The organism is Stenotrophomonas sp. YJH_SMC_40, assembly GCF_059368615.1.
In genome coordinates this window covers 1-56,819 of record NZ_JCAFRX010000002.1, presented here as the reverse complement: position 1 = coordinate 56,819, position 56,819 = coordinate 1, and the positions used below count along the sequence as shown (strand labels likewise).

Genomic DNA, 56,819 nt, shown 5'->3' with positions numbered 1-56,819 from the left:
CACCAGCTTCAGCTCGGACGGCTTCTCGATGACGATGAAGGTCTGCAGGCCCAGCTTGCGGCCGATCAGGGCCAGGCGGATGTACTCGCGGTCCTTGTAACCGTTGCAGACGATCAGGCCACCCGGGCGCGACAGCGCCAGCACGGCCATCAGCTCGGGCTTGCTGCCCGCTTCCAGGCCGAAGCCCTCGCCGTGGTGGCTGGCCAGGGTGCCGGCCACGCCACGGGTCTGGTTGACCTTGATCGGGTACACGGCGGTGTAGCCGCCGCTGTACTCCCAGTCCTGCTGGGCCTGGCCGAAGGCCGCCTGCAGCTTGCCCAGGCGCTGGCCGAGGATGTCCGGGAAGCGCACCAGCAGCGGCAGCTTGGCGCCCGCCGCGCGCGCCGCATCGACCACCTTGGGCAGCGACACCACCGGGCCGTCCGCCCCGGTCGGTCTCACCACCATGTGCCCGGCCTGATCCACGTCGAAGTAACCGTCCGCCCAATGCGGGATCGAGTAGGTCTTGCGGGCTTGGTCGAGGGACCAATCGGTCATTTCAGTCGGCCTTGTTGGCAATAAAAGGGGGGGCATGATAACGCCTATATGCCCACAGGTTCGTTATCATGCGCGCCCGCGCCCGTGACAGGTTCCAACCTGAACGGGCCGATCCGTCCGGATGTGGCATCTGTGCCACGCGGCCCCGCCCGCCAGCCCGGCTTCACCCCTCCGAACAGGACTGTTTTCAATGACTGACAGCAACAACTGGTACATCGAACACTTCGAGCGCACCGGCTCGGCCATCGGCTACCGCATCACCGGCAAGCTGGACGAGGTGCAGTCGCCGTTCCAGAAGATCGAGATCTTCCAGACCACCGACTGGGGCAACCTGATGACCATCGACGGGGCCATCATGCTGACCAGCAAGGACAACTTCTTCTACCACGAGATGATCAGCCACCCGGTGCTGTTCACCCACGCCGCGCCCAAGCGCGTGGTGATCATCGGTGGCGGCGACTGCGGCACCCTGCGCGAAGTGCTCAAGCACACCGGCGTGGAGAGCGTGACCCAGTGCGATATCGACGAGCAGGTCACGGTGATGGCGCGCAAGCACTTCCCGGAACTGTGCGACTCCAACGACGACGCCCGCGCCGAGCTGCTGTTCGACGACGGCGTGGCCTACATGGCCAACTGCCCGGCCGGCAGCGTGGACGTGGTGATCGTGGATTCGACCGACCCGGTCGGCCCGGGCGAAGGCCTGTTCAACAAGGCCTTCTACGAGAGCTGCTTCAAGGCCCTGAAGGACGACGGCATCCTGGTGCAGCAGTCCGAGTCGCCGCTGATGCAGCTGGAGCTGATCAACGAAATGCGCGCCGAGATGGGCAAGGCCGGCTTCGGTTCGTTCAAGACCCTGCCGTTCCCGCAGCCGTGCTACCCCACCGGCTGGTGGAGCGTGACCATGGCGCGCAAGGGCGACAGCAGCTTCGACTTCCGCCAGGCCGACTCGGCCGCCAAGACCTTCAACACCCTGTACTACACCGCCGCGCTGCACACCGGCGTGCTGGTGACCCCGCCGTTCGTACAGGCGGCACTGAAGTAAGGCGTGCCGACCAACGGTCGGCACCTACCCAATGAAAAACCCGCGCTGGCAGCAGCGCGGGTTTTTTCATGTTCCGGTAGTGCCGGCCGCTGGCCGGCAAACTCATGTAACGCTCAAAGCGCCCAGATACCGGCAATCACCGCCACCACCAGGCCCCACTTGATCAGCTGGTACGCCACCACGCTGCGCTCGCGCAGTGCCTTGGCCTTCAGGCGCACCTTGTAGACACTGCCGAACGCCTTGTTGACGCCACCGGTCGGGTCACCCGGCAGGTTCGGCGAGGCACCGCCGGCCAGCAGCGTGGCCGCCACCGCGCGGTTGAACAGCCCCGGCAGGCCGAAGCGCAGCGGGCGGGCGATGTCGCAGAACAGGATCACGCGGTCATCGGGCGTCTCGTTGTGCGCGTGGTGGATGTAGGTCTCGTCGAACATCATCCACTCGCCATCGCGCCAGCTCTTCTTGATGCCGTCCACTTCGATGTAGCAGCCGTCGTTGTTCGGCGTGGCCAGGCCCAGGTGCAGGCGCAACGAACCCGCGAAGGGGTCGCGGTGCGGGCGCAGTTCGCTGCCCGACGGCAGCTGCGCGAACATCGCCGCACGCACGTCCGGCAGCGACTCCAGCAACGCGGTAGTCTTGGGGCACATCGCCTTCGCCGACGGGTGCGACGGGCCATACCACTTCAGGTAGAAGCGCTTCCAGCCACGGCGGAAGAACGAATTGAAGCCGGCATCATTGAACGTGCTGGACGCGGCGATCTTCTGCGCATCGCGCAGCGCCAGCGCTTCATCGCGGATCATCTGCCAGTTCTGGCGCAGCGGCTCCAGCTGCGGGAACTCCTTGGCCGGATCCAGGAACGGCGTGGTCGGCACCTTCGAGAACATGTACATGACCACGTTGATCGGGGCCATGAAACTGGAATGGTCCAGCAGCTGGCGCGACCAGCGCGCGCGGACCTTGCCACGGAAGTGGATGTACAGCACGCAGGCCACGAACAGCGCTGCAATGACGATTTTGATGATCAAAGCACTTTCCTCCAGCCGCGGCCGGAACGGGAATCGGGGCGATGCACGGCCTGGTGGCCAGCATCGGTAAGGAACGCGGCAGGGAACGGGGACGTGCCGAAGGGTGCGGCCGCCGATGTCGCGAATTAACAGCTTATGGTCGGCAGGCCGTGCGTCGGGGTCAAGCCGGACGTGCGCGACGTTCAGCGGGCCGCGGATGAACGAACCGATGCGACGCCCAACCTATTGATTCTGAAAGAACCGTCGACCAAGTGAGACATAATTGTCCGATTGAGCGCGACGAACTGTTCCAGCCACGCCCCTGACATTTCTCCGACAAATCGTGGAATAGCGAACTGGCGAGTACTAAAATTAACGAAAACTTAGTAACTCCCTGTAACACCGGTTCGCTTGACGCTTTGCGCCACCCACCGGGTCGTCCGAGACCCCGACATGTATCTTCCTGCTCTGCCCCCCTCCTCCTGCGGCGATGAGGCCGCCACCCCGCTGCTGCTCAAGCGCGGCGAACGCTTCCTGGCCCCCGACGTCTATCGCACCTGCCTGGACGGGCGCGAGGCGGTCATCAAGGACTATTCCCGCTACCGCGGCACGCCCGTTTCGCTGATCGCGCGACTGATGGTGCGCCGCGAGGCCCGCATGCTGCAGCGCCTCGGCGGCTGGAAGCACGCCCCCGCGCTGCTCGGCACCCTCGGTGGCCTGGCGCTGGGCATGGAGTTCATCCCCGGCCAGACCCTGAGCACCGCACAGGCCGTGGGCAATGAGGTGTTCGAGCAGCTGCAGCACGCGCTCAGCCGTTTGCACGCCGCCGGCATCAGCCACAACGACCTGCATGGCACCAACGTGGTGGTCAGCGGCGGCGTACCGGTGCTGCTGGACTTCACCTCGGCCTGGCGCGCTCCACGCTGGCTGCGCCGCAACCCGCTGAGCCGGCAACTGAGCCGCAGCGACATGAAGAACCTGCTGAAGATCCGCCAGCGCGTGACCGGCCAGGCGCCAAGTGCCGCGCAGGCCGCACTGGTGGCCGACCCGGGCTGGGTCGCGGCCGTGCGGCAGGGCTGGAAGCGGTTCTACAAGTGGGCCAAGCGGCGGTAAGCGCTGTTCGCCCTGCATTGCTTGCGCGACTGCTGTTTGCCCCGCATTTGCCCCGGGCCACACGCCCGATGTGCTCTGCGATACTCGTCGGCACGCCACTCGCAAGGATGCTGGGGATGCCGACACCTGAACACACCCGCCTGCTGACTGCAGCCGCAAGATCCATACTGCGCCCCTTGGGCTGCGTGCAAAAGGGCCGTTCGCGCACTTGGCTTGACGACCAGGGCTGGTGGGTCGGGGTGGTCGAGTTCCAGCCTTCGGCATGGGACAGGGGCAGCTACCTCAATGTCGGCGCCTGCTGGCTCTGGGAAGAAAAGGACTACCTGTCCTTCGACGTGGGCGGCCGCGTTGCCGGATTCGAACGCTTCACCGAAACCGCCGAGTTTGCCTCGGCCGCACAGGCACTGGCCGAGCAGGCCGCCGCCGAGGTACTGGCCCTGCGTGACCGTTTCCCCACCCCGGGGCATGTGCGTGCATTGATGAACCGCCACCCCAAACCGGGCATCCGCGAACACATCCATGCGGGCATCACTGCCGGGCTGGCGGGCGCTTACGACGAGGGTCGCAGGCACTTGGCACTGGCCGCTACGGAGACCCACCCAGCGCCATGGGTCGATGTGCTGAAGCAACGCTGTGCCGAACTCATGCCGCTGCTGCAACGTGATGGCGGCTTCGAGGCAGAGATCGCCGCTACCGTGACGCGCACCCGCCGCGCGCTCGATCTGCCGGAGTGGCGGTCGTCCTCCCTCATTCCGCCGGGTTGATCACCCTGGGAGGGCACTTCGTCGAACACGGGTGTTCGCTCCGCCCGATCCCGGTTGTAAAGTCGAGCTCGCTCGACTCTACAACAGAGGGGGCAGGCATCCCGTCGCTCAGACTGCGCAGCGGTCCAGCCCCCCCCCTACAACGCGTCCGCGTCCAACTCACCGGTACGAATACGCACCACGCTGCCCAGGTCGTACACGAACACCTTACCGTCACCAATCTTGCCGGTGCCAGCGGCCTTCACGATGGCCTCAACAACCGCCTCGACCTGATCATCGGTCACCGCCACTTCCAGCTTCACCTTCGGCAGGAAATCGACCACATACTCCGCGCCACGGTACAGCTCGGTGTGGCCCTTCTGGCGACCAAAGCCCTTCACTTCCGTCACCGTGATCCCAGTGACCCCACGCTCGGCCAGCGCTTCGCGCACGTCGTCGAGCTTGAACGGCTTGATCACCGCCATGACCATCTTCATCGTCTATCTCCTGTCTTCCGGCGTGGAGGATAGCGCCTGAACGCGGCCCGTGCGAAGCCGCTGCGGCCTGTCCGGGCAGTGGGTGTCGGCAGTATCCTTGTGCCCGAATGGCCTGCCCGCGCCGGATGCACGGGCCACCCCCACGGAGCACCCATGATCGACCTGAATCAAATCGATGACCTCGCCCGTCGCCTCAGCGACCTGGTGCCGCCGGGCCTGCGCGAATCGCGCGAGGAACTGCAGGCCACCTTCAAGAGCGCGCTGCAGGCCGGCCTGGCCAAGCTCGACCTGGTCACCCGCGAGGAGTTCGAAGTACAGCGCGCCGTGCTGCTGAAGACCCGCGAAAAGCTGGACGCACTGGAAACCGCCGTGCGCGAGCTCGAAGGGCGCGGCACCGCAGAATGAAAAAAAGAGGCGCACCGCGCCTCCCGTTTACAGATTATTTCCCGGATGGGGCCTTGCAGCAAGGCCCACTGGGCGCCCTAGACTCGCCGGCCTGTCGATCCGGCAGGACACGCAGGGGCAGTGCCGATGGCACAGGACACCGAATGGACACCCGTTTCGCATGACACCTGCGACCAGGTCGCTGGGCCGTTCTATCACGGCACCCGCGCTGATCTGGCGGTGGGCGAGCTGCTGAGCGCGGGCTTCCGCTCCAACTATCGCGACAGCGTGGTGATGAACCACATCTACTTCACCACCATTGCCAAGGGCGCCGGGCTGGCTGCGGAGATGGCTCGCGGTGAGGGGCGGCCGCGCGTGTATGTGGTGGAGCCGACCGGGCCGTTCGAGGACGACCCAAACGTGACCAACAAGAAGTTTCCCGGGAACCCGACGCGGTCGTATCGCAGTGCGCAGCCGTTGCGAGTGGTTGGGGAGATTGTGGAGTGGGAGCTCTATGACGCTGAGTTCGTTCGGCAGTTGAAGGAATTTGTGGCGTCTGGGAGTGGGGAGATCATTAATTGATGGAAGGAGAGACCCGTGCTTTGGCTGACGGAAGATCAATGCAGCAGGTCGTCGAACGATGTCCGCTTTCGGCCAAAAGCGGACGCCCCCGCCAATGCTCTGCCACGCGAGGGCGAAATTCCATCCGTTGCCATCGGTCGCCAGTGCCGACCGATCCAAGTGAAGAACTCGCCCCGAAATTATCCGCATTTGCCCACACTTTTGCGGGGCTGCAAGTGGTCTGCGTCCCGCTCAAGAAGCGCGGCGGGGATAAGAGTATGCACCGCAGGCGAAGCTTGTTCAGCGCTGATCTGCACCCTGATGCGAGCGTGCAGACGCTCAACTATCGCCTAGTGGGCAGTGATTAAGAATTGTGCTGCCGTCAGTGGTGATTGACCATTTCAAGCTTGCTCCTCCACCTGCGTACACCGCGTCAACCTCCCATGCGAGGAAACCGGAGGCTTGAAGTGCGAAGCGGCGGCTTTCAGCGACATCCTCTATGCTTCCCCTCTCGGCGAGATCCCTCAGGTCGCCAAGAAATACGCTGAGCACCATGTCTGAAAGGCGATCAAAGTCTGAGGCCGGAATCTTGCGCCTTCCAACAGCGACGAACAGATCGGCCAGCATCTTTGGTTTTTGTAGTGGGTCCGCACGGTCGAGCTTGTCCAGCAGCAACTCGCCTAACCGCTCTCGCTTTGCTTCTGTTCCAGCGAGTTCGTCGACGACACGAGCGCGTTCGCTGGCCGATAGGCTTTCAACGCCGACCAGGAACCGGGCTACCTTGGCGGCATACAAACGATCACTTATCGCCGCCGCTCCCTGACGTACGGCAAGCACAACGGAGACCACGGGTATCTTACCCAGGACGTTCTCGTCTAGCGCCGCTTCCCATACTGCCGAGGCCACATCCGTTGTAAGGCTGGCGGTGGGGCCGGCGAGAGCGCCTATCAGGTCGGCAGGAATCTTCATACGACTAGTGCCTGGGGGTGAGTTCGGATGAGTTTTAACACGCTATCTCGGTAAGTTCTGTCCCTCAGCTCGTACTTGGGGCAGTTCGTCCAGAAAAATGTCGACTATCCAAGAGAAGAGTTGCCTGAAGAAGATCACTCTCATCCGAGGCTCATCTTTCCGCTCAAGGCCAAGCGTGGATCTCCGCCCCATCCTCGATAAATCGTCCTAACCCGCTAGAGCGCGCAAGGTCTGCTCTGGGTCCAAAGCGAACGTCAACCGGCTCAGCTGCCAAGCCATCCCAATGTCCGGTCCCGCCCAGAAGCCAACAATAAAGAATCAGGCCACGCCGCGAATCTGCTTGGACTCAAACGAACAATTTGGGGGCCGCTACTTGCACATCTCCAACAGATCCTTGTCTTCATGCTGCTGCTCCCACGTGGAGAGAAAACAGAAGCTCACACCACTTCGCGTGGCAGCCTTCTGAAACCCCGCCAGTTCTTCCTTCGTGACCGGATACTCAACCGGATCAAAGTGCAGAAGTCCCCAGGGCTTGACGAAAAAGAACCCAGGCAGGAGTTCCGAGAAGATCGCCTTGAGCTGGGGCTGGAGAATGGAGAAGTCCTTGATCGGACCGGCGCGATTGCCAAGTGCGTGGCACTGGCGACGAATGGTTCTGTCTCCGCCGACCACGCGGGCAATGAAGTGATCCTGATGCGCTTGAACGTAGATCAGCTGACGGCGAAAAATCCTCATCGCCATCTCAACTCCACACGCTCAATAGTCGTCCATGTGCCGGCATGCCTTTCCATCAAAGCGCCGGCTGCGTCCGCAACGCACTTGCCCCCCTGCGCACCAGATGCAGCGCAACCAGAAATGGCCACAGCGAGTTGATCGACGAGAACACGCGCTGGGTCAGCCCCCTGTACCCCTCCGGATCCACTCCCACCACGTTCAACCAGAGATAGACAATCCCCGCGACGCTCACCGCAGCGGTCACGGCGTACGCCCTTCGGTTGGCCGACCACGCGCTCAATTCGATGTGCGACATCGCCGGTGCAATGATGTTGGCGATACCGATGGTGTAGAAGCCGTGCATCGGATGGCCCATGGGCCAGAGCCCGTTGGTCAGCATGGAAATGCCAAAGACCAACCAGGAGATTGCACCTACTGCAATCCGGCGACCGGACTCCCGCCATACCCCGATGGAGAGCGCCACGAAGCCCATACCGGAGCCGATAGCCGCAATCCTGCCGCAGATGCTTGCAAGCGTTGGCGCCTGCAGCAGCTCGCTGGCGTGCTGGGCAAGCGGGTTGTAACCCGGCGCGAACAGGGCAGCAACGCTGGTCCAGAACAGGAACCACGGAAGCGGGAGCAGACCCGCAGACAGAAGAAGTCGATTGCGGCGTAACACGTCCAGTGATCCTTGTAGCGGCCTGCGCCAGTGGGTGGAGGTCCGTTCAAACGCCGCAGAACCTTCCTGCTGCGGGCAGGACAGTTCCTGGTGACTACAACGGTAGTCAGGTTCTGCGTGACGCCCCACGGGGTCAATAGGCAGAAAGTCACTCACGCATGGAGGCGAATTACGCGGCATCCATCAGCGACCGTCAGACCAATGCTGTCGCATTTGCCGCGCCCTACATCTCTGACGGAAGGTTCTGACGACTCCGTTCCAGAAGTGCCGCTGCGCCTAGCACACCAAGGCTCTCGCCCCTTTCCACGCTATGCGACAATGCCAAAAGCGTCTCGGGTTTTGGCGGCATTGACCCCTACCCGTTGGCATTCCGAACAACAGCAGGTAATCGTTACTGCGCCACCGTGCATCGGTGGTCGGGACTCGAAAACCCGGATTGCTAGACGTAAGTTTGCGCTTGCCAGCCGGCACCACCGCGCGTGGTGCCGGCTGGCAATCCGTCTGCCGGCTATGGCGGGCGGGGCGTGGGGGCCTCGTGCCCGCCGGCTTTGTCTAGCAACCGGTTTTCGAGCCACGCTCTGCCCGCCACCTTTATCGGTGGCGGCTTCTGCCTGCTTGCACGGAGCCCGCCATGACCACGCCGCACTCCCCTCCCCCGCGCCCGATCCAGGAAGCGCCGTCACGCGCTTCGGCCCCAGACCGCAACAGCCTCATCGCAATCCTGCACGCCATCGGCGCGGGCGCTGCGGCCGACGGCCAACCCTGGCCCGAGCAGCATCACCTGCGCAGCCGGCAGATGGCGTTGTCCGACGCCGACTGCGCGCTCACCGGCCAGCGCATCGTGCAGGAGATCCTGCTGGCGGCCGAGCGCACGCGCCAGAACAGTGAGCCTGAGCAGTACGTGGGCGACCGGGTGATGGAGGGGCTGGTGATGGCCGATCTGGCGCTTACTGCGTTCATCCACGAACGGGTACGGCCCAAGGACTGAGCGCGCTTGTGGCGCGTACGTTTCTGCCTGTGTCTGGGGTGACAAATGAAGAACCACGGCCTTGCCGCTGCGGCGGTGTGCGCCTCGATCATGGCGGCGGTGTGGATGGGGTGGCCCGAGCCTGCGGGCGATCAGGTATGGGCCTACCAGAAGCTGCGGCCGGCCGATTACCGCCTGCTGCACAGTGATGCACTTGGCTTCGTGACCGCGAAGGCCCACGAGGGCTTTGAACTGCACGCGCGCCATGCCGGGGCGACGTCCTTCGAGATCCGGTGCAAGGGCGTGCTGGTGATGGACGTGGAGAACGCGCCCTCGCGCGTGCTGATCCGCATGCCTGCCGATGCACGGTGGCGGGCGCCGGACATCGAGCGTCTGCGCACCAGCTTCGAGCGTTGGCTGGATCTGCACCAGAGCCAGGGGCGGTTGCTGGTGGAAAGCGCGGGGCCTTCGTGGGTTGAGGCACGGCTTGGGCGCCTTGACAGGTCGGTGCCTGATGACCAGCGCTGCGTGTTCAGGGACCCAGGCCACCCTCGGCTGGAATCTCCCTCGTCATTCCGCCTATCCAGCACACCATTGCAGGCAGTGGAAGGAATGGCAGCATCATCCTCGGCATTGCTCCGAAATTCCAAAAGAGCCGCGTGAATCACGTGCCCTCGGCACCGTTTCGGCGCAACTTGTGGCTGCGCAGAAGCCCCGCTAGCATCGGCTCAACGGTTTTTCCCGTTCTGCCCCCGCATCCATGATGGAAGCCCCCGTGACCGAATCGACCGCCACTGAAGTTTCAGCCGAAGCCGCATCTCACAAGGGCGAATTCTTCCTGATCGACGCAGGCTTGCTGAGCAGCGGCGGGGTTCCCGGTATAGAGATCGCCAACGAAGACAAGCTGATCGATCCGGGGATGAATGTCATCTCGCGTCCTGATGGAACGCCAGGCCAGTATCCGGAGCGCCCCCACCTGGTTCATGTGCCCGAGAAGGGCGCAATGCCACGCGATCTGGAAGAGCTCGCTGGCATCTGGATTGTGTCGGAGCCGTTGAAGCAGCTGTTTGAGCAGATGGACCCCCAGGCGTTTGCCTTTGTGGCCTGCGACTTCAGCCTTGCCGACGGCAGCCCCGGGCCCCAGTACTACCTGGGCAATGTGCTGCGCAGGCTCGACGCTCTGGATGAAGCCTCGTCCCGCGTGAGAATCAAGCTCGACCACAATTATCAGACCGGCGAGGACGAGAAGCTTTACAGCCTTGTCGGCGGCGCCAGCCTGGTGTTCAAACAGGACGTTGTGGGCGATGCCCATATCTTCCGCCAGGATCGTATGGGCGCACCGCCCATCTGCGACCGCGCGATGTTTGATGCATTGAATGCCGCCAACTTCTCCGGCGTACGGCTGCGCGATGTAGCCGATCTCTAGGACGAGCTCCTTCAAACGGATTCTTGAATGAGGTGGTGCGCATGGCCGACACACCGGTTTTCCAGGGACACCATCTGATCGAACAGAATGCGTTCGAACAAAGCCAGCTGCTGAAGTCGCTTGCCAGGAGTGGTCATTTCACGCTCCACGGTTCCGACAACATCCTCAACCTGCCCGCGAACCCCGCGCTGGCAACCCGGTTGGGTATCTCGCCGCACTCGGGCGGCCCGTTGAGTGCGTACTCGGATCAACTGAAGTTCGTTCTCGACGATCTCGCAGAAACCTACGACGGCCGAGCGCTGCTGGCGAAGGATTCTGCGCCGGATGTGCGCGCTGCCGCCGCCGAGCGTATGGGTGCCCGCATCCAGAACCTGGAGTTCACGCTTCGCGCCGGCATCCTCAACGGCGACCTGGTCACCAACACGCCGGAGAACATGACCCCGGCCGAAGCCAACGCCAGGATCCGCACCTTCTTCGCCGATCTGGACGGCTACCAGCGCACCCACGCCGCGCAGATTGCGGAACTGAAGACCCTCAACCCGACCGAGTTGCGCTGGCGCGGCGTCACCCACTCCGAAGCCAACGTGACGGCGGCACTGGATGCCATCGACCAATCCGGCAACTCCACCCTGAGCGAGCGCTGGGGGGGCCGCGCATCGTTGGGCACCGCAATTGAGGAGGCCAACCAGGGCGGCCGCCTGCCGCTGAGCGAGCACACCGCGGCCCGCGTGCGTACGGCGTTCAACCCGGAGATGCCACTGACCATCGTGCGCCCTGGCCCGACAACCACGTCTCCGGAACTGGCCGGCTCTGCTGGGCGCGCTGGCGCTGCGGAAGGCGCCGCCGAAGCTGCCGCCGCGCGCGGACAGATCACCGGCGCGCGCGTACTCGGGGCCGCGGGTGTTGCCGCACTGGCCGTGGACTTCGCCATCACCGGCCACCGCGTGGCCGAGTTGCACAGCGAGGGCAACAACGCCGGCGCAAAATCCGCGGCCACCCACTTCGTGGGGCGCACTGCAGGCGGCTTCGGTGGCGGCTTCCTGCTGGGCGCGGGGTACGGATTGTTCACCGGATCGTGGACCGGGCCAGGTGCGCTGGCTACCGGGCTGCTGGGCGGCGTGGCCGGTGGCTTCGGCGGTGAGTACTGGGCGCAGTACCAGGACAAGAAAGCGGTTTACACCCAGGTGGACCGCAGCGGCAACGAATGGAGCCGCGATCCGGAAGATGCCAAGGGCACCTGGAGCCGCAGCGTGCGCACGCCGCAGCCCGACGGAAGCTACCGCGAGACCACCATGGTCGCCGGTGGCCGGCTGGCGGATGAGCTGAACTACAAAGCCGCCAACGACTCGTATTCACTGGGCATGGCCAACCTGCCCAAGCCGCAGAACCCCTTCAAGCTCGATGCAGGCGGCGAGAGCGCGCCGCCGCGCGAGCCGTTTGAAACCAACCGCCACTACGTGCGCAATCCGCACAACGGCGAATGGAACCTCTCCATCCACGCGATGATTGATGGACGCGTCCCTTTTGACTACAGCGTGCCTGTCGGCCCGGAAAAGTCGGGCCAACTGGAACGGGAATCGCAGCGCATCATTGCCCAGAACGCCTTGAACACGCCGGAGGCGCTTGCCGCCCGTTACCAGGTGGCGTTCAACCAGTACAACTGGCACGAGTTCGCCACCATTGAGCCGGTACCGGAGGTGATCACCAACGCGCTGACCCAGACGCAGCCCCTGCGCGCTTCCAACGGCGAGAAGTACACGCAGGACGCCAACGGGCAGTGGCAAACGCCGGGTTGGGTGTATGGCACCAACCCGGCCGAGGGCAGCATCGTCGAGGAGCTCAATCGTACGCGCCAGAGCCAGCAGGCCGGCGTACAGGAGCTGACGTCCATGGCCGACATCGCCCGGGCCAACCCCACGCCAACCGAATACGGCCTGCGCAGTCAGGTGGTGGACGCCTACCGTAGTGCCGGCATTGTGCGCAGTGCCGAAGAGATTGATGACGCCGTAGCCGCCGTTGCCCAGGATCACGCACGCGCCGTGCCCGACTTCGGTACGTTCATGCTGCAGGTACAGAAGGATGGCTCGCTGGCCACACTGGCCGGGAAAGATGACGAGCGCATGCAGATCGTCTGCGTCACCACGCCACAGGAGATTGCCCAGGCACACGTGCAGCGCTCGACCGCGGAGCAGCAGCCCGCGGATGCCCTGCCGCGCGCGCCAACTTCACCTGAGCCCGCACCGAATGCATCGCCGCCACACACCTCCAGGCCTGCCACGCAGCACGACGCTGACGTAGACCGGCGCCACGGCACGGCCCTGCGCCCAGATGGCAGCGGGCTGTTGGAACAGCTGCGCTCGTCGGTAGCCATGCTGGATGAGAAGAACAACAAGCCGTGGGACCAGAGCAGCGACCGCCTGCTGGCCAGCGCCTACCGGCTTGCAGCAGAAGCCGGGTTCAAGCCCGGCGACCAGGTAGACATGGCACTGAGTGAAGCCACCGAAACCCGTGCTGCGGGCGCCACGCTGTTCGTGACGCGCTCAGGACCGGGCGCGTCATCGGACCCCGCCGCCAACCGGGTGCAGATGCCAACACAGGAGGCCCTGGCGGTCGCACCGGAGCAGCAGTATGCAGCGGCCAACCGGAGCCTCGGCGCTCAGGATCGGGAGCAGTCGCAGCAGCTGGCGCAAGCGCAGGAACGGCAGCAGGAAGAGAGCCGGCAGGGGCCGCGGTTGGGTTGATGGCAACGTGACGCTTGGGTTCTTCATGAGAACGCCAGGGTTCCTGCCTGGACGGAATCAGGCGAATGCTCCCTCCGAACATCTCAAGCCTTCCGGGCGTCAGCCCGCACTCCCGAGCGTGCCCATTGCTGGGAGTGTCACGGCACTACCGCTCTGATCTGCGAGGTCATACACCACCAATGCCTCGTCTCCAGTTCCGGCGCGGCACTTCAGCGCCCCCCTGTTGTCCCAGGCGGCGGACCCTCCCGTCATCTCGAATCCATCGGCATGGCCCACGCCGTTGCATACCAACACGTTCATCCCAAGCTCCCGCGCGACTGTTGCGTAGTGGCGGTGAGCCCGCTCCATACCGATCATGTTCTTTGCAACACTGGCAACGTAGACCGTCGCTCCCGCGTCCTTGGCCCGCAATGCACTTTCCATCTGTAGCGACTCGAAGCAGATGGCGGGGACAAGAATTTCCTCTCCAAGGGTTACTGACAGGGACGTGGTTCCTGCCTTGAAATAAGGCAGTTCGTCGGCATGCAGCATCTGCTTGGTGTAGACAGCCGGTGCCTGACCGCTGCGGAAGACGAACATGCCGATCTCCGGCCCATCGTTGCCGCGGTACGGCCCGCCGACTGCGACCAGAATCTGGTGCCGATCGCTCAGAGACTGGAATACCTCCAGATGCGCGTCATCTGGGGTCATTGCCAGCTGTTCGGCCAACCGTGGCTCATAGCCGGTCAGCGACATCTCCGGAAAGAAGACCGCCGCACCGCCACACGAGACGGCCCGTTCAATGAAGTGCACGTGCCGTTCGATATTGCCATCGATGTCGCCAGGAGCTGATCGCATCTGTGCTGCAACTATCTTCATTCCATCCTCTCTACTCAGACGCAGGCCGAAGCAAGAACCACCTCGTACGCTGATTATGCAACCGCCGGTTGAGTGCCTCCATCGGGGATCGAGGCGCGATCGGGTTGCTTCAGCGAGGCGACTCCTGATGCGCAGCGACATCTGTTCAGGGAAAGGGATCGCCCTTGACCGGAATCCCCTTAGCCGTTTCACCCGCAATGCCCGATGGCGCCGTGCCGAATGCCTGCCGCACCATCGAACATCCATCCGCAGGAATCCACACATGAGCCTGGCGCTGGTCCACAGCCGTGCCCGCGCCGGGGTCGATGCCCCGCTGGTGCGGGTAGAAGTGCATCTCTCTGGCGGCCTTCCTGTCACCCAGATCGTTGGCCTGGCCGAAACCAGCGTGCGCGAATCCCGCGAGCGTGTGCGGGCCGCCCTGCTCTGCGCTCGCTTCGACTTTCCACAGCGGCGCATCACCCTGAATCTGGCGCCCGCCGACCTGCCAAAGGAAGGCGGGCGCTACGACCTGGCGATTGCCTTGGGCATTCTTGCGGCCAGCGGCCAGGTCGATCCACAGTCGCTGCTTCAGTACGAATTCCTGGGCGAGCTTGGCCTGACCGGTGAACTGCGGCCGGTGGTGGGCGCGCTGCCAGCCGCGATTGTGGCGGCCGAGGCCGGCGCAACCTGATGGATTGGACCCAAGACGATGGCGGCAGCCCCCACTCCGGGCACCACAGCGCCAGTGCGGCGGCACTGGTGGCAAGTGGCAAGTGGCAAGTGGAAATCCACCATGCAGACGCGCTTGTCACATTCCTCAATATGACCATGCTCTGAAACACCGCCTAACTGCTCTGTAAAGTCTATCCTGCCGGCGCACAAGGCCAGAGCTCGACACCTCTCAATCCTGCAGCTCTGATGGCGTTCGCTACTGTCGCACTCACAATCATTGCGTTCGCCGACTGATGCTCGACCCCGAAACGCTGCGAACTACGGAAGATCGGCACATCTGGAGGGTTCTTGATTGACGGGAAAAAGCCGCGGTCATGCCATTGGTAGCGTTCTCTGCCGCATTTCTCGCAACGAACTCCCTCCAGCTCACCCATACATAGCGGAACCACAGGCCCAAGATCGAGTTGAACAACCTCATCCAAGAGGCTTCCTCTGGTGTCCTCAACCGGAAGCACTCCGATACCCAGGGGGCGAAGATGTTCTGACCAAACGGAAGTCTGCATGAAGCAAGCTTCCTCTACCCAATTCAGCTTCAGAAAGGCATTCCGCCCCCATTTCAACGTCTTCTTGATCCGGAACGGCGCCACCTGAACTGCGCCTTCGCCACATTTTGGGCATCGCGCGCTCAGGTCGTATACCTGCTCAAGATACAGAAAATCTCTTTCTGGCTGCGGGTAGCCGCTGGCGTGGACAACCTGAAGCGCGCAGTGTGCGGCTTCCGAAATCTCCGCAGCAGTAAACTCCGTAGTCACAGAAGTTGCACCATTCCACGAGCGAATCAAGCTACAAGCTTCACTCCACCCTGGCGCACCTTCCAAAGCAAAGCTCACAGCAATGCCACCGACTTCAGGACGAGGATCAGCCGGGGGCTGAACCTTCAAGCCTAGAGCACGGAGCTGCAAAGCACGTGCCTCACTCCAAGTGAAAGCAAATCGATACTTGATCTTCATGTCACGATGCTATCAGAGTCCCAAAGACTTAAGAATGGCGGGATGATTGGCATAAATTGACCTTGCGGCGTCCATTATCTGGGCTTGGCTCGGTGGCGGCCTGCCATACGGAAACATCGATCGCCACTGGTTGGTAAAGACCTGATGCTCCGTTCTAGTCACCACAACCGAAAGCATTTCACCCTCCTTCACTTGCATAACACCTGCAAACCGCTTCTCAATAAGATGGTGAACTTGTAACCCAGACCCTGTACCCACCATTCTCTTCAGAGAGTTGTAGGATGCAATGCCAAACTCACCCGCACGCGAGAGATTCCCAAAGCCTCTCGCTGCATTGCCCCCACGCAGCACTACCATGATGGAGGCGAGCTTGAGGCCACCAGCAGCCGTTGATCCCGTTGGAGAGTTCATCAACGGAACGACGATCGCCTCCGACACGGCATCGAAATCGGTCAAGCTCCCCTGTCCGATGAAGAAATTCCGTTCAGAAAAATACTCCTCAATGGCGCCCAGGCCTGTAGCCTTGACGGTCTCCGCAGGCGCGGGGGCGTTGGGATCGTGCTGTGGCACTCCGCCAGGTGTCGGCGACGGCGCACCGGTCAGGTTTGCCCCGGCGAACCAGCTGCCATTGCACATATGTGACCCGGTTGCCTGGTCACACGCGCCCGTGGGATCTGAGAATCGGAATGGGTTGTTGCTGGCGTATCGATAGCGATTGAAATTTGGCCCTCCGGAGGTGCTAGCAGCTAACGGATCGGGAGAAATGAACCTCGCCAGTTGTGGGTCGTAGTAGCGCCGCCCCATGTAGACCAGTCCCGTGTCGGGGTCTGCAAGATGGCCTGAGTAGCCTGGAATCTTCGCAGCAGGCGCCGCGTCTGCCTCGCCATACGGTGACCAGAAGTGACGCGTCAGCACCTCTCCATTAGCCCTGCTCGTTGCCACCAGCGTATTGAGTGCATCGTGATGAAGATAGGTGAGCGTTGCGCCCGTGGCAGAGCTGGTGCGAATAGCCAGCAGTCTCTTGCCGAGGTAGATGTAGTCAGACGTTTCCCCACCTTGGGTGGACTCGATCAGCTCCCCACCCACGAGGTACTGCCAGGAGCGATCCAGATCACTCGCCAAGAAGCCAAGTTCACCGCCACCGCGCTCTGGAATGGATACCTCCCAGTTGTGGCTAGCCGTGATGGGCGTCTTGCCCAACATGGGTGAAGCTTCTGATGTCGGTGCCGACGTTGATGCTGTTGCGTAAGCACGCAGTCCGGCTCCGTCGTAGAAGTATTTCTGCACATCTCCGGCGGAACGGAGCTGGCCACCCATGTCGTAGGTGAACGTCTGGCCATTACGTACCGCCAGATTGCCTGCCACGTCGTAGGAGAAGCCAGAGACGCCGTTACCGCTGGGGTCCCGCAGCAGTTCCAGGCGATTGCGGGTGTCGTAATGGAACGTGCGCTCCCGCTTCCCTGGCAATCGCATCGAGACGATGTTGTCCAACGTGTCATAGCCGAACGTGTACTGCCCATTCCCACCAAATGCCGGCGCGCGGGCCTGAATCAATCGATCAAGGCGATCGTAGCCCAAGCTGATCTTCCAGGAGTCGCCGCGTACGGCATCGCTGATCTGGCTGATGTTTCCCGTCGCGTCATAGCTGTAGTTCAGATCGACCATGCCACTGTCAACGATGCGGCTGGTCAACTGTCGCGCATTCTCGGTTACGCCACGTACGATGCCATTGCCGTAGGTCAGCGCGGCGGTTTCACCACTGGGGAAGTAGGCGATGTTGCTGGCGAGTACGGCGCCCGTGCCATCCTGTAGCCGCACGGGCTGGCCCAGAGCATTCAAGGATTGCTGGACGGAGTAGCCATCAGGGTAGTCCGTACGAACATGCTGACCCATGTGGTCATAGCCAAATGCCAGCGTTCGGGCGCTCGCGCTGCCTATGACACGGCTCTGACTGACCACCGACCCGAGAGAGTTGTAGGTACGGGTGGTCACCACTGGCACACGGTCCTGATTGAAGACCCTCTCAGTCTTCAGCTGGCCCGTAGGTGTGTACTCAAGCTGCTGATCACCCAGACCATCGGGATAGACCACCGTCTGCAGGCGATTGCTGGCATCGTAGTTGCGTGAAACGCGGCGCGCTGCAATCTGCGGCGCCTCACGGTTGCATTCGGTCAGGCTGGGCAACTCCAGCCCGCTCGCACTCCAGGCAAGATTGCCGGCCGCATCGTAGCCAAACACGGTCGCCCCGGTTTCTGGCTCAATGACCTTGCACAACCGAAGGTTGTCGTCGTAGACGTATCGCCGGGCCACGGTCGGGGCCGGATTGTCTGGATTGACTGGCAAGGTAGGAGCGGCTTTGGCGGTGGCCGCCGCCTGGGCAATCGCATCACCCGCAACCGAAAGCGTGAATCGATTCGTGCCGGCGCCAATCGGCACCACGATGGAACCGCTCGCTCCGCTGCCGACCACAGAACCGCCATCACGCTTGAGTTCTGCACGGGAGTCCGTGGCCGACCAGGTCAGGGTGACGTTGCAGGTCTGCGCACCAGCTGCAATCTGGCACATCGCAGGGGACACAGACAGAGTGCCACTGGGCGCTGCGGGAACGACGAACGCACCGGAACCGCCAATGGTGTTGTTGGGTTGTCCAACGGGGGAAATTCCATGGACATAGATCGGTTGCCCAGCCCGCTGGCGGCGCTGCTCATTGCTCATTGGAAGCGAGAAGCGATGATTGCCTCCGGCCTTGCAGGACGTAGCCACGGCCGGCTCACTCGCCAAATCGGCCTTACCGGTCAGGAAGATCGTCCCGCCACTGCCGGCGGCTCCACCGGTGTAGACATGAATTTCGATCGACGAATCAATGCCCGTCGAACACGCCCACCCTCGGATCTGACCGTCGCTGGTGACGCCATCGATATTGCCGATTACCTTGGACGGCGGCCCGTTGACGGTGACCTGGACATTGTCACTTTCCCGACCAAACCACTCTTTGCCCTCTTCCAGCAATCGCCATTGGAAGCTGTAGACGCCCGGCAATGAAGGAGCTACCACATCGAATTCAAAGAACGCAGGCAGCTGTGGACTGACGTCATTCGGCATTGGGACCCGCGCTCTGCCCCACAGGACATTGTCATTGGGATTCCAGGAGCCCAGTGCATAGCCCGCAGACGCCGACCACGTGGTATTGCCCGTATTGACGAACTTCAGCTTGACGCGATAGGTCCGCCCGGCCTCCATGCTGGTCGGGACTTCTTGCTCATACATGACGCCGCGGTTGAGCCTTCCGGTCGTCTCAAAGGTCTGCTCGCTGCTGGTGCTACCAAAGCGAACACCATTGCGGTTCATCTGCCATTGGAGCGTTGTCGGCCCGTTCTCACTGGCCGCTACTCCGTTGAACGCAAACGTTGCTGTGCCGCCCGGAGCCACGTCGTGGGGTACAGCAACCTCGGCAATTCCTAGCTTCGTAGCGCTGGAAACGTAGCGCTCGGCCTGACCCAGTCGATAGCCCTCCCCTGCTCGCCAAGTTGTGTTGCCCGTGTTTCGGAATATGACAGTACCACTGAATGGAATTCCTCTATCGGCCGAATTAGGCCAGCTTGCGGAAACGTACTCCGCGCCGTCAAAAGGGGTTGGCGGTGCCGCCACCGTGACCGTGATCGTGGGTGAGATTAGTTGTCTGGAAGACTCATTGCCGTTGAAGTTGCGCACGCCAAATGCCTTGTAGACATATTGATACGTGCCCGCTGACAGGCCGTTCTCGGTATAGGTCCCGTTCGGAAGTCGGGAGATCACTTGGCCATTGCGCGTGAGCTGTATGTCTTCCAAATACTCGGCTTTGGGGCCAGTGCTTGTGACGCCACTTTTGAGCTGCAACTGATAGGTTGCTGGTGCCGTGTAGGAGGTTTGGGCTGGCCCCGTAAGTTCAATCCAAGCGTCAGCGTGTGCCACCTGGCACAGGAAGATGATCATCAGCCCCAGCAGAACAGCTGCGGCCGTGCGTAGTTTTTCAGTGTTCACGAATGCCATCCTTGACGTGGTTTCAGTTTGCGGACTGGGCCACTTCGGTAGTCAGGCCAAACGCATTCCGTTTTATGCTGACCTTGCTGCCATCGGCACGAATGATCTGCGCAGGCTTCCCGTAGTCCGGGCCTTCAAACGCATCGAATCGGGTGATGGTCTGATGGCCGAGTGGATCCACGACTGTGGTGGTGGCATTGCTGCTGTAGCCAATGGTTGTAATCAGCAGGCCCTGCTCGCTGTCCTGGGACGAAGAGGTCTTCCGCCCCAGCGCGTCGTACTCGGTCCAGGTACCGGTCGCCACCGTGCTATCGCGTGAAGGATAAGAGGTGAACGTCAGGCGACCTTCGCTGTCGTATGCGTTCCTGACCCATCGCTGCGTGCCGGCGACGTTGTTTGCATCGTATTCGCGCACCAGGAGCGGCTGCCAGAGTGCGTCGAGATAGGTTTCCTGACGCCGTGCCCCTTGGGCGTTATCGACTCGCCAGTGCCCCGGCGAAAGGCCGTACTCATCGGCCGCGACCTGACGGAATGAGATGGTAGTCTTGGCCCACTGGTTCTCATCGACCGGCGGTTGGACTTCGCGCACGCGACCCATCGGATCGTGCAGATAGGAAGTAGTCCTTTGTAGCGCGTCCGTGGTGGAAGTGATCCACCCGTTTCCATCTGCCGACATGCGATTGGTGGTGCCATCGGGATTGATGACCAATCGCGGCACGCCGCGATACCAGTCTTGGATCTGCGTTTCGTTCCCCTTTCCATCGCGCACTGCACTGATCGTGCCATCCGCCGCATAAGTAACACTCTGCAGCAAAGCCCCGGCCCGATAGACGGCATTCGGCTTGGCCATACCGTCATAGGCGTACTGTGTGGTGATCTTTCCCGACGCAGCCTCCTTGACACTCAGCACCTGATCCAAGACCCAAGGGCTGGCCGTATCCAGATGCTCTCGTATCTCAGCCTTGGTACCAGAAGGACCGGTATAGCTCACGCGTGCCGGACGGGCCTTGCGATCGAAATCGCTGTAGACCACGCGGTAGGTATCGCCATCTTGAGAGAATGTGCTTTCACTGAGAGCGCTCAGCATGCCCGCCAAGAACTGACCCGCTTGGACCCCGATAGAATGCCCGACCCGCGTCCTGAACGGACCGGTCTCGGAACCGAACGTATAGGTGTAGAGCTCGTCACGCTGCACTTGGCCAGCTGCGTCCAGAACCTGCTTTTGCATGAGCTTTCGCTCGTTCAGAGCTGGATTGGCACCGTAGCGCTCGCGAATCTGCGTTCCATCCGGCTTGGTCAGGCTGGACCAGCGGCCGCTTCCCGGCAACTGCAGGTTGTAGCTTCGCGTAGTGACCATCGGAGACAGTCCGGGCCCGGTGATGGTGCGCTTCTTCAAAGACCAGGCTTGGTAGTGCGAGGGTGTCAGTCCATTGCAAGGATCGGAGCGAATGAACAACTCCATTTCAAAGTCGAATATGCCTCGGGCACCCGAGGGGGCGACCACCGTCATCTGCGTAGGAGGGGGCTCACTACCGGCCCGTATTTCGCACCCGCCCTCATCGTCGGCTTTACGGATAGGGAAACTGGACTGGAGGCGTCCGCGATGACTGTAAGCCCACGCCGAGCCATCCGGAAGCGTGACCTGGGACAAGCCGCCGTCGTTCCCGTCCGTGTCGCCAACATACGAATACCGCCATATGCGCCCATTGGCTTGCACGCTGGTCACCCGACCGTCGCCGTCATAGCTCAGGTCAATCCGGCGACCGTCGCTGGACTCAATGTTAGTGAGTTTGTCTCCGTTGTAACTATAGGACACCCAATTCCCATAGCGGTCCTCCACACGCGACGCCAGAAGATAGACCCGCTTACGCCCCACCGAACGATTGGCAGCGCCATCACTGAACTGAGCTGTTGCATAGGGTCTTTCCACACCCCAGTCGAAGAAGTACTTCTTCCCATCCGGGGTGTGCCCAATAAACGCCTCGCCCGGATATCCATTTCGTGTTGCAGCCAAACAGGTGAACCGTGCTCTCGAAGCCGTCATCCACTTGGGCGCCTCCAAGCCTGGTGCCGTGGCATGGGACGGATCGTCGGCAATCAGAAGCTCCTCGCCATTTCCGCCATGCCACTTCACGTCAATGCCGAAGCCGATATTGGTATAGCCCCAGGTCTCCAATAGGTAGGGCGCCTTATTGACCGAACAACGCTGTGTGGTCTGCGCCCCTGGATCGCCCGTAATCCATCCAGCCCCCTTGGTCCATACGCCCGACATGTGGGGAACGACGATTTCCCAATCGTCAAACAGCGTCAGCCCTTTGGCCTCGCTATAGCGAGATCCTCGGTTGACGGCCTCAACTCCGAAGCGGCGGGCGATGCTGACCGGAAGGTCGAAATTGCCAGGTATGGACACGTCTTCAACAAGGAACTCGGTGCTGCCGTCGAAGCCGGAAGTTCGATCCCCGAATACCTCATCTGCGGATATGGCGGCAAGCGACTGCGCGCTTTTTACCCTCTTCTCATACTCTTGATAGTTGAAGAGTCCATCCTGGGCTGAGACGTGGAACCCGACTCCCAGCGCAAGTGCCAAGCCGACGATGAGCGAGCAAAGCGGCGAGCCCGGATAAACATTGCAGGGAGCATTTTCCCCCCGCCGGTCCTTGGCAGAAATCATGTCCGTTACATCCTTGGATGAAGGGCGACAAACGACTCAGCTTCCGTTCATGCGGATGATTACTCCAACTGAAGTACCCTTGTCAAGACCTGATCTTCATGTTCGGACTTCCTCAGTTCAATCAGCAGTCGCCCTGTTGGGTAGCCAGCATGATCGATGCAGTCTGGCGAGTGCCGGATAGCGAACGCGCGCGCATCAGCTTCGAGCGTTGGATGAACTCTCAGCGGAAACTGGGACGGTTGCTCTAGGAAGACGCAGAGCCACTGTTGGTCGAGGCGTGCTCTGGGTGCTCTGGCGAGTGTGCACCCGGCGAACACCGGCCAGAATCCTCCTAGCCACTTCACCAGCAATTCCCGATAGCTCCCCGCAGCGCACCTGCCGCACCATCAAGCGTCTCTCTGCAGGAACCCAATCATGAGCCTGGCACTGGTCCACAGCCGTGCCCGCGCCGGGGTCGATGCCCCGCTGGTGCGGGTGGAAGTGCATCTCTCTGGCGGCCTTCCTGTCACGCAGATCGTGGGCCTGGCCGAAACCAGCGTGCGCGAATCCCGCGAGCGCGTGCGTGCCGCCCTGCTCTGCGCACGCTTCGACTTTCCACAGCGGCGCATCACGTTGAATCTGGCGCCCGCCGACCTGCCCAAGGAAGGTGGTCGCTACGACCTGGCGATTGCCTTGGGCATTCTTGCGGCCAGCGGCCAGGTCGATCCACAGTCGCTGCTGCAGTACGAATTTCTGGGCGAGCTTGGCCTGACCGGTGAGCTGCGGCCGGTGGCCGGTGCACTGCCGGCCGCGATTGCCGCCGCTGAAGCCGGTCGCATCCTGGTGGTACCGCCGGGGAATGCCGCAGAGGCAGCTTTGGCCGAGCATGCCGATGTGCGTGTAGCGCGCACACTGCTGGAGTGCTGCGCCGGGTTGGGCAATCCGCGCCTGTTGCCGCCCGTGGAACGCGTGGACACGACACCGTTGCCACTGCCCGATCTGACCGACGTGCGCGGGCAGGCGCATGCACGACGCGCATTGGAAGTGGCTGCCGCCGGTGGGCACCATCTGTTGTTGATCGGCAGTCCTGGCTGCGGCAAGACACTGCTGGCCTCGCGCCTGCCCAGCCTGTTGCCGGATACCGAAGAGACTGAGGCGCTGCAGCTGGCCGCGATTGCATCGGTGAGTGGCGAAGGACTGGACCCACGACGATGGCGGCAGCGGCCCTTTCGGGCACCGCATCACAGTGCCAGTGCGGCGGCGCTGGTGGGTGGGGGCAACCCGCCCTGCCCCGGTGAGATATCACTGGCCCACCATGGAGTCCTCTTCCTTGATGAGCTTCCAGAGTGGAACCGCAGCGCACTGGAAACCCTGCGCGAGCCACTCGAGTCCGGCCACATCCGCATCGCCCGCGCGGCACGCAGCGTGCAGTACCCCGCGCGGTTCCAACTGGTGGCCGCGATGAATCCCTGCCCGTGCGGCTGGGCCGGTGACCGCAGCAACCGCTGCCTGTGCAGCGACGAACGGATCAATCGCTACCGCGCGCGGGTGTCTGGCCCGTTGCTGGACCGCATCGATCTGCATATCGGCGTGACGCGGATGGACGCGGTGGAGCTGCGGGAGAGCACGCCGCTGGGTGAGCCCAGTGCTGCGGTACGCGCACGGGTGGAAGCCGCCCACGCCCGGCAGCAGGCGCGTGGCGCGCTCAATGCGCATCTGCCGCCAGCGGCGCTGCGGGCGTGCACGAAGCTGAGCGAGGCCGATCAGGATCTGTTGGAGCAGGCCATCGAGCGTCTGCAGCTTTCGGCACGTGCGATGCACCGGATTCTGCGGGTGGCGCGCACGATTGCTGATCTGGCGGGTTGCGAAGTGATCCAGACGGCGCATCTGGCTGAGGCCATTGGCTACCGGCAGCTGGACCGGGGAAAGCCCTAGAAGCACCGTCCCGAGTGGTCGTTGGTAGAGTCGACTGTTAGTCGACTCGCGCGCGAAGCGCGGTATCTTGGTGGGCCGACGCGAAGAGCAGTCGACTAACAGTCGACTCTACCAGGAGCGGGTCATGGCGACGGATGGTGCGATGATGCCGGAGCGGGTCATGGCAGCTCGGCACGCCGGGGCCGCCCCCGCGCATCACGCCGCGGAATCCACCCGCCCACGCTTCGCCAGCAGCGCCACCCGACGGCTGACCAGCGCATGGAGCTCCGCCAGCTCCGACGCCCGGTCAGCCGTCATGTTCCCGCCAAACAGCACCCGCGACAACGCCGCCTCGTCGCTGTCCTCCGGGTGCTGCCACCGGTCCCGGTACACCTTCTGGCACACCAGCCAGGCCAGCCGCAGCCCCCCACCGGGCAACGGACGGACCACGCGCTCGTAGACGTGCCAGAACTGGTACTCGGCCTGCAGGTCGATCACAGGCGTCACGGACGGCGCCAGCCGGGGCCGTCCCGGGCTCCGGATGTCGAACAACGGTGATCGCGGGTTGTACTGAGCCATGCCGACAGGATGACCCAGCAACATTGTGGGAACCTTGCGCCGCCGCCAGAAAATCCCTGTTGATTGCCCAAGGGGGGGCCCGGTGGGTTTTGGGGGGGCCGCCAAGTGCATCCACGCATGGCGTGGATCTACCTAGAAGGTCATCGAGGTACTGAACATCAGCTGCCGTGGCGCGCTGCGCTGCAGGGTCTGGTAATCCCCCGAGAATGACGAGCCGGCAATGGTGGCGGTGCCGATGTTGTGGCGGTTGAACAGGTTGCTCACGTCCAGCCGCAGCTCCAGGCCGGGCACGGCGCTGTCCGCACCGAAGCGGTAGGCGGCATAGGTGTTGACCTGCCAGAAGGTCGGCACGCGGATGTCGTTCTCGTAGGTGAAGGGCTGGCGCAGGTACGAGGTGCTGGTGGCACCGAAACGCCAGTCACCGAAGTGGGCGGACAGGTCGCTGACCAGCGAGATCTGCGGGTAACCCGGCTGGGCATTGCCCTTGATCGGGTACACCGTGTCGCCCACCACGAAATCACTGTCGTAGTACGAACGGGCTACGGCCACGCCCTGATAGAACTGCAGGTGGTCGGTCAGGTCGGCGGTGATGCCGAGGTCGGCACCGATCACATGCATCTTCGGCATCAGCCGAACCGTGTTGATCTGCGCGAACTGGGTACCGATGGCAGCCGACAGCAGTCGGTTGCGGATGTCGTTGTAGAACACATCGCCGGTGATCGTCAGCCGATCGAAGCGATGCGAGGCACCCACGGTCAGGTTCCAGTTCTTTTCCGGGCGCAGCGTGCCGGCCACGCGGTCGAACTCTTCCTGGTCGGTGATGGTCCACGCCGAGGCGGTGTAGCCGATGTTGCCGCGCTGGGCCACGCGGTAGCCGTTCATGGTGTTGGCCAGGTCGATGAAGGCATCTGTGGATTCAGTCGGGCTCCAGAACAGCGAGACATGCGGCAGGAAGTTGCTCTTCGCGCGCAGCGTGCCGTTCACCGGACGATCCTTGGCGTCACCGAGGCCGCCGCCGCTGGTGCGGAAGTCCACGGCCTTGAAGCCGACACCCAGCTTCAGCGTGTCGTTCAACACGATGTCGTCCTGCAGGTAGAACTGGCGCGAGCGGGTCACCCAGCTCGATGCGTTGTCGGTCTTGAACGCAGGACCGTACACATCGAACGGGCCGGTGGCCTTCAGCGGCGGGCCCTCGCCCAGCAGTGGCTGCTGGTACCACTCGGTCTTGGCCGCGGCCTTGCTCTTCTCCTGCCAGAAACCGGCAGTGAAGGTGTGCGCGCCGGTCTCGAACTGCAGGTTGACCATGCCGCCCAGGCGGTTGAGGCGCGGCGTCTGTACCTGTTCGGAGAACGGTGCGCCGTTGGGCGACGGTACGGTCGGGTCGGTCAGCGTGGCCTGGGTGTGGCTGTTGGCGTTGTACAGCTGCACGTTGCCACTCAGCGCCGGGGTGATCTGGAAGCGATGGTTGATCGATGACACGCGGTCGCGGGTGGTCTGGCCGGTGTCGTACGGAATCAGTTCGGACAGCTCACCGCAGGTGTAGGCGCCGCAGGATTTGTCCGCGTTTTCCGGCGAGGCCACGTACCACGCCCACGCATAATCGGGATAGAAAATGTCGGCCTTCCAGCCCAGCTTGCGGATCATGTCGAAGGAGATGTTGTTGTAGCCCCAGACCTTGGCCTTGCTGTCGGACAGGAACACGGTGAAGTCACCCCAGGCGACGTCCTGCTGCAGCTTCAGGTCGCCGCGCAGGAAGTTCTGCGTGCCCTCGCCCTGGTACTTGTCGGCGGACACGCGCTGCAGGTCGACCAGCACTTTCGAGCCATGCTCACCGAGCTGGCCGCTCTGCCCGGACACGGTGGTGACCAGCGTGCTGTTGCTGCCCACGCCCTGCTTCACACGCAGGCTGGGCGTGTCCTGCAGGTCGCGCAGGCGGTATTCCAGGCTGCCGCCGTTGACGCTGCTGGAGAACACGCTGACCGGCGCACCACCGGGGCTGACTGTGATCGCGCCGATGCCATCGGGCACGCCCACATTCACCACGCTGGTGCCGGTGAGCGAGAGGAAGCCGTTGTCGTTCAGCGGCACACCCTCGAAGGTGATGCCCATTTCGTTCATGCGGAAGCCGCGCACGAACAGGCTGGTGGCCGAGATATCCAGGCCCAGCCCGTCGGTGGCGGTGTAGCTGGCACCGGGCACCTGTTTCAGCATGGCCAGGCCGTTGTTGCCGGTGACCATCGCGTCGAGGTCTTCGGCCTTGATGATGTAGCGGTTGGGGCCGACCACCTGGGTCGGTGCCACGGCCGCACCGCGCGGTGTGGCAATGACCTGCAGGGCATTGAGCGTGGTGGGCGAGTCGTGCGCGGCATCGTGCGTTTCTGCGGCGTACGCAGGTGCGGTGATGACCGCGATGATGGCCAGGGCGAGGCGCGTCGTGGGTGGGGTGTTCATGGCAGTAAATCCGTGTGCAGGGAGAGAGCGGCGCAGGCGCACGCCCAGCGCGTTGCAGCACCGGTGTCGGCGCCCTGGCTGGCGGTGCGATCGCGTTGAGAGGGTGACGGCGCGGAGCGTGCCGGTCAGTGGCAGAGGAAGACGATCATCTGCCGTGGGATTCGGCGGGGTGATTTCGACGTGCGGAATTCTTGCATCGCACTGCCGCATCCGCCATTGCGCCGTGGTACAGCGCCGATGGCGATGGGCATGGGTGGGATATACGTGGGTATAGCCCCGCCGTGGTAGAGGCCGACCTTGGTCGGCGCTTGCCGTTTGTGTGTGCCAACCAAGGTTGGCACCTACCAGAGCATAGAGACGCGCGGTTACTGCAGGACGAAGCGCTCAATGGCGCGCGCCACGCCGTCATCAGCATTGCTGCTGGTCTCAAACCGCGCCACCGCCTTCACCGCATCGATGGCATTGCCCATCGCGACGCTGGTACCGGCGTACTGCAGCATGGTCAGATCGTTTTCCTGGTCGCCGATGGCCATCACGTTGGCGCGGTCGATGCCCAGATGCTCGGCCAGCTTCTGCAGGCTCGGGCCCTTTCCCGCGCGGTGGTCGAACACTTCCAGGAAGTACGGCGCGCTCTTCAATACCGCGAAGCGCTCGGTCAGTTCGCTGGGCAGGCGCGCGATGGCGGCATCCAGTACCTCGGGCTCGTCGATCATCATCAGCTTGATGAAGGACATCGACGGGTCCATGTCTTCCACGCGGCGATAGGACAGCGGCATCCGCGAGAGATGCGAATCGGCCACGGTGTAGTAGCTGATGTCCTGGTTGGGCGTGTACATGCGCTGGCTGTCCAGCGCCTGGAAGTGCACGCCCACTTGGCGGGCCACCTGCTCGCAGAACAGGAAATCGTCGAAGCTGAGCGGATACTCGACCACGGTTTCGCGCGTGCCGATGCGCTGCACCAGGCCGCCGTTGCAGGCGATGCAGTAGTCGTCGTTGCCGGTGATGCCCAGCTCGTGCAGGTACGGCGCCAGGCCCGGAACCGGGCGGCCACTGGTCAGCACGATGTGCACGCCCAGCGCGCGCGCCTGCGCGATGGCCTTCCTGGCGCGTGGGGTGAGCTGGTGCGACGGGTCCAGCAGGGTGCCATCCATGTCGATGGCGACCAGTTCGATGGTCGATTGCCTGCGGCCCATGTCCATTGCGTTCAACTCATGCGGGGCACGCCAGTTTACCCCCTCATGCCCGGTTCACCTCTTTGCCCACGTTGGCCGGGATACTGCAGGAGCCTGTGCGTTCCCCACCGCAGGACGGCCCGCTGACCGCCCTTCCCTGGAGAAGCTTGCGACGCATGACCTACCGTGCCCCCGAAACCGACGACAGCGCCCCCCTGGCCCAGCAGATCGAGCAGATGATCGACGAGCTGCCCGGCGACCAGGTGCGCGTCGGCACCCTGCTCAGTGCGCTGGGCGATGAAGGCCTGTTGCTGATCGTGATCCTGCTCTCGGCCATCTTCATCATCCCGGTGTCGATTCCCGGGCTGAGTACGGTGTTTGGTGCCTCGATCCTGCTGATCGGCCTGAGCCGGGTGCGCAACCGCCCGCTGTGGGTACCGCAGAAACTGGCGCGCCGCGAGATCGCCACCGACAAGCTGAAGGCCAACCTCGGCCGTGCGCTGAAATGGGTGCACCGCATGGAGCGGCTGTCACGGCCGATGCGGCTGGCGGTGATGGTGCGCTCGAAGAAGATGATGCGCCTGAACAACCTGATGCTGGTGTTCGCGACCTTGCTGCTGATGGCGCCGGCCGGGCCGATTCCCTTCAGCAACACGCTGCCGGCATTGGCGCTGATGTCCTTTGCGATCGGCTTCATCCAGCGCGATGGTGCGGCGGTGGCTGCCGGTTATGGTTTCGTGGTGGCCACGGTGGTGTATTTCGGCGTGCTGCTGGGTGGCATGGGGTTTGCCGCCGAGTCGGTGTTCAGCGGGTTCCGGGCACGCTGAACCCGGTGGCTGAACCGGCAGGGCGGAGTCGACAGGGTAGAGTCGACTGCCCTTCGCTGCTCACCGGGGAAGCACGCGCTGCGCGTGCGAGTCGACTGACAGTCGACTCTACCGGATGTTCTTCGGCCATGGCTCGACGCTACACAGCTACTTGGCCGACACCCGCCACACCACGTCGCCCACGTCGTCGGCCACCAGCAGCGCGCCTTCGGCGTCCATCGCCATGCCCACCGGCGCACCCATCAGCGTCTTCTCGTCCTTCGAAGCGAAGCCGCTGACCACGGTCTGCGGTCGCCCGGTCGGCTTGCCGTCCTTGAACGGTACGTAGACCACTTCGTAGCCGCTCAGCGGCGAGCGGTCCCAGCTGCCGTGTTCGCCGATGAAGGCACCGCCGTGGTATTGCGGGGGCAGTGCCTGGCCGGTGTAGAACAGCAGGCCAAGCGGTGCCACGTGCGAGCCGATGGCGTAGTCCGGCACGATCGCTTTGGATACCAGGTCCGGCCGCTGCGGCTGCACGCGCTCGTCCACGTGCTGGCCGTAGTAGCTGTAGGGCCAGCCGTAGAAGCCATCTTCCTTCACCGAGGTGAGGTAATCCGGCACCAGGTCGGCACCGATCTCATCACGCTCGTTGGCCACGGCCCACAGCTGGCCAGTGCTCGGCTCCCAGTCCAGCCCGGTCGGGTTGCGGATGCCCGACGCGAAGATGCGGCTGCCACGGGTAGCTACGTCCACCTCCAGCACGACCGCGCGGCGGTATTCGACGGCCAGGCCATTTTCAGTAATGTTGCTGTTGGAGCCGACGCCCACGTACAGCTTGCTGCCATCGCGGCTGGCCAGCAGTTCCTTGGTCCAGTGGTGGTTGATGGTGCTGGGCAGGTCGGTGAACTCGCGGCCCTTGTCGGACATGCGGGTTTCGCCGGGCACGTAGTGGTACTGCATGATGTTGCCGGTGTTGGCCACGTACAGCGTGTCACCGATCAGCTGGATGCCGAACGGCGAGTGCAGGCCTTCGATGTAGACGTGCTGGGTCCAGGTGTTCGTGCCTGGCGAGCGGCGCAGCAGGGTGACCCGGTTGCCGCCCTTGCCAGCCTTGCCCGAGCGCGCCTTCACCTTGCCGGCGATCCACTGCTTGGGTGTGGTGACCGGCTCTTCGCCGGGGCCATTGCCTTCCACCACCAGTACATCGCCGTTGGGCAGGGTCAGCAGCCGGCGCGGGTGCTGCAGGTTGGCGGCGATGCGCTCGATCTTCAGGCCTTCGGCCACCGTGGGGGCCTGGCCGTCGGCCCAGCCAACGCCCTTGGGCACCTGCATCGGCGGCATCAGGAAGTTGGCCGGCTTGGGCAGCGGCGGCTGCGGGCCCGACTGGTCGGCCGGATGGTACTCGGCCTTGCCGGCGCAGGCCGACAGGGCGGCGGCCAATGCCAAGGCGGCGACGGTGGGCAGGATGTGCTTAGCCATGACGACCTCCCTGCAGCACCGGCGGCTGCAGTGACAGCAGGATCAGGCCCAAGGCGATCAGGGCCACGGTCAGCGCCGACAGGATCGTGCCCGGCACTGCAACGGCATACGCATCGCGGCTGTGCACGAAGGCGTTCCAGATGGCCAGCACCACCGCGACCAGGTTGAGGAAGAAGTCGATGCGGTCGATACGGGTGGCCGTGCCGTTGCGGCGCCAGACCGCGAACAGGTTGATCAGGCGCGGAAGGATGGCGATCAGCAGGCCGAAGGTGATCAGCCAGGCGGCGGCCTTGCCCCACATCACCTCGGCGCTGTTGAGGTAGATAGCGTCGAAGATCAGTGCACCGACGAAGAAGCCGAAGGGTATCGGGTTCAACAGGCTGAACAGCGTGGTGCCGAGGCCGCGATGGGCCTGGGCGAGCGGATTGACCATCATCGTGCTCCGTGCGGAAGGGTGCACGGGCTGTAGTAGCACAGCGGGCTGTGAGGGCGCGCGATGACACCTGGTAGATCCTCGCCGTGCGTGGATGCAGGTGCCAATCAGGATTGGCGTCCGCCAGATGCGGGGCACGGCGGTCGTCATTACCCCGCGGCATAAGCGTTTGTGACGCAATTGGCACATCTGCAGATTGCTTGTGTGAAGAGGTAGGGGGTTGTTCGTTGTGTCGCGTTTGGCTCGTTGCGATGGGGCAGATCCGCCCCGCCGTCCTGCCATGCCGATTCACAACAGAAGGATTCGTGTATGAAGCGACACACGCAACGCACCGCGCCACCGCGCTCCGCGCGCCTGGCCCTCGCCACTGCGCTGGTACTGGGCAGCCTGGCCGTCACCGCCCAGGCCCAACAGGCCGATCCACTGGCGGCAATCCAGTGGCACCTGCTCAATACCGGACAGACGGTCCCGGCCGATACGCTGCCGGTGGCCGGCAACGACCTGAACGTGGATGGCCTGTTCCGCAATGGCATCCGTGGCCAGGGCGTCACCATCGCCATCGTCGATGATGGCCTGCAGATCGCGCATCCGGACCTGGCCGCCAACGTGGCCGCGGTGGCCGGCAAGAACTTCACCAATGGCTCGAACAACCCCACCCCGACCAACCCGGATGTCGACAACCACGGCACCATGGTCGGTGGCATCGCCGGTGCAGTGGGCGCCAACAACCTGGGCGTGCGCGGCGTGGCCCCGGCGGCGACGCTGAAGGGTTTCAACCCGATTTCGCGCTCAGCCCTGGGCAACCAGCAGAGCAACATCGAGTACGCCTGGTGGGACGGCGCGGAATCGGCCGACGTGCAGGTGTTCAACAACAGCTGGGGCGCCGGCCCGGGCAATCCGAACCTGCCGCTGGCGTACAGCGAAAACACGATTCGTTCGTATGAGCAGGCACTGTCGGGGACGCGTGGTGGCCGCGGCGGCATCTACGTGAAGTCGGCCGGCAACAACTTCAACAATGCCTCGATCAGCCAGACCCAGGATGTCTGCACCACCGACACCAAGAACCGCAACACCGGCTGCGTGCCGGCTGGACGCGATCCGCGCAACAACCTGTTCAACGTGATCACCGTAGGCGCGGTGCGCGCCGATGGCGTGCGCTCGTCGTATTCCTCCACCGGCTCGGCGCTGTGGGTGTCGGCCTTTGGCGGCGAGTACGGCCTGCAGGCGCAGTACGCCCCCGGCCTGGTAGCGCGCGCCTACGACCCGGCCATCGTCACCACCGACGTGACCGGGTGCGCGCAGGGAAGCAACAAGAACACCAACCGCCAGAACACGCTGGACAGCAACCTGTCGGCCATCGACAGCACCTGCAACTACACCGCCAAGATGAACGGCACCTCGGCGTCGGCGCCGATGGTGTCGGGCGTGGCGGCACTGGTGCTGGAAGCCAATCCGAACCTGTCCTATCGCGATGTGAAGTACATCCTGGCCACCACCGCCACCCGCAACCACCCGAACCAGCCGGCGGTGACGCTGGCCGATGGGCGCACGCTGGTGCCGGGCTGGACGGTGAATGCGGCCAACCGCGCCTACAGCAACTGGTACGGCTTCGGTGTGGTCAACGCTGCGCGTGCAGTGCAGGTCGCCGAGAACTTCCAGTCACTGGGACCGCTGGTCGACAGCGGCTGGCGCAACACCACGCGTACCGTGGCCATCGGCAACACCTCGGCCGCCGCCGCACGCCTTACCTTCCAGTTGGCCAACGGCGCGCGCAACATCGAAAGCGTGCAGCTGGGCTTCCGGGTCAACCACCGCAACACGCGCCAGCTGCAGTTCGTGCTGGTGTCGCCCAGCGGCACCCGCAGCGTGGTGCAACCGGCGTTCACCGCGATCGGTTCGGGCACGGGCGGCGCGCAGAGCAACTTCACCAGCTGGGACCTGCTGTCCAGCAATGCCTTCCTGGATGAGAATGCCAGCGGCACCTGGACGCTGGAAGTGACCGACATGGGGCAGGCCGCGACCGCTGCATCGCGTGGCAACCTCGAATTCTTCAAGATCCGCGTTCTGGGGCACTGATGATGAAGACCACCATTCTGTTGAGCACGCTCGCCTTCGCGGCGATGACCTCCCCTGCCTGGGCGCAGAGCTCGGGGCAGACCCCTCCAGCCAGGACCCTGTCGACCGTGGACGCGCAGGAACTGAAGGCGTCCGCTACCGGCCGCTCGTTCGATGTGGGCGGCACACGCTTCCAGCTGTCCCCCTCGACCACCGTGAAGCAGGCCAGCGGCGGTCAGTTCACGATCACCCCGCAGGCGGCGGCGACCACCAGCGCGCGTACCAAGCGTTCGCTGGATGGCGCAGCGGCTGCGCCTGCTGATGCCGGTGCCGGCAAGTTCGCGGCGGCGGTCTCCCGTGACGGAGCGCCGGTGGTGGCGACGTCGCGGGTCAAGGTGTTCTTCACCGATGCGGCATCGGCCCAGCGCGCGGCTACGGCCACCGGTGGCACCGTGGTGAAGGTGTCGAAGGCTTCGGGCCAAGCCATCGTGGAGTATCCGTCGGTGAACGCGGCACTGGATGCGACCACCAGGCTGCTGTCCACCGCCGGTATCCGCGCCACCGAGCCGGACGTGGTGCAGTGGGAAGAGACCAAGTAAGGCGTTGAGTGGTGCCCCGGCCGGCTGGCTCTCCTGGCCGGCCGGGGATTGGTGTGGGGGTGTGCCGACCAACGGTCGGCACCCACCGCGGTAGAGCTGGCGTCAGCGGGCGGCGAGTGTGTCGCTGTGCTTGCGGCTGCAGCTGGCCAGTGCGTCGTTGCCGGCGGCGGGATGAGCGGGCTCCAGCAGCAGGCGCTGCACGTCGGAAAACAGCTTGTCCACCGGCATGCCATAGGGCGCGAACAGGCGCAGTCGCCCCTGGCGGTCGAACACGTAGCCACCGGCAATGTGGCTCATCGTGTAGGTATCCGGTACCTGACCGGGTTCCTTTTCGTAGAACGCCTTGAAGTCGCTGGCCATCGCCGCCAGCTGCGCTTCGTTGCCGACCAGTGCGATTGCCTTGGGGTCGAACGCTTCCACGTAGGTCCGCGCAACCTCCGGGGTGTCGCGGGCCGGGTCAACGCTGACGAACACCACCTGCAGCTGGTCGGCATCCTTGCCCATCAGGTGCTTGACCTGGCTCAGCTCGACCATGGTGGTCGGGCACACGTCCGGGCAACTGGTGAAACCGAAGAACAGATAGGTCACCTGCCCCTGCAGGTCCTTCGGGCCGCGCACGGTGCCGCGGCTGTCGGGCATCGACCACTGCTGGCCGAGCTCTTCGCAGGCGATGTCCTTGGAGTAGAAGTCCATGCGCGACTGCGCACTGCAGCCGGCCAGCAGGCCGAGCAGCAGGCCTGCGGCCAGCCGCAGGCCACGTTGGGGGAACGCAATGCCTTTCACGGTTCGCAGGCTCAGTTGATCATCATGTGGTAGTGCATGCTCCAGATGATCCAGACCGACAACGCGACGATGATGAACAGGATCACCAGGGTGAACACGAAGCTGGCCAGGTTCCAGCCACCTTCGGACTTGCGGTCCATGTGCAGGAAATAGACCAGCTGCACCAGGATCTGCGCCACCGCGAAGCCAACCAGCAGGAACAGCGTGAGCGGCCGCGACAGCACGGGGTTCATCACCAGTGCGAACGGCACCACGGTCAGCAGCGCGCACAGCACGAAGCCGATCAGGTAGGACTTGGTGGAGCCGTGCGCATTGCCGGCGCGCGAAGTTTCGACGTGGGCCATGTCAGAAGGCTCCAATCAGATAGACGAAGGTGAAGACGCAGATCCACACCAGGTCCAGGAAGTGCCAGAACAGGCTCAGGCACGACACGCGGGTGATGTTGGTCGGGGTCAGGCCACGGCGGTAGACCTGGTGCATGACCACCGCCATCCAGATCAGGCCGCTGGCCACGTGCAGGCCGTGGGTGGCGACCAGCGCGAAGAACGCCGACAGGTAGGCACTGGTGCTGGGGCCTGCGCCTTCGTGGATCAGGTGCGAGAACTCGTAGATCTCCATGCCGATGAACGAGGCACCGAGCACGAAGGTCACGCCCAGCCAGCGCAGCACCGCCGAGGTGTCGTGGCGATGCATCGCCAGTACGGCCTGGCCGTAGGTGATGCTGGAGACCAGCAGCAGGAAGGTCTCGGCCATCACGAACGGCAGCGAGAACAGGTCCTTGCCGGTGGGGCCGCCGGCGTAGGCGGTGCTGAGCACCGCGTACGAGGCGAACAGCGAACCGAACAGCACCAGGTCGGACATGAGGTAGACCCACATGCCGAACACCTTCATGCCGCCCTGTTCGTGGCCATGGTCGTGCTCGTGGTGGTCCTCGCGCGCCTGCGTGTCGCTGGCCAGCTCGGGGCGGGTCAACAGGTTCATGCGCGTACCTCCTTCAGCTTGGCAAGGTTGGCCGCTTCGGTGCGCGCCACCTCTTCGGAACTGACGTAGTAGTCCACGTCCTCGTCGTAGGACCGGACGATCAGGGTGACGATCATCGCGATGAAGCTGGCCGCGGCCATCCACCAGATGTGCCAGACCAGGGCGAAGCACAGCACCAGGATCCAGATGTTGAGGATCAGCGGCACGCCGGTGTTCTTCGGCATGTGGATCGGTGCGTACTTCTTCGGCGGCGGCGGCAGGCCGCGCTTCTTCGCTTCGTGGAAGGCGTCCAGCTCATCGGCCTTGGGCACCACGGCGAAGTTGTAGAACGGCGGCGGCGACGGCGTGGCCCATTCCAGCGTGCGTGCATTCCACGGGTCGCCGGTCAGGTCCAGGTTGCGCTTGCGGTCGCGCACGCTCACGTAGATCTGCACCAGCATCAGGATGATGCCCGCGAACACGAACAGCGCGCCGATGAAGGCGGCGATCAGGTACGGCGTCCACGCCGGGTTGTCGTACTGGTTCATGCGGCGGGTCATGCCCATGAAGCCCAGCATGTACAGCGGCATGAAGGCCAGGTAGAAGCCGATCACCCAGCAGGCGAACGACCACTTGCCCAGGCGCTCGTTGAGGGTGAAGCCGAACACCTTCGGGAACCAGTAGGCGAAGCCGGCCAGGTAGCCGAACAGCGCGCCGCCGATGATGGTGTTGTGGAAGTGCGCGACCAGGAACAGGCTGTTGTGCAGCAGGAAGTCCGCGCCCGGGATGGCCAGCAGCACGCCGGTCATGCCACCGATGGTGAAGGTGACCAGGAAGGCGATGGTCCACAGCATCGGCACGCTGAATTCGACGCGGCCGCCGTACATGGTGAACAGCCAGGTGAAGATCTTCACGCCGGTGGGGATGGCGATGATCATCGTCATGATGCCGAAGAAGGCATTGACGCTGGCACCGGAGCCCATGGTGAAGAAGTGGTGCAGCCAGACGATGAACGACAGGATGCCGATCGCAAGCGTGGCACCGACCATCGACTTGTAGCCGAACAGCTTCTTGCGCGCGAACGTGGCGGTCACTTCGGAGAAGATGCCGAACGCCGGCAGCACCAGGATGTACACCTCCGGATGGCCCCAGGCCCACACCAGGTTCACGTACATCATCGGGTTGCCACCCAATGTGCTGGTGTAGAAGTTGAAGTCCAGGTAGCGGTCCAGGGTGAGCGCACCCAGCGCCACGGTCAGGATCGGGAAGGCGGCGATGATGATCACGCTGGTGACCAGCACGGTCCAGGTAAACACCGGCATCTTCATCAGGGTCATGCCCGGCGCACGCATGCGCAGGATGGTGATGAACAGGTTGACGCCGGTCAGCAAGGTGCCGACACCGGACGCCTGCAATGCCCAGATGTAGTAATCCACGCCGACGCCTGGACTGAACTCGATGCCCGACAGCGGCGGATAGGCGACCCAACCGGTCATGGCGAATTCGCCAACGCCCAGCGAGATCATCATCAACGCTGCGCCGACCACGAAGATCCAGAAGCTGAAGGCGTTGAGGAACGGGAACGCCATGTCGCGCGCACCGATCTGCAGCGGCACGATGATGTTCATCAGGCCGACCACGAACGGGGTGGCCACGAAGAAGATCATGATCACGCCGTGCGCGGTGAAGATCTGGTCGTAGTGCTCCGGTGGCAGGAAGCCGTCACTGCCCGGCCCGGCCGCCGCCAGCTGCGCGCGCATCATCAGCGCATCGGCAAAGCCACGCACCAGCATGACCAGCGCCACCACCACGTACATGATGCCGATCTTCTTGTGGTCCACGGTGGTGAACCAGTCACGCCAGAGCGGACCCCACAGCTTGAAGTACGTCACCGCGCCGAGCAGCGCGAGGCCGCCCAGCACCATGGCCGCCAATGTGACCACGACGATCGGCTCGTGCAGTGGCACGGCCTCCCACGTCAATTTACCCAACATGTTCGTTACTCCTGGGAAACCTGGGCACCGCCGGCAGCGCCCGCCGGGGACGCAGCAGCGGTGTTCTCACCGACGCCGATGAACTGGTCGATGACCTTCTTGAACAGCAGCGGTTCGACGCTGGAGAAGTGCTGCACCGGCGCGTTCTTCGACGGTGCGGCCAGCGCCTTGAACTGGTTGAAGTCCAGCGCCTGTGGTGCGCTGCGTACCTCGGCCACCCAGCGCTCGAACTCCTCGCTGCTGCTGGCGGTGGCAATGAACTTCATGTTCGAGAAGCCATGCCCGCTGTAGTTGCCGGACATGCCACGGAACTGGCCGGGCTCGTTGGCGATCAGGTGCAGCTGCGTGCGCATGCCGGCCATCGCGTAGATCTGCCCACCCAGCTGCGGGATGAAGAAGGTATTCATCGTCGAGTTGGAGGTGATGTTGAACGCCAGCGGGCGGTTGGCCGGGAAGTTGAGCTGGTTGACCGTGGCGATGCCCAGATCCGGATACACGAACACCCATTTCCAGTCGGTGGCGATCACGTCCACGTGCAGCGGCTCACCGGCCACGTCCAGCGGCTTGTACGGGTCCAGCTCGTGGGTCGACTTCCACACGATCACCGCCAGCACCGCGATGATGATCAGCGGCACGCCCCAGACCACGATCTCCACCTTGGTGGAGTGCGACCAGTCCGGCGTGTATTTCGCTTTGGTGTTGCCGGCGCGGAAGCGCCACGCGAATACGAAGGTCAGCACGATGGCCGGTATCACCACGATCAGCATCAGGCCGATGCAGATCAGGATCAGGTCGCGCTGGGCGAGCCCGACCATGCCCTTCGAATCCAGCAGCACCCAGTCACAGCCCGACAGGCCGACGCAGGCCAGGGCGACCAGCGCCAGGCGGATGCGGTTCCAGCAGATATTCATTGGAGGTCAACCCTGTTGAAGAAGCGCGCTTGACCGGCTCGCCTGCGCGCAGCGCCCGGGCGTGGAGCGGCTACACTGTGGGTACGAGGTCGCCTACAAGCAGGCGAACCACTCCAATCAAGCCCATACAAGATACATCATTGTATGGACTTGTGCATCTGCACGTATGGAAAAAACTGACCGATGACGCCACCTGCCGCCGGCCGCCGCCTGAAACACCCCAATCGCACCTGGGTTCGCCCCTTCCGCGAGGGCGCCGGCCCGCTGTACCTGCAGATTGCCCAGCAGGTACGCGAGGCGGTGGATGACGGCGTGCTGCGCCCGGGCGACCGGCTGCCGCCGCAGCGCGACCTGGCCCAGCAGGTGGGCGTGGACCTGACCACCGTCACCCGTGCCTTCGCTGAGCTGCGCCAGGCCGGCCTGCTCGATGCGCAGGGCGCCGGTGGCACTTTCATCGCGCTGTCGGCCGGCAACCGCAGCACCTCGGTGGACCTGAGCATGAACATCCCGCCGCTGCTGGGCAGCGCGCCGTTCGCACAGGGCATGGAGGCCGGTTTCCAGCACGTGGGCCAGCAGCTGGGCCAGGGCGAGCTGATGAGCTATCACGTCGGCGCCGGCACCCGCGAGGACCGCGCCGCCGCCGTGCAGTGGCTGGCGCCGATGCTGGGCACGGTGGGTGCCGACCAGGTGGTGATCTGTCCCGGCGCGCAGACCGCGCTGTGTGCGCTGATCCTGGCCCGCACCCAGCCGGGCGAGCTGATCGCCGCCGAGCAGCTGACCTACCCGGGCCTGCTGGCCGCCGCGCGCGTGCTGCAGCGGGGCGTGGTGCCGGTGGCGATGGACGCCGAGGGCATGCTGCCGGACGCGCTGGAGGAGGCCTGCCAGCTACGCCGCCCGCGCCTGCTGTACCTGGTGCCGACCATCCAGAACCCGACCACGGCAACGATGTCGGCACAGCGCCGGCAGGCCCTGCTGGCGGTGGCCAAGCGCCACGATCTGACCGTGATCGAAGACGATCCCTACTGGTTGCTGGCCGGTGACGCCGCGCCACCGCTGGCCGCCCACCGCGACGCCGGCTGCCCGGTGTATTACATCTCCACCCTGTCCAAGTGCCTGGCGCCAGGCCTGCGCACCGCCTATCTGTTGGTGCCGGCCGGCGAGCCGATGGAACCGGTGCTGGACGCCCTGCGTGCGATCGCACTGATGCCGACTCAGTCGATGGTGGCGGTGGCGTCGCAGTGGATCCGCAGCGGCCAGGCCCAGGACATGGTGCAGCGCTTCCAGCAGGAACTGCGCGAGCGCCAGGCGATTGCCGCGCAGTACCTGCCGTCCCGTGCCCAGGCGCATCCGGCCGGCCTGCATGTGTGGCTGCCGCTGCCGCCACGGCTGGACCAGTACCGGTTGATCCAGGCCGCACAGGAACAGGGCCTGGGCATCGCCAGCTCGGATGCCTTCAGCGTGGAAGAGCCGCCGCCGGGCAACGCGATCCGCCTGTCGCTGGGCGGCGCGGTCGACCAGGGCGCGCTGGCCGGGGCGCTGGCCAAGCTGAACGAGATTCTGTCCGAAGCCCCCGAGGCCCGGCACAACGCCATCGTCTGAACCGGGTGCATGGCACTTTATCCATACAAGATGATATTTTGTATGCAATGTATGGATGAAGGGACGTGCATCGATGCGCGCCGAGAAACTGAAGTTCCACCTGGTGATGGCCGGCTGCGGTGGCTTTGTGGTGTTGATGCTGGCCGCGCTGGCCTGGGTCTGCCTGCAGCCGCAGACCGTGGACGTGCAGGCCGCCGAACGCCACGCCATCGAGCAGTGCGTGCAGCGCAGCGAGGATCCGTCGCGTAGCGAGATCCAGCGCCGCGCGCAGGCCGATTCCTGCCGCGAGATGCGCAAGCAGTACGTGCACAAGTTCGGCCGGGAAGATTCCTGATGGGCGCAGCCGCGCCGCGTCGCCGCTGGCTGCTGCCGACGATGATCGCCCTCGCCTGCCTGTTCATGGCCGGCGTCGCCGCTGCGCTGTGGCAGTACTTCGGCTACAGCGCGCAGTCCACATTCACCGAACAGGCCATCGTCTTCGACGACTCGCAACTGCGCTTGCCGGCCAATCTGGCCGGTGATACCGGCCGCATCCGCGTGGTGCATTTCTGGGACCCGGCCTGCGGCGTGTGCAACCGCGAGACCGGTGCGCACCTGAGCTACCTGATCAGCATGTACCGCCGCGCCGGCATCGACTTCTATGCGATCCGCCGCCCGGGTACGCAGGGCGAGCTGCCCGAGCCGCTGCGCAACAAGGTGATCAACCTGCCGACCATTGATGGCATCGAACACATCCCGGCCAGCCCCGCCGTAGCCATCTGGGATCGCCAGGGCCACCTCGCCTATGCGGGGCCGTACAGCATCGGCATGGTCTGCAACTCGGCCAACAGCTTTGTCGAACCGCTGCTGGACAGACTGGTGCGCGGCGAAACCGTGCGCCCGAAAGGACTGCTTGCCGTGGGCTGCTACTGCCCCTGGCAGGCCAAGCGCTGAGGACGCGCAATGACATCACTGACGCTGGCCGGTGCGGCCGCCGCAAACAACAACGGCGGTCACCTGTCCGAACCGACCGATGGTTATGGACAGGCTCCCGCCGTTGGAAGCAACGATACGCCCCGACATGCTCCGTACATGCCGCGACCGGATGTCGCAGCGCGCGAATGGGTGCAGGACGTGCTCGCGCACAACGGGCCGATCTACCTGCGCATCGTCAATTCGCTGGAACGCACGGTGCGTCGTGGCGGCCTCGCACCCGGACAGCGCCTGCCCTCGCAGCGCGCGTTGGCGCAGCAGCTCGGCATCGACCTGACCACGGTCACCCGCGCCTTCGATGAAGCACGCAAGCGCGGCCTGATCGAGGCGCGCGGGCCACAAGGCAGTTTCATCGCACCGCCCAAGGCCGGCTTCGACCAGGTCGTGGACCTGAGCATGAACGTGCCGCCGGTGCCCGACGCCGATGCGCTGGCTGAGACGCTGCGCCGTGGCGCCGCCGCCGTGCTTGCACGCAGCAACGCGCCCAACCTGATGACCTATCACCTGGGCGGTGGCAACCCGACCGACCGCCACGCAGCGGCGCGCTGGCTGCAACCGATGCTGGGAAAGGTGGACGACGCCTGCCTTTTGCTGACCGAAGGCGCCCAGGTGGCGCTGGCCGCGATCCTGGTCAGCCAGGGCCGCGACGATGATGCGATCCTCTGCGATGCGCTGGTCTATCCGGGCCTGCTGCAGGCCGCCGCCGCACTGGGCCGGCGGCTACTGCCGGTGGACAGCGACGAACACGGCATGTGCCCCGATGCGCTGGCCCGGCTGGCACGCGAAAGCGGCGCGCGGTTGGTCTATCTCAATCCGACCTGCCAGAACCCGACCGCGCTGACCCTGCCGCTGCAGCGGCGCGAAGCGCTGGCACGCGTGCTGGAGCGCGAAGGCCTGCTGGCGATCGAAGACGATCCTTACTGGCACCTCGCCGAGGATGCACCTACACCACTGGCGGCACTGGCACCGCGTCATGTGTTCTACGTGGCGACGCTGTCGAAGGTGATCAGCCCCGGCCTGCGCACTGCGTTCGTGCAGTGCCCAAGCGCTGCGCACGCCGAGGCGATGACGGCTGCATTGCGGGCGACGCGGCTGATGGGTCATCCGCTGGTCTCGGCGTTGGCCAGCCAGCTGCTGCTGGATGGTTCGGCGCAGTCACTGCTGGCCCAGGTGCGCACCGAGGCACGCGAGCGCATGCGCATGGCGCGCTACCTGCTGGCACCGTCGCTGCTGCAGCGCGCGGAAGGCCTGCACGCCTGGTGCCGGGTGCCGGCGCCGTGGACCGACGCCACGCTGGTGCGTACCGCACAGCTGCAGGGGCTGGCGATTGCGCCATCTTCGGCGTTCTGTCCGCCAGGGGTTTCGCACCAGAGCGGCGTGCGTTTGTCGCTGGGGCTGGCGGCGGACCGCCGACAGCTGGAGAGTGCGCTGCGACGGATTGATCGGTTGTTGTTGTCGGACGCGTTGCCGGCGATCGAGCGGTAGGTGTGGAATGGGATGTGCCGACCAACGGTCGGCACCCACCCGATCGGTAGTGCCGGCCGCTGGCCGGCGGAAGATTCCCCGGCACGGTTGGAATGTGCCAACCAAGGTTGGCACCCACTCGATCGGTAGCGCCGGCCGCTGGCCGGCGGAAGATTCCCCGGCACGGTCGGAATGTGCCAACCAAGGTTGGCACCTACCAAAGCAGGGTCAGGCCAAGGCGGAGAGGGCCTTCACCAGCGCATCCACCTGCTCCGGCCGGGTGAACACCGACGGCGTCACCCGCACGCAGGCGCCGGAGTCCAATCCGTCGCGATGCGTGGTGAACACGCGATGCTCGTCCAGCAGGCGCTTCTGCAGCGCAATGTTGTCAGCCACGCTGGTGCGCCCGCGCAGGCGGAAGCTGGCCAGCGCACTGGCCAGCGCCGGGTCCGGCGAGGACAGCACTTCGATGTGCGCCATCTGCCGTGCCGGCAGCGTCCAGCGCTCACGCAGGTAGCGCAGGCGCGCCTGCTTGTTGGCGGCACCTATGCGCTGGTGCAGGGCGATTGCTTCCGGCAGCGCCAGGTAGGCGGCAAAGTTGACCGTGCCGGTGTGCACGCGGCTGCCCACGCGGCCGTCGTCGGTCTCGCCCATGTACGGGTCGAGGTCGGCCACACGGCCCTTGCGCACGTACATCGCGCCGACGCCGACCGGCGCGCCGATCCATTTGTGCAGATTGATGCCCACGAAGTCAGCCTCCAGGTCCGGCACGGCATAGGCGATCTGACCGAAACCATGGGCAGCATCAACGATCACATCGATACCGCGTGCGCGCGCACGCTCGGCGATCTCCGCCACCGGCAGCACCAGCCCGTGGCGATGGCTGACCTGGGTCAGCAGCACCAGCTTCAGGCGCGGCAACCGCGCGAATGCGTCCTCATACGCCTGCAGGATCTGCGCGTGGTCCGGCACCGCCGGCAGCGCGATACGCTCGACCTGCACGCCGCGACGCTGCTGCAGCCAGCGCATCGCGCCAATCATGCTGTCGTAGTCGATGTCGGCATACAGCACCTGGTCGCCAGGCTGCAGGCGGTTGTAGCCGCCGATCAGCGCCAGCATCGCCTCGGTGGCGCCCCGCGTCAGTGCGATCTCGTCGGCGCCCACGCCCAGCAGTTCGGCCACCTGCCGCTGCACCGCCATGTACTGCGCCGGGAATTCACGGCGACCGTACCAGGCGTTGCCACGGTTCACCTCGGCCGTTTGGCGCTGGTAGCTGGCCAGCGTCTCGCGGCCCATCGCACCCCAATAGCCGTTTTCCAGGTGGTTCACTTCATCGGTGATGTCGAAGTGGCTGGCCACGGCGGCCCAGTAGCCTTCATCGCGGGCCAGCACGTCCGGCGCCACGGTCGTTGCGGGTATCTGCATGGGCGCAGCGTAACGCGCGGCGGCCATGGCAGGCAGTGAAGATAGCGCAGCTGCGGCCGGCAGCAGGGTGCCGGCGCGCAGCAGGTTACGGCGGCGGCTGTCCATCAGAAGGCCAGCCGGTACTGCGCGTACAGGTTGGCACCGTCGGTGTCGTACGGCGCGTTGCGCGAGTAGACCAGGCCACGGCTGGCCTGGAACGTGGCCTCATCCGGGTAGCGATCGAACACATTGTCGGCGCCCACGCGCAGGCTGTGGTGCTCGTTGATGCGATAGCCCACGGCCAGGTCGAGGAAGCTCATCGCACCGAAGCGCTGGTAGATGTCGCCCACCGCGTTGCCGCTGGAATCGGTCCAGGCGCCGTAGTAGCGCATGCGCGCCATCAGCGACCAGGCACCGATGTCCCAGCTGCCGGTCAGACTGCCCTTGTGCTCGGGCAGCCGGTCTTCGAACAGCACGCGCTGGGTTTCGTTGGTGGCCACCGAGGTGCTGCCGTTGTCCACGCGGGTGCGGTTGTAGTTGTAGGCCAGGGTCAACGTCATGCGGCCGGCGCCGAGATCACGCAGGTAGTTGCCGACCACGTCCACGCCGGTGGTGGTGGTATCGAAGTCGTTGGTGAAGTAGTTCACCGAGGTGTAGCCCAGTGGATTGGGCGTACCGGCCGGAATGGCGAAGCTGGCCGACTGGCTGAAGCGGTCGGTGAGCTTGATCTGGTAGACATCCACCGAGCCGGACAGGCCCAGGTCGGTGCGCCAGGTCAGGCCCAGCGAGGCGGTGCGCGATTCTTCCGGCTTCAACGGCTTGGCTCCAAGCAGCTGCGCCAGCGGATCGTTCGGCGACAGGCGGCCACTGGTGAAGATCTGCAGCGTGCGCGTGTCCAGGCCCTGGGTGGTGCTGGTGGTGTTGAGCTGCGCCGGCGTCGGTGCGCGGAAGCCGCTGGACACGGTGCCGCGCAGGGCCACGTCCGGGGTGATCGCAAAGCGCGCCGACAGCTTGCCATCCAGTGTGCTGCCGAAGCTGGAGAAGTCCTCGTAACGGCTGGCCGCACCGATGCTCCAGCGCTCACCCAGCGGCACCTCCATGTCCACGTAGGCGGCCTTGCTGCGCTGGCTCCACTGCCCGGCCTGGCTGGCCGAGAAGCCCGGTGCACCGTTGGAGTTGGCTTCCAGCCCAGCGGCAGCGCCCGGGCCCACGGCGTACGAAGCCGGATCACCGGCACGCACCTGGTAGGTCTCCTGGCGGAACTCGCCACCAAAGGCAACGTTGATCGGCTTGGACAGCGCGGCGACGTCCCATTCGTAGTTGAAGTCGGCGTTGGCGTTCTTCTCGGTCTGGGTCAGGCGGCCGAGATCGAACGCGGTCGGGCTGGCGGGACCCAGCGAGGCGTTGATCGAATTCTTCAGGCTGTAGTCGATGGCATTGCGGCCATACGAGGCGCTTACATCCCAGCGCAGCTTCGGCGTGATCTCACCGCGCAGGCCACCGACCAGCTGCAGGTCGTTCTGGACGTTGCCGTACTGCGGGCTGAAGCCCACCGGGTACAACGAACGCAGGTTCCAGCCCGGGAAGATGGCGGTGGTGCGATACGCGCCGGTGGTGGTGTCCGGGTTGCGCCAGTTGAAATCGCTGACACCGTCGCTGTGGCTGTACAGACCGAACGCATACAGTTCCAGTGTCTCGCTGGCGTTGGCCTTCACGTTGAAGCCGACGCGGCGGCTTTCCAGCTCCGGCTGGCCCCAGCGCTGCACCGGGTTGGGAACCTCCAGCGCGGGATGCGCGGCCTGGAAGGCGATGGCATCGGGGCGCTGGCGGGTGCGCGAGGTGGCATCGGAATTGGAGGATTCAGCGAACAGCACCAGGCTGCCATAGTCGCCCAGCGACCAGCCGGTGCGCGCACTGAAATCGCGGGAGGCACCGTCGCCCTGCGCGTACTGCGAATAGCCGGCGGTGATCTCGGTGCCCGGACCATCCTCGAGGATGATGTTGATGACACCGGCGATGGCGTCCGAGCCGTACTGCGCCGATGCGCCGTCGCGCAGCACTTCGATGCGCTTGATCGCGCTGGTCGGAATCTGTGCAAGGTCGGCCGCCTGTGCACCACGGTTGCCGAGCAGCGCGCTGCGGTGGAAGCGGCGGCCGTTGACCAGCACCAGGGTCTGGTCCGGCGACAGGCCACGCAGGGTGGCCGGGCGCACGAACACCTGGCCGTCGGCCATCGGCAGGCGCTGCACCACGAACGACGGCACCAGCTGGGCCAGCACGTCCTTCAGGTCGGTGGATTCGACGGACGTGATGTCTTCCTTGGTGAACACGTCCACCGGCGCCAGTGTTTCGAACTGGGTGCGGTTGGACGCGCGGGTACCGGTGACCAGCATCGCGTCGAGCTGGGTGGGTGCGGCGCGGTTGCCGCCTGCGGCATCGACCGCATCGGCCTCCGCTGCGATCGCGCCTCCTGCGCTGGCCATGGAAAGGGCAAGGAGGATGGAACGCGAAAGCTTCGAACGATACACGGCAGGGCTCCGGGAGGACGCGACAGGGCCAGCACCTGTTCGGAAACAACAGGGCTGGACAAGGCGCGCAGTCTCGGCGCGATGTGTGAAGGGGGCATGACGTCAGTACGACAGCTTGATGCGCCAACCAAGATTGGCCCCTGCCAGGGCTCATCCGTAGATCCACGCCATGCATGGATGGGCAATGCAGACCCACGCCCCATCCCCGCACACAGCGGCTAGCCGTTGCCGTCGTCGCCAAAGCCGAAACGGGCCGGCCGTGCCGTTCGCAGCGGAACGAACATCATGGCGGCGAACACCACCAAGGCGGGGGTGGACATGATCCAGATGCCCCTGTTGCGAATCCCGATCCCCATGAAGTCGACCTGCAGATCGCCGATCCATTGCAGCTGCGTCAGTATCATCACCAGCCCGCCGATAGTCGCGCACGGCAACCCACCGTGACCGGCCCCCAACAACGTCGGTGTCAGAAACCCGCCCAGCAACGCGAAGCCGACACGGTACACCCAGGGATTGCCGCGCCACCGTGGCGCGCCGAACAACATCAGCAGCATCAGCGCCAGGGTCAACAGACTGGGAAGTACCCAGAGGGCAAGCAGCATTTCGATCATCTCGATCATCGGCCGGGCTCCGCTGGCCTGGCATCCCACGTCGTCGATCGCATTTTCCTGCCCCATAACGTCCATGAAGCGCGCATTGTTGCCGGTACGCAGGCAGAGGCAAAGCCCCGGCAGCGCAAGAACTGCTAAACGCCGCGCCTGCCGATCCGCTACTGTGCCGGCATCGGATCCGGGGAACGGCAGGATGAGCGCGGCAGGCAAGGCGTTGTGGTACATCGAAACCCATGCGGACCAGCCCTTGGCGCTGGCCGATATCGCCGCTGCAGCGGGGCTGTCGCCGTTCCATCTGTCACGCCTGTTCCAGGCCCGCACTGGCACCTCGGTGGTGCGCTACCTGCGGGGACGGCGCCTGACCGCTGCGGCGCAGCGGTTGGCCGACGGGGCGGGGGATATCCTGCAGGTCGCGCTGGGAGCCGGCTATACCACCCATGCCGCGTTCACCCGCGCCTTCAACGAACAGTTCGGGCAGACGCCGGAACGGGTACGCGAACAGGGCACCGATGGCCTGGCGCTGGTACAGGCGATCCGCGTGGACGATGCGCCGGCGCCCTGCGGTGAGGCGCCGCGACTGCTCGACACGCCCGCTTTCCAGGTGGCGGGCATCGGCATGCGGCATACCCGCGACAGTGGCGGTGCAATTCCCGGCCAATGGGCGCAGCTCAACCGCGAATGGCCGACGCCCGCTCCGATCAGCTTCGGTGTGTGCTGCAACAGCGACGACGATGGCGGCTTCGATTACATTGCCGCACTGCCCGCCAGCGCGCTGCCGACCGTGCCGGCGCACTGGCAACGGGTGGACGTGCCGGCGCGCCGCTATCTTGTGGCCTGGCACGGCGGGCACATCTCGGCCATCCGCTCGACCTGGTTCTGGCTGCTGGATCATTACCTGCCCGGCTCTGGCCTCAGCCTGGCCAATGCACCCGATCTGGAGCGCTACGACACCCGCTTCGACGAGCACACCGGCAACGGCGGCGTGGAGATCTGGTTGCCAGTCGACGAACGTCCCAACTGACAAGGAACTGAAGATGCGCATGATGGCCGCTGTGCTGGGAATGATGCTGATGGTCTCCACTGCCATTGCCGAGGGCAGCGAGACGCAGGCGGCCGGCGAGCGCCACGGCGCCACCACGGTGGCCAGCGCGGCTGTACGCGATGCGCAGCACCACGACGCGCTGCGCTACACGGTCTGGTACCCCGCACAGGCCGGCAGCCGGGAAACCGCGCTGACCCTCGGACCACCCGATGCGCCGCTGTTCGACGTCGGGCGTGCCGCAATGGATGCGCCGGTGGTGGGTGATCGCCTGCCGACGCTGCTGCTGTCGCACGGTAACGGCGGCAGCGCACGCATGATGGGCTGGTTGGGCACGGCGCTGGCGCGGGACGGTTATCTGGTGATCGCGGTCGATCATCCCGGCAACAACGGTGCCGACGAGATGACGCTGGCCGGCAGCATGCTGAGCTGGCTGCGCGCGGATGATCTGCGCGCTGCGTTGGCCGCCGTGCAGGCCGATCCGATCCTGGGCCCGCATGTCGATCCAGAGCGGCTGGGCGTGGTCGGCTTCTCGGCCGGTGGCTACACCGCGCTGCTGGCAGCCGGTGCACGGCCCAGCCTGCAGCGACTGCTGGCCTTCTGCACCGCGCACCCGGATGACGGCGTCTGCCAACCGCAACAGGAGGCGGCCACGCACACGATGCAGGCGCGCCGGGCCGCTGCGGCTTCGCCCGCGCTTGCCCCCTGGATCGCCGAGGCTGACGCACAGCGCGCGATTCCCGGCGTGCGTGCCGTGTTCCTGCTGGCACCCGCCATCGTGCAGGCGTTCGCGCCCGCGCAGCTGTCCGCGTTGCGGCAGCCGGTATCGATCATGTTGGGGGCCGCAGACACCGTCGCGCCACCGGAGACCAATGGTGAGGCCGCACAGGCGCAGATTCCGCGCGCAACGCTGCAACGCCTGCCGGACGTGGGTCACTACGACTTCCTGGCGGCCTGTACCGCTGTCGGCGGGCAGAGGCTGCCCGGGCTGTGCAACACGTCGGTTCCGAGGGCGAAAACCCACCGGCAGGCGGTGGATGCAGCCACGCGATTCTTCGCCGACGCACTGCGCTAGTGGCCGCCGGGTGCGGCCCGGCGCTACAGTGGTCGCGTCCACGGAGGAACGATCATGCGTCTGCTGCACCTCACCCTGCCGGTCTCCGATGTCGGTGCCGTGGCCAGCTACTTCCACGATGTGCTGCAGCAGCGCGTGGTCGGCCCCCATGTGCACATCGGCTGGAGCACGATCGAACTGCAGCCCGCTGAAGGACGTGCGCTCGGAGGCGTGCACCTGGCCTTCAACGTACCGGACAACCGCTTCGGCGAGGCAATGACCTGGCTGCGCGAACGCACGCCACTGCAGCGCAATCCAGCAGGGCTGGATTACTTCGCGCTGGAAAGCAGCTGGCAATCGCAGTCGGTGTACTTCACTGGCCCCGATGGCTTGATCCTGGAACTGATCGGCCGCCGCCGCTTGCCCGACAGTACGCATCAGGGCGCCTTCCACGGCAGCGAACTGACCTGCCTGAGCGAGGTCGGCCTGCCCAGCCACGATGTCGATGCCGTGCGCGAACAGTCCAGCATGCGATTCGGCCTGCAACCGATCAGTCCGCCTTCGGCGCAGTTCGCGCCGATGGGCGACGACGAAGGCCTGCTGATCGTGGTTGCTGCGGACCGGCGCTGGTTCCCCGAGCAGAAGGACCTGCCCAATGCGCAGGGGCTGTTGCTGCAGGTCGGCGACGTGGCCGGCCCGGGCGTTGTGGAGGACGCTGCACTCGGCTGGCGTGTGCAGGCGACCTGATCTACCAGCTGCCCGACGCGCCGCCTCCGCCGCTGCGGCCGCCGCCTCCGGACCAACTGCTGGAGCTGCTCGACGACGAACTGCTGGATGACGAACTGGACGCGCTGCGGTGGCCGCCGGATGATCTGCGGCTGCCGCGTGCCTTCTCACCTGGCAGCATGGTGAAGATCCAGGTGAAGTACAGCACGAGCGTGCCGGCACTCCACCCGATCGTCGTGGCGAGGCGCGCAACCGGGCCGGCGCGATCGATGGCCAGCAGTGCGAAGAGCACGTAGCCCGCAGTCAGCAGCAACAGCACTGCGCACCTCACCCCGAAGCTGCTGCGGTCCTTGTGCCAGCGCGCGCGGCACGCCTGTACGAGGAAGAACACCAGCATGGCCACGATGCCTACCGCCAGGTCCAGCAACGTGTGCAGGGCCAGACTGGGTGGCAACTGGCCACGCACCACCATCACCACGAAGAACCCCGAACTGACCCCGAGCATGCCGAGCAGCACCACGCGCACACCGCGACTGCGGTGCCAGCACCAGCCAAGCAGGCTCGCCACCGGTACGCACAACGCCAACACGATGCAGAGCGCTGCCAGTGCCTGGCGTGGCGCCCACATGGCCGCCGCCAGCAGGCCCGCGGCCACCACGGCCGTCACCAGCAGCGGGCGGGCCCAGGCCGGCAATCGCTCCGGGTGCGCCTGCGCCGAGGGCGGCGAGCGCCACAGACCCGCAAGGAAGCCGGCCAGCAGCGTCAGTGCAACCACCGAGTCTGCGCTGCGCCAATCGGCCGGCAGCACGTTGCGCATCGATGGTTCTTCCCATGCCGGTAGGTCCTCGCCATCGATCAGCGCCACTATGATCTTCGTTCCGTCCAGCACTCCCTGGTCAAGGTCGCCATCGCGGAAGCGCGGCACGATCGCCTTGTCGATGATGCGGGCGGCATAGGCATCGGGTATCGCGCCCTCCACGCCGTAACCGGTCTGGATGCGTACACGGCGGTCCTGCACGGCCACAAGCAGCAGCACGCCATCGTCAACGCCTTCGCGGCCCAGCTGCCACTGGTCGAACACCCGCTGTGCGTAAGCTTCGATGCCCTCGTCGCCAACATGGTTGACTACCAGCACCTGCAGCTGCGCGCCGGTGCGCGCCTGCAACTGGGATGCCTGCGTGCGCAGTTTTTCGCGGGTATCCGCCGAAAGTGCGTTGGCGGCGTCCACCACCGGATCATCCAGCGCAGGGACTGCAGCACCGGCCATCACCACCATCGGCAACAGGCACAACAGCATCAACAGCCATTTCGTGGCCCAGGTGCACGTCATCCTGCGCAGCATCTTCACGTGCCCTGCCCCACCTCGATCTGCGCATGCAGCGCCTGCAGCTGTGCCGCCGTCTGGTTGAACACCTGGAGATCGGCGTCCACCAGGGCCGCCCAGTCAGGCGCGTGCCCCAGCAGTTGCGCCACCTGCTCGTTCGGCGCGCGATCGAAGCCCTCGCCAAGCACGGCAAGATAGCGCGCACGGAACCCCTCGGGATCGCGCTGGTCCTGCACATACAACTGCACGGCCAGCAGACCCGCATACAGGTAGTTCACCAGATAGTTCGGGTCTTCATACATCAGGCGCTTGCCGATCCAGGTGTTGCGCAGCTGCGGGTAGCGCTCCGGTTGCTGGCCGAAGCGTGCGAGCACCCGCCCGGTCAGCGCGTCCAGGTCATCGGCGGTGCCCAGCGTGCCGGCGGCAACGCCCTGGTAGATCGACTGCTCCAGCTGCGCTTCCTCGGATGAGGTGAACAGCTGCAGCACCATGTCGTCCAGCAGCGATTTCAGGTAGTAGGCCTTGGCACGCGGGTCCTGTGCCTGCTGGTACAGCTGGTCGCGGAAGCGCAGCTCGTTGTAGATCGCGAACGCCTCGGTCAGCCACTGGCTGCCATTGCGCTGCAGCGGCGACGCATGACCCCGCTGCATCCACTCGCCGTGCAGGGCATGGCCAGCTTCATGGGCGATCTCGACATCGCTTTCCAGGTCCCCGCTGCGGACACCAACGAACAGCATTGCCGGCACACCGGGAGCGCTCACGGAGAACGCGTCCTGGCTGCGGTCACCGCGTTCGGTGGCCAGATCCATGCGGTGGCTGGCCGGATCGAGCAGCGCGCGCAGTTCAGCGACGTACGCCGGGCCCAGGTGCTTCATGGCATCGGCGGCGTTGTCGCGCAGCTGCGCCAGCGTCAGCACCGGTGGCGTGTAGCCGGCATCGGGCACCGTGGTATCCCAGATCTGCGGCGCGTCGATGCCCGATCGCGCAGCGTGGTGCAGCAGCATCTCCTGGTAGGCGCGGCGGTCTCCCGCATGCTGTTCGATCGCCACCAGCGTTGCATCCACTGCGGCAGTATCCAGGCCCATGCGCTGATAGCCATGTGCCGGCGCCGAGCCGTCACCCTGCAGGCGTGCCGCGGCGTCATTCACCTGCACCAGCCCCAGCAGCACCGACGCCATCGGCTCACGGCGCGATTGCAGGCCTCGCCAGTAGCCCTTCCAGCCCGCCTCGCGCAGGGCGCGGTCGGGCTGCCGGGCCAGTGCCTGCCTGTCGCGCCCCGTGTCCCAGTGCCGGCCGCCGTGCTCGATCTGCGGGTACTCGGCGCTGCGCAGGATCTGCCCACGCAGGCGCGCGAAGCTGTCCAGCGCCGGATCGGCCAGTGCCTCCACGGCCTCATCCAGCGCGGCGTTGGCCGGGGCGGCGGCCTCCTTCAACGCGCGTGCGCGCAGGAAGCCATAGGGTGCTGCCCATGGCGCATCCGCGGGCGCCTCGCGCAGAGCGGCGCGGCCGCTGCGGGCAATGCGGCTGCACAGCCCCATCACCTGGTCCAGCGCCTGGGCCGGACGCTGATCACGCGCATTGCGGGCGGCCTGCAGGTGCAGGTAGCTGTGATGGCGCAGGCACTGCGCCTCCAGTACCTCGGCCTGCCGGAAGTGTTCCGCGGGTGCAACGGTGGACGCCTGCTGCAGAGCCTCGACGCGCTTGCCCAGTGCGTCACGCGCGGCCTGTTCGGCGGTGGCATTGGCGAAGTAGGCGCGGTCATCGGCATGCACCGACTGTGCCTGGGCGCCGCTGAGGGAGGCTATCGCCAGCACAGCTGCGATGGCGGTGGTGGTGGCGTGCTTCCTGAAAGCCTGCATCGGCGTCTCCCTGCCTGGACCAGGCCTCGAGCCTAGCAGCCGCTGGCCCGCTGCGCCTGTGCCGGAACAGGCTTCAGATCGACTCGTCCTCACGTTTGACCAGTGTCCAGCACGGCGCCTGCGCGAAGGTATAGGTCTGCTGGTCGCTGCTGTCCGGCGTACGAATCTGCACCTGCCGCTGCCCATCGGCCAGGAGGCTGACCTGCATTTCGCGGCCCTGCCCGGCCAACGCGGCAGGATCGGGCATCACCGGCCACTCCACATCGGCCAGCGCCAACCGGCTTTCCACCTTGCGCGGTTCCGGCTCGGCCTCTGCATCGATGTAACTGTCCAGCAGCGGATCGGCAGTAGCCTTTTCCTGCAGCGCGATCTCATTGCCGAAATGCTTCAGGAATGTATCGAATTCCGGGTGGGGGCATTCACTGCGTGCAGCCACAGGTGTGGGCTCGGCGGCAGTGATCGCCGGCGCCGCTGCGGCAGGCCCGGCTTCGCCCGCTGTCTGCAGCGGCTGCGGCGCTGGCGCGCAGGCAATCAGCACCACGCCACAGGCGAGCATCAGCAGTGCGGCAGAACGGTATCGACACATGGGCTCATCCTGAATCCGGTCCGGTCGCTCCATGCTACCGCGCGCCCTACAATTCCGGCATTCCGCCTGTCCGAGAGTCCTCATGCATCGCCTCCTGCTCCTGATCGGCCTGCTGCTGCCCGCCCTGTGGCCAGCGGTGGCGATGGCCGTCGATGTCCACGAAGGCGATCTGCTGTTTGTCACCGCCGGCCGCAGCGGCCTCAGTGCCGCCATCGACGATGCCACCGGCAAGCAGGGCGCGCCCAGCTTCGATCACGTCGCCCTGGTCGCTTCCACGCCGAAGGGCTGGGAGGTATTGCATGCGGACGAGAAAGGATCGCGCCGGCAATCGCTGGTCGAGTTCCGCCAGGAGGCGCGCGCCAAGCAGCGGCAGATCGTGGTCTATCGCCTGCATGCGCCGCAGCAGGCGGCCATCAAGGATGCGGTCGCCACCGCGCGCACGATGCTGGGCAAGCCGTACAACACGTCGTATGTGTTGAACGAGGACAGCTACTACTGCTCGGACTTCATCGAACGCGCCTTCCGTGCGCACCACGTGTTCGCATTGCAGCCGATGAACTTCCGCAACCCGCAGACCGGGGAGATCGCCCAGCACTGGGTGGATCTGTACCGCGGCATGGGCATGGACGTGCCGCAGGATCAGCCCGGCACCAATCCGAACGACATGTCGGCGGCGCCGGTGCTGCAGCGTATCGGCGTGCTGGAATAAGCAAAGCCCCGCACGGGGCGGGGCTTCGCATCACCGGAGCTGGTGGCGAGGTCACTCTTCCTCGTCCTGCCCACCCTGCTGCTGGTTGCGCTGGTTGCGCTGCTGCTGTTCCTGCTGCTGTTGCTGCTGCTGGTCGCGGCCACGACCCTGCTGCTGATCCTGCTGGTTCTGCTGGCCCTGCTGCTTCTGGTTCGGGTTCTGGTTCTGCTGTGCCATGTCCGATCTCCAAAGCCACTCGCGGAATGCGGTGGACGTGGCCATCGTCTGCAGCGAATGGTTAATCACGCGTGGGTGCGCGGCTACATCTGCGTGTACGCCTGTGAATGAACGCGCAGAAGCCCTTGTGGCACAAGCGGCTGAAGAATTCATGCGGGTTCGGCATGTGCTCATGCAGTGGTCAGCATGGCGCGCATTCATGGCGTTCTCAGCCGGAAACACGCGCGGAAGGAGGCTGGCTTCCCAACTCACGCAGGCAAGCAAGCCCAGCATTCAGGGCATCACCGGCGGCACATACGCCAGGGTCATCCCCAGCAGCCACAGCAGGCCCAGCACCAGCGGGATGTGCACCAGCAGCTGTATGAAGGTGAAGCCCACGATGTCGCGTGCCTTCAGGCCCAGCACGCCCAGCAGCGGCAGCATCCAGAACGGATTGATCAGGTTCGGCAGCGCTTCGGCCGCGTTGTAGACCTGCACCGCCCAGCCCAGGTGTGCCTTCAGTTCGTTGGCGGCCTGCATCACGTACGGCGCCTCGATGATCCACTTGCCACCACCGGAGGGCACGAAGAAGCCCAGCACCGCCGAGTAGACGCCCATCACCAGCGCGAAGGTATCGGTGCTGGCCACGTGCACGAACAGGCTCGACAGCCGGTGCGCCAGTGTCTGCCCGTCGCCACCGGCAGCGTGGGTGAGGATCATCGCGATGCCACCGTACAGCGGGAACTGGATCAGCACGCCGGTGGTGCTGGGCACCGCCTTGGCCACCGCGTTGAGGAAGCTGCGCGGCCGCCAGTGAAGCAGCAGGCCCAGCGAAATGAACAGGAAGTTGTAGGTGTTGAGGTTGGCGATGGCGGTGACCACCGGCTTGTTGGCGAACTCGTTGAACAGCCAGCCGAACGCCAGCAGCGAGAGCAGCACGGTCAGCAGCGGGCTGTACTCCAGCCATTCGCCCGGGCGCGTGCGGCGCTGCAACGGCTCCGGCTCGGCCTGCGCGGCGCCGGGGAAGTCTTCAGCGGTGCGGGCACTGCCGGCGGCCGGTGCGGTCAACCAGGCGATCAGCAGCGAGACCAGGATCAGCACCGCGGTCAGTGCGATCGACTGCCACAGGAAGATGGTTTCGGTGAACGGCAGGACGCCGGTGATCTCGACCAGGCCCGGCGGCATGCTGGCCGGGTTGGCCTGCAGCTGTGCGGCCGACGAGCTCAATCCCATGGCCCACACCGCACCCAGGCCGAGGTACGCCGAAGCACCCGCGGCGCGGTAGTCCATGCGCAGTTCGGTACGACGGGCCAGCGCACGCACCAGCAGGCCACCGAACACCAGCGAGAAGCCCCAGCTGAGCAGCGAAGCGAGCATGCTGACCAGGCCCACGTACACCACCGCACCGCGGCCGGTACGCGGCACCCGGGCGAGGAAATCGATGAAGCGTGCGACCACCGGCGCGGTGGCCACGGCGTAGCCACCGATGACCACGAAGGCCATCTGCATGGTGAAGGGGATCAGGCTCCAGAAACCGTCACCGAAGGCGCTGGCGGTGGCCTGCGGGGTCGAGCCGAAGCCCATCGCGGCCAGCGCGACGATGACCACGCCCAGCACCGCGAACACGTACGCATCGGGGAACCACTTTTCCGCCCAGGCGGCCGAGCGCAGCGCTGCGCGCGCCATCCAGCCGTCCTGTACTGCTGCCGTCGAGGCCATCGCCTACCCTCCCAGGTTCGATGGATCGATTCTGGGCGGTGGGGTGCGGCCTGTCAGCCACCTATTGGTCGTAGGTCGCGGAGGAGGGTAGTGCCGGCCGCTGGCCGGCAACCTCAGGATCGCGCACGAGTGCAGCCGGCCAGCGGCCGGCTCTACCAGACCCGGGGACGGTCGCAGGTGGTGGGTGGTGATAGTGCCGGCCGCTGGCCGGCAATTTCCCAATTGGGATGGTCGTGCAGCCGGCCAGCGGCCGGCTCTACCAGACCCGGGGACGGTCGCAGGTGGTGGGTGGCGGTAGTGCCGGCCGCTGGCCGGCAATTTCCCAATTGGG

Annotated in this window: 49 protein-coding genes and 1 pseudogene (1 of these 50 running past the window's edge); 22 read left to right on the top strand and 28 right to left on the bottom strand. The window is 64.9% G+C overall.

Annotated features, from left to right (window positions below; all coding sequences use genetic code 11):
* On the bottom strand, nt 1–537 hold the start of the coding sequence (gene speA, locus AC5P6X_RS03220; protein WP_012512349.1) for an arginine decarboxylase. 1,353 nt of this gene lie to the left of the window's left edge; only the first 537 of its 1,890 coding nucleotides appear in the window; its start codon is at nt 535–537; the stop codon falls past the left edge of the window.
* Between the two features lie 190 nt (nt 538–727).
* Here speA and speE point away from each other — a divergent pair, with 190 nt between their 5' ends.
* Entirely contained in the window at nt 728–1,579 is an 852-nt protein-coding gene (speE, locus tag AC5P6X_RS03215; RefSeq protein ID WP_005414731.1) for a polyamine aminopropyltransferase, read from the top strand.
* Between the two features lie 113 nt (nt 1,580–1,692).
* Here the strand turns inward: speE and AC5P6X_RS03210 are convergent, their stop codons facing one another.
* The gene (locus AC5P6X_RS03210; RefSeq protein ID WP_024957655.1) at nt 1,693–2,598 is read right to left on the bottom strand and encodes an aspartyl/asparaginyl beta-hydroxylase domain-containing protein; all 906 of its coding nucleotides are present in this window, start codon (nt 2,596–2,598) and stop codon (nt 1,693–1,695) included.
* 435 nt (nt 2,599–3,033) lie between these two features.
* Here AC5P6X_RS03210 and AC5P6X_RS03205 point away from each other — a divergent pair, with 435 nt between their 5' ends.
* Together AC5P6X_RS03205 and AC5P6X_RS03200 are read left to right on the top strand one after the other, a co-directional pair.
* Nucleotides 3,034–3,693 carry an RIO1 family regulatory kinase/ATPase domain-containing protein gene (locus tag AC5P6X_RS03205; RefSeq protein ID WP_099527042.1) on the top strand — a complete coding sequence of 220 codons (660 nt, stop codon included), beginning with the start codon at nt 3,034–3,036 and terminating at the stop codon, nt 3,691–3,693.
* Nucleotides 3,694–3,809: 116 nt separating this feature from the next.
* Nucleotides 3,810–4,457, top strand: a complete 648-nt coding sequence (locus AC5P6X_RS03200) for a hypothetical protein (RefSeq protein ID WP_240791819.1) — start codon at nt 3,810–3,812, stop codon at nt 4,455–4,457.
* Nucleotides 4,458–4,594: 137 nt separating this feature from the next.
* On the opposite strand, the gene AC5P6X_RS03195 is transcribed toward AC5P6X_RS03200, so the two are convergent.
* Nucleotides 4,595–4,933, bottom strand: coding sequence for a P-II family nitrogen regulator (locus AC5P6X_RS03195; protein WP_005411374.1), 339 nt, complete (start codon nt 4,931–4,933; stop codon nt 4,595–4,597).
* A 153-nt stretch (nt 4,934–5,086) separates the two neighbouring features.
* On the opposite strand from AC5P6X_RS03195, the gene ubiK reads away from it, so the two are divergent.
* Nucleotides 5,087–5,338, top strand: coding sequence for a ubiquinone biosynthesis accessory factor UbiK (ubiK, locus tag AC5P6X_RS03190; protein ID WP_012512353.1), 252 nt, complete (start codon nt 5,087–5,089; stop codon nt 5,336–5,338).
* Between the two features lie 126 nt (nt 5,339–5,464).
* Nucleotides 5,465–5,899, top strand: coding sequence for an NAD(+)--rifampin ADP-ribosyltransferase (gene arr, locus AC5P6X_RS03185; RefSeq protein WP_329756979.1), 435 nt, complete (start codon nt 5,465–5,467; stop codon nt 5,897–5,899).
* A 318-nt stretch (nt 5,900–6,217) separates the two neighbouring features.
* Here arr and AC5P6X_RS03180 read toward each other — a convergent pair whose 3' ends face one another.
* The 3 genes from AC5P6X_RS03180 to AC5P6X_RS03170 all read right to left on the bottom strand — a co-directional run bounded on the left by AC5P6X_RS03180 (nt 6,218) and on the right by AC5P6X_RS03170 (nt 8,240).
* The gene (locus AC5P6X_RS03180) at nt 6,218–6,847 is read right to left on the bottom strand and encodes a hypothetical protein (protein ID WP_495215336.1); all 630 of its coding nucleotides are present in this window, start codon (nt 6,845–6,847) and stop codon (nt 6,218–6,220) included.
* 369 nt (nt 6,848–7,216) lie between these two features.
* Nucleotides 7,217–7,588 carry a hypothetical protein gene (locus AC5P6X_RS03175; RefSeq protein ID WP_329756977.1) on the bottom strand — a complete coding sequence of 124 codons (372 nt, stop codon included), beginning with the start codon at nt 7,586–7,588 and terminating at the stop codon, nt 7,217–7,219.
* A 49-nt stretch (nt 7,589–7,637) separates the two neighbouring features.
* Nucleotides 7,638–8,240, bottom strand: coding sequence for a DUF998 domain-containing protein (locus AC5P6X_RS03170; RefSeq protein WP_329756976.1), 603 nt, complete (start codon nt 8,238–8,240; stop codon nt 7,638–7,640).
* 631 nt (nt 8,241–8,871) lie between these two features.
* On the opposite strand from AC5P6X_RS03170, the gene AC5P6X_RS03165 reads away from it, so the two are divergent.
* From AC5P6X_RS03165 to AC5P6X_RS03150, 4 genes are all read left to right on the top strand, one after another.
* Nucleotides 8,872–9,228, top strand: coding sequence for a hypothetical protein (locus AC5P6X_RS03165; RefSeq protein ID WP_108270652.1), 357 nt, complete (start codon nt 8,872–8,874; stop codon nt 9,226–9,228).
* 45 nt (nt 9,229–9,273) lie between these two features.
* Nucleotides 9,274–9,870 carry a cold-shock protein gene (locus AC5P6X_RS03160; protein WP_108270653.1) on the top strand — a complete coding sequence of 199 codons (597 nt, stop codon included), beginning with the start codon at nt 9,274–9,276 and terminating at the stop codon, nt 9,868–9,870.
* A gap of 100 nt (nt 9,871–9,970) precedes the next feature.
* Nucleotides 9,971–10,633 (top strand): imm11 family protein, encoded by a 663-nt coding sequence (locus AC5P6X_RS03155; RefSeq protein ID WP_199908836.1) that lies wholly within the window; start codon nt 9,971–9,973, stop codon nt 10,631–10,633.
* Between the two features lie 41 nt (nt 10,634–10,674).
* Complete coding sequence (locus AC5P6X_RS03150; protein ID WP_108270655.1) at nt 10,675–13,374, top strand: XVIPCD domain-containing protein; 2,700 nt, start codon at nt 10,675–10,677, stop codon at nt 13,372–13,374.
* Between the two features lie 99 nt (nt 13,375–13,473).
* Here AC5P6X_RS03150 and AC5P6X_RS03145 read toward each other — a convergent pair whose 3' ends face one another.
* Entirely contained in the window at nt 13,474–14,232 is a 759-nt protein-coding gene (locus AC5P6X_RS03145) for a carbon-nitrogen hydrolase family protein (RefSeq protein ID WP_049454269.1), read from the bottom strand.
* Nucleotides 14,233–14,494: 262 nt separating this feature from the next.
* Here AC5P6X_RS03145 and AC5P6X_RS03140 point away from each other — a divergent pair.
* Nucleotides 14,495–14,893, top strand: a pseudogene (locus AC5P6X_RS03140) (magnesium chelatase domain-containing protein); the annotation flags it as partial.
* A 181-nt stretch (nt 14,894–15,074) separates the two neighbouring features.
* Here AC5P6X_RS03140 and AC5P6X_RS03135 read toward each other — a convergent pair.
* Genes AC5P6X_RS03135 through AC5P6X_RS03125 form a run of 3 tightly spaced genes read right to left on the bottom strand, consistent with a single transcriptional unit; the run spans nt 15,075 to nt 22,584 of the window.
* Entirely contained in the window at nt 15,075–15,893 is an 819-nt protein-coding gene (locus tag AC5P6X_RS03135) for a hypothetical protein (protein ID WP_138464138.1), read from the bottom strand.
* A 12-nt stretch (nt 15,894–15,905) separates the two neighbouring features.
* On the bottom strand, nt 15,906–19,922 hold the full coding sequence (locus tag AC5P6X_RS03130) for an RHS repeat domain-containing protein (protein WP_425523932.1): 4,017 nt from the start codon (nt 19,920–19,922) through the stop codon (nt 15,906–15,908).
* Between the two features lie 13 nt (nt 19,923–19,935).
* On the bottom strand, nt 19,936–22,584 hold the full coding sequence (locus tag AC5P6X_RS03125) for an RHS repeat domain-containing protein (protein WP_099605014.1): 2,649 nt from the start codon (nt 22,582–22,584) through the stop codon (nt 19,936–19,938).
* A 414-nt stretch (nt 22,585–22,998) separates the two neighbouring features.
* On the opposite strand from AC5P6X_RS03125, the gene AC5P6X_RS03120 reads away from it, so the two are divergent.
* Complete coding sequence (locus AC5P6X_RS03120) at nt 22,999–24,498, top strand: YifB family Mg chelatase-like AAA ATPase (protein ID WP_108270656.1); 1,500 nt, start codon at nt 22,999–23,001, stop codon at nt 24,496–24,498.
* A gap of 195 nt (nt 24,499–24,693) precedes the next feature.
* On the opposite strand, the gene AC5P6X_RS03115 is transcribed toward AC5P6X_RS03120, so the two are convergent.
* The 3 genes from AC5P6X_RS03115 to yidA form a co-directional block, all read right to left on the bottom strand.
* A complete protein-coding gene (locus tag AC5P6X_RS03115) occupies nt 24,694–25,080 on the bottom strand; it encodes a hypothetical protein (protein WP_108270657.1) in 387 nt (128 codons plus the stop codon).
* Between the two features lie 108 nt (nt 25,081–25,188).
* Nucleotides 25,189–27,507, bottom strand: a complete 2,319-nt coding sequence (locus AC5P6X_RS03110; RefSeq protein ID WP_329756975.1) for a TonB-dependent receptor — start codon at nt 27,505–27,507, stop codon at nt 25,189–25,191.
* A 365-nt stretch (nt 27,508–27,872) separates the two neighbouring features.
* On the bottom strand, nt 27,873–28,706 hold the full coding sequence (yidA, locus tag AC5P6X_RS03105; protein WP_088436445.1) for a sugar-phosphatase: 834 nt from the start codon (nt 28,704–28,706) through the stop codon (nt 27,873–27,875).
* Nucleotides 28,707–28,855: 149 nt separating this feature from the next.
* On the opposite strand from yidA, the gene AC5P6X_RS03100 reads away from it, so the two are divergent.
* A complete protein-coding gene (locus tag AC5P6X_RS03100) occupies nt 28,856–29,506 on the top strand; it encodes an exopolysaccharide biosynthesis protein (RefSeq protein WP_012481491.1) in 651 nt (216 codons plus the stop codon).
* Nucleotides 29,507–29,653: 147 nt separating this feature from the next.
* On the opposite strand, the gene AC5P6X_RS03095 is transcribed toward AC5P6X_RS03100, so the two are convergent.
* Nucleotides 29,654–30,964, bottom strand: coding sequence for a PQQ-dependent sugar dehydrogenase (locus tag AC5P6X_RS03095; protein ID WP_123959175.1), 1,311 nt, complete (start codon nt 30,962–30,964; stop codon nt 29,654–29,656).
* Nucleotides 30,957–31,397: a DUF2231 domain-containing protein gene (locus AC5P6X_RS03090; RefSeq protein WP_005411469.1), complete on the bottom strand. Its 441-nt coding sequence runs from the start codon at nt 31,395–31,397 to the stop codon at nt 30,957–30,959. Before AC5P6X_RS03090 ends, AC5P6X_RS03095 begins: the two co-directional genes overlap by 8 nt.
* A gap of 309 nt (nt 31,398–31,706) precedes the next feature.
* Between AC5P6X_RS03090 and AC5P6X_RS03085 the strand changes: the two genes are divergently transcribed.
* Together AC5P6X_RS03085 and AC5P6X_RS03080 are read left to right on the top strand one after the other, a co-directional pair.
* Entirely contained in the window at nt 31,707–33,473 is a 1,767-nt protein-coding gene (locus tag AC5P6X_RS03085) for a S8 family serine peptidase (protein WP_099589004.1), read from the top strand.
* Nucleotides 33,473–34,051, top strand: a complete 579-nt coding sequence (locus AC5P6X_RS03080; protein WP_088431824.1) for a DNA breaking-rejoining protein — start codon at nt 33,473–33,475, stop codon at nt 34,049–34,051. Before AC5P6X_RS03085 ends, AC5P6X_RS03080 begins: the two co-directional genes overlap by 1 nt.
* Nucleotides 34,052–34,153: 102 nt before the next feature.
* On the opposite strand, the gene AC5P6X_RS03075 is transcribed toward AC5P6X_RS03080, so the two are convergent.
* From AC5P6X_RS03075 to cyoA, 5 genes are read right to left on the bottom strand one after another with little or no spacing between them, the layout of a single operon-like run.
* A complete protein-coding gene (locus tag AC5P6X_RS03075; RefSeq protein WP_108270660.1) occupies nt 34,154–34,834 on the bottom strand; it encodes an SCO family protein in 681 nt (226 codons plus the stop codon).
* Between the two features lie 11 nt (nt 34,835–34,845).
* Complete coding sequence (gene cyoD / locus AC5P6X_RS03070; RefSeq protein ID WP_005411473.1) at nt 34,846–35,178, bottom strand: cytochrome o ubiquinol oxidase subunit IV; 333 nt, start codon at nt 35,176–35,178, stop codon at nt 34,846–34,848.
* A 1-nt stretch (nt 35,179) separates the two neighbouring features.
* The gene (cyoC, locus tag AC5P6X_RS03065; RefSeq protein ID WP_005411474.1) at nt 35,180–35,815 is read right to left on the bottom strand and encodes a cytochrome o ubiquinol oxidase subunit III; all 636 of its coding nucleotides are present in this window, start codon (nt 35,813–35,815) and stop codon (nt 35,180–35,182) included.
* Entirely contained in the window at nt 35,812–37,788 is a 1,977-nt protein-coding gene (gene cyoB, locus AC5P6X_RS03060; protein ID WP_108270661.1) for a cytochrome o ubiquinol oxidase subunit I, read from the bottom strand. The genes cyoC and cyoB overlap by 4 nt, the downstream gene beginning before the upstream one ends.
* Nucleotides 37,789–37,793: 5 nt before the next feature.
* On the bottom strand, nt 37,794–38,699 hold the full coding sequence (cyoA, locus tag AC5P6X_RS03055; RefSeq protein WP_108270662.1) for a ubiquinol oxidase subunit II: 906 nt from the start codon (nt 38,697–38,699) through the stop codon (nt 37,794–37,796).
* A 183-nt stretch (nt 38,700–38,882) separates the two neighbouring features.
* Between cyoA and AC5P6X_RS03050 the strand changes: the two genes are divergently transcribed.
* From AC5P6X_RS03050 to AC5P6X_RS03035, 4 genes are read left to right on the top strand one after another with little or no spacing between them, the layout of a single operon-like run.
* On the top strand, nt 38,883–40,298 hold the full coding sequence (locus AC5P6X_RS03050; RefSeq protein WP_108270663.1) for an aminotransferase-like domain-containing protein: 1,416 nt from the start codon (nt 38,883–38,885) through the stop codon (nt 40,296–40,298).
* 55 nt (nt 40,299–40,353) lie between these two features.
* A complete protein-coding gene (locus AC5P6X_RS03045) occupies nt 40,354–40,632 on the top strand; it encodes a hypothetical protein (protein ID WP_005414763.1) in 279 nt (92 codons plus the stop codon).
* Nucleotides 40,632–41,231, top strand: a complete 600-nt coding sequence (locus tag AC5P6X_RS03040; RefSeq protein WP_088436439.1) for a DUF6436 domain-containing protein — start codon at nt 40,632–40,634, stop codon at nt 41,229–41,231. Before AC5P6X_RS03045 ends, AC5P6X_RS03040 begins: the two co-directional genes overlap by 1 nt.
* Before the next feature lie 9 nt (nt 41,232–41,240).
* Nucleotides 41,241–42,755, top strand: coding sequence for an aminotransferase-like domain-containing protein (locus AC5P6X_RS03035; protein WP_024957990.1), 1,515 nt, complete (start codon nt 41,241–41,243; stop codon nt 42,753–42,755).
* 207 nt (nt 42,756–42,962) lie between these two features.
* Here AC5P6X_RS03035 and AC5P6X_RS03030 read toward each other — a convergent pair whose 3' ends face one another.
* The 3 genes from AC5P6X_RS03030 to AC5P6X_RS03020 form a co-directional block, all read right to left on the bottom strand.
* Nucleotides 42,963–44,264, bottom strand: a complete 1,302-nt coding sequence (locus AC5P6X_RS03030; RefSeq protein ID WP_329756974.1) for an aminotransferase class V-fold PLP-dependent enzyme — start codon at nt 44,262–44,264, stop codon at nt 42,963–42,965.
* Nucleotides 44,264–46,666 carry a TonB-dependent receptor plug domain-containing protein gene (locus tag AC5P6X_RS03025; protein WP_329756973.1) on the bottom strand — a complete coding sequence of 801 codons (2,403 nt, stop codon included), beginning with the start codon at nt 46,664–46,666 and terminating at the stop codon, nt 44,264–44,266. Before AC5P6X_RS03025 ends, AC5P6X_RS03030 begins: the two co-directional genes overlap by 1 nt.
* A gap of 218 nt (nt 46,667–46,884) precedes the next feature.
* Nucleotides 46,885–47,502 (bottom strand): hypothetical protein, encoded by a 618-nt coding sequence (locus AC5P6X_RS03020; RefSeq protein WP_237398821.1) that lies wholly within the window; start codon nt 47,500–47,502, stop codon nt 46,885–46,887.
* Here AC5P6X_RS03020 and AC5P6X_RS03015 point away from each other — a divergent pair.
* Genes AC5P6X_RS03015 through AC5P6X_RS03005 form a run of 3 tightly spaced genes read left to right on the top strand, consistent with a single transcriptional unit; the run spans nt 47,471 to nt 50,117 of the window.
* Nucleotides 47,471–48,298 (top strand): AraC family transcriptional regulator, encoded by an 828-nt coding sequence (locus AC5P6X_RS03015; protein ID WP_049417720.1) that lies wholly within the window; start codon nt 47,471–47,473, stop codon nt 48,296–48,298. The genes AC5P6X_RS03020 and AC5P6X_RS03015 overlap by 32 nt on opposite strands.
* A 13-nt stretch (nt 48,299–48,311) precedes the next feature.
* Nucleotides 48,312–49,391: an alpha/beta hydrolase family protein gene (locus AC5P6X_RS03010; protein WP_099481411.1), complete on the top strand. Its 1,080-nt coding sequence runs from the start codon at nt 48,312–48,314 to the stop codon at nt 49,389–49,391.
* Nucleotides 49,392–49,445: 54 nt separating this feature from the next.
* Complete coding sequence (locus tag AC5P6X_RS03005) at nt 49,446–50,117, top strand: VOC family protein (RefSeq protein WP_049451179.1); 672 nt, start codon at nt 49,446–49,448, stop codon at nt 50,115–50,117.
* Nucleotide 50,118: 1 nt separating this feature from the next.
* Here the strand turns inward: AC5P6X_RS03005 and AC5P6X_RS03000 are convergent, their stop codons facing one another.
* The 3 genes from AC5P6X_RS03000 to AC5P6X_RS02990 all read right to left on the bottom strand — a co-directional run bounded on the left by AC5P6X_RS03000 (nt 50,119) and on the right by AC5P6X_RS02990 (nt 53,865).
* The gene (locus AC5P6X_RS03000; protein ID WP_164221671.1) at nt 50,119–51,438 is read right to left on the bottom strand and encodes a TPM domain-containing protein; all 1,320 of its coding nucleotides are present in this window, start codon (nt 51,436–51,438) and stop codon (nt 50,119–50,121) included.
* A 2-nt stretch (nt 51,439–51,440) separates the two neighbouring features.
* Nucleotides 51,441–53,279 (bottom strand): M3 family metallopeptidase, encoded by a 1,839-nt coding sequence (locus tag AC5P6X_RS02995; RefSeq protein WP_164221625.1) that lies wholly within the window; start codon nt 53,277–53,279, stop codon nt 51,441–51,443.
* A gap of 73 nt (nt 53,280–53,352) precedes the next feature.
* The gene (locus AC5P6X_RS02990; RefSeq protein WP_329756972.1) at nt 53,353–53,865 is read right to left on the bottom strand and encodes a hypothetical protein; all 513 of its coding nucleotides are present in this window, start codon (nt 53,863–53,865) and stop codon (nt 53,353–53,355) included.
* 82 nt (nt 53,866–53,947) lie between these two features.
* On the opposite strand from AC5P6X_RS02990, the gene AC5P6X_RS02985 reads away from it, so the two are divergent.
* Complete coding sequence (locus AC5P6X_RS02985) at nt 53,948–54,574, top strand: YiiX/YebB-like N1pC/P60 family cysteine hydrolase (protein WP_329756971.1); 627 nt, start codon at nt 53,948–53,950, stop codon at nt 54,572–54,574.
* Between the two features lie 51 nt (nt 54,575–54,625).
* Here AC5P6X_RS02985 and AC5P6X_RS02980 read toward each other — a convergent pair whose 3' ends face one another.
* Entirely contained in the window at nt 54,626–54,790 is a 165-nt protein-coding gene (locus AC5P6X_RS02980; RefSeq protein ID WP_005414774.1) for a hypothetical protein, read from the bottom strand.
* 273 nt (nt 54,791–55,063) lie between these two features.
* A complete protein-coding gene (locus tag AC5P6X_RS02975) occupies nt 55,064–56,488 on the bottom strand; it encodes a short-chain fatty acid transporter (RefSeq protein WP_005411492.1) in 1,425 nt (474 codons plus the stop codon).
* Nucleotides 56,489–56,819: the final 331 nt, after the last annotated feature.

Coding starts and splice junctions, on each gene's coding strand:
- speE (WP_005414731.1), top strand. CDS start 728: ATGACTGACAGCAACAACTGGTACATCGAACACTTCGAGCGCACCGGC.
- AC5P6X_RS03205 (WP_099527042.1), top strand. CDS start 3,034: ATGTATCTTCCTGCTCTGCCCCCCTCCTCCTGCGGCGATGAGGCCGCC.
- AC5P6X_RS03200 (WP_240791819.1), top strand. CDS start 3,810: ATGCCGACACCTGAACACACCCGCCTGCTGACTGCAGCCGCAAGATCC.
- AC5P6X_RS03195 (WP_005411374.1), bottom strand. CDS start 4,933: ATGAAGATGGTCATGGCGGTGATCAAGCCGTTCAAGCTCGACGACGTG.
- ubiK (WP_012512353.1), top strand. CDS start 5,087: ATGATCGACCTGAATCAAATCGATGACCTCGCCCGTCGCCTCAGCGAC.
- arr (WP_329756979.1), top strand. CDS start 5,465: ATGGCACAGGACACCGAATGGACACCCGTTTCGCATGACACCTGCGAC.
- AC5P6X_RS03180 (WP_495215336.1), bottom strand. CDS start 6,847: ATGAAGATTCCTGCCGACCTGATAGGCGCTCTCGCCGGCCCCACCGCC.
- AC5P6X_RS03175 (WP_329756977.1), bottom strand. CDS start 7,588: ATGGCGATGAGGATTTTTCGCCGTCAGCTGATCTACGTTCAAGCGCAT.
- AC5P6X_RS03165 (WP_108270652.1), top strand. CDS start 8,872: ATGACCACGCCGCACTCCCCTCCCCCGCGCCCGATCCAGGAAGCGCCG.
- AC5P6X_RS03160 (WP_108270653.1), top strand. CDS start 9,274: ATGAAGAACCACGGCCTTGCCGCTGCGGCGGTGTGCGCCTCGATCATG.
- AC5P6X_RS03155 (WP_199908836.1), top strand. CDS start 9,971: ATGGAAGCCCCCGTGACCGAATCGACCGCCACTGAAGTTTCAGCCGAA.
- AC5P6X_RS03150 (WP_108270655.1), top strand. CDS start 10,675: ATGGCCGACACACCGGTTTTCCAGGGACACCATCTGATCGAACAGAAT.
- AC5P6X_RS03145 (WP_049454269.1), bottom strand. CDS start 14,232: ATGAAGATAGTTGCAGCACAGATGCGATCAGCTCCTGGCGACATCGAT.
- AC5P6X_RS03135 (WP_138464138.1), bottom strand. CDS start 15,893: ATGAAGATCAAGTATCGATTTGCTTTCACTTGGAGTGAGGCACGTGCT.
- AC5P6X_RS03130 (WP_425523932.1), bottom strand. CDS start 19,922: ATGGCATTCGTGAACACTGAAAAACTACGCACGGCCGCAGCTGTTCTG.
- AC5P6X_RS03125 (WP_099605014.1), bottom strand. CDS start 22,584: ATGATTTCTGCCAAGGACCGGCGGGGGGAAAATGCTCCCTGCAATGTT.
- AC5P6X_RS03120 (WP_108270656.1), top strand. CDS start 22,999: ATGAGCCTGGCACTGGTCCACAGCCGTGCCCGCGCCGGGGTCGATGCC.
- AC5P6X_RS03115 (WP_108270657.1), bottom strand. CDS start 25,080: ATGTTGCTGGGTCATCCTGTCGGCATGGCTCAGTACAACCCGCGATCA.
- AC5P6X_RS03110 (WP_329756975.1), bottom strand. CDS start 27,507: ATGAACACCCCACCCACGACGCGCCTCGCCCTGGCCATCATCGCGGTC.
- yidA (WP_088436445.1), bottom strand. CDS start 28,706: ATGGACATGGGCCGCAGGCAATCGACCATCGAACTGGTCGCCATCGAC.
- AC5P6X_RS03100 (WP_012481491.1), top strand. CDS start 28,856: ATGACCTACCGTGCCCCCGAAACCGACGACAGCGCCCCCCTGGCCCAG.
- AC5P6X_RS03095 (WP_123959175.1), bottom strand. CDS start 30,964: ATGGCTAAGCACATCCTGCCCACCGTCGCCGCCTTGGCATTGGCCGCC.
- AC5P6X_RS03090 (WP_005411469.1), bottom strand. CDS start 31,397: ATGGTCAATCCGCTCGCCCAGGCCCATCGCGGCCTCGGCACCACGCTG.
- AC5P6X_RS03085 (WP_099589004.1), top strand. CDS start 31,707: ATGAAGCGACACACGCAACGCACCGCGCCACCGCGCTCCGCGCGCCTG.
- AC5P6X_RS03080 (WP_088431824.1), top strand. CDS start 33,473: ATGATGAAGACCACCATTCTGTTGAGCACGCTCGCCTTCGCGGCGATG.
- cyoD (WP_005411473.1), bottom strand. CDS start 35,178: ATGGCCCACGTCGAAACTTCGCGCGCCGGCAATGCGCACGGCTCCACC.
- cyoC (WP_005411474.1), bottom strand. CDS start 35,815: ATGAACCTGTTGACCCGCCCCGAGCTGGCCAGCGACACGCAGGCGCGC.
- cyoB (WP_108270661.1), bottom strand. CDS start 37,788: ATGTTGGGTAAATTGACGTGGGAGGCCGTGCCACTGCACGAGCCGATC.
- cyoA (WP_108270662.1), bottom strand. CDS start 38,699: ATGAATATCTGCTGGAACCGCATCCGCCTGGCGCTGGTCGCCCTGGCC.
- AC5P6X_RS03050 (WP_108270663.1), top strand. CDS start 38,883: ATGACGCCACCTGCCGCCGGCCGCCGCCTGAAACACCCCAATCGCACC.
- AC5P6X_RS03045 (WP_005414763.1), top strand. CDS start 40,354: ATGAAGGGACGTGCATCGATGCGCGCCGAGAAACTGAAGTTCCACCTG.
- AC5P6X_RS03040 (WP_088436439.1), top strand. CDS start 40,632: ATGGGCGCAGCCGCGCCGCGTCGCCGCTGGCTGCTGCCGACGATGATC.
- AC5P6X_RS03035 (WP_024957990.1), top strand. CDS start 41,241: ATGACATCACTGACGCTGGCCGGTGCGGCCGCCGCAAACAACAACGGC.
- AC5P6X_RS03030 (WP_329756974.1), bottom strand. CDS start 44,264: ATGGACAGCCGCCGCCGTAACCTGCTGCGCGCCGGCACCCTGCTGCCG.
- AC5P6X_RS03015 (WP_049417720.1), top strand. CDS start 47,471: ATGAGCGCGGCAGGCAAGGCGTTGTGGTACATCGAAACCCATGCGGAC.
- AC5P6X_RS03020 (WP_237398821.1), bottom strand. CDS start 47,502: ATGTACCACAACGCCTTGCCTGCCGCGCTCATCCTGCCGTTCCCCGGA.
- AC5P6X_RS03010 (WP_099481411.1), top strand. CDS start 48,312: ATGCGCATGATGGCCGCTGTGCTGGGAATGATGCTGATGGTCTCCACT.
- AC5P6X_RS03005 (WP_049451179.1), top strand. CDS start 49,446: ATGCGTCTGCTGCACCTCACCCTGCCGGTCTCCGATGTCGGTGCCGTG.
- AC5P6X_RS03000 (WP_164221671.1), bottom strand. CDS start 51,438: ATGCTGCGCAGGATGACGTGCACCTGGGCCACGAAATGGCTGTTGATG.
- AC5P6X_RS02995 (WP_164221625.1), bottom strand. CDS start 53,279: ATGCAGGCTTTCAGGAAGCACGCCACCACCACCGCCATCGCAGCTGTG.
- AC5P6X_RS02990 (WP_329756972.1), bottom strand. CDS start 53,865: ATGTGTCGATACCGTTCTGCCGCACTGCTGATGCTCGCCTGTGGCGTG.
- AC5P6X_RS02985 (WP_329756971.1), top strand. CDS start 53,948: ATGCATCGCCTCCTGCTCCTGATCGGCCTGCTGCTGCCCGCCCTGTGG.
- AC5P6X_RS02980 (WP_005414774.1), bottom strand. CDS start 54,790: ATGGCACAGCAGAACCAGAACCCGAACCAGAAGCAGCAGGGCCAGCAG.
- AC5P6X_RS02975 (WP_005411492.1), bottom strand. CDS start 56,488: ATGGCCTCGACGGCAGCAGTACAGGACGGCTGGATGGCGCGCGCAGCG.